Origin of the sequence: Deinococcus murrayi DSM 11303, from assembly GCF_000482805.1 — a bacterium.
Classification (GTDB): domain Bacteria; phylum Deinococcota; class Deinococci; order Deinococcales; family Deinococcaceae; genus Deinococcus; species Deinococcus murrayi.
Map to the genome: position 1 here is coordinate 125,030 of NZ_KI519501.1, position 56,081 is coordinate 181,110.

55 protein-coding genes (1 of these 55 cut by a window edge) are annotated in these 56,081 nt (G+C 68.6%); 30 read left to right on the forward strand and 25 right to left on the reverse strand.

Going from position 1 to position 56,081, the window contains the following annotated elements; translation table 11 throughout:
- Window positions 1–90: 90 nt before the first annotated feature.
- Window positions 91–843: a serine/threonine-protein kinase gene (locus tag H565_RS0109725; protein ID WP_027460850.1), complete on the reverse strand. Its 753-nt coding sequence runs from the start codon at window positions 841–843 to the stop codon at window positions 91–93.
- 58 nt (window positions 844–901) lie between these two features.
- On the opposite strand from H565_RS0109725, the gene H565_RS0109730 reads away from it, so the two are divergent.
- Both H565_RS0109730 and lepB read left to right on the forward strand, forming a co-directional pair.
- The gene (locus tag H565_RS0109730; protein ID WP_027460851.1) at window positions 902–1,702 is read left to right on the forward strand and encodes a patatin-like phospholipase family protein; all 801 of its coding nucleotides are present in this window, start codon (window positions 902–904) and stop codon (window positions 1,700–1,702) included.
- Window positions 1,703–1,749: 47 nt separating this feature from the next.
- Window positions 1,750–2,550, forward strand: coding sequence for a signal peptidase I (gene lepB / locus H565_RS0109735; RefSeq protein WP_027460852.1), 801 nt, complete (start codon window positions 1,750–1,752; stop codon window positions 2,548–2,550).
- Here lepB and H565_RS0109740 read toward each other — a convergent pair.
- Genes H565_RS0109740 through H565_RS0109760 form a run of 5 tightly spaced genes read right to left on the reverse strand, consistent with a single transcriptional unit; the run spans window position 2,547 to window position 5,061 of the window.
- A complete protein-coding gene (locus H565_RS0109740) occupies window positions 2,547–2,897 on the reverse strand; it encodes a DUF503 domain-containing protein (protein ID WP_027460853.1) in 351 nt (116 codons plus the stop codon). The two genes, lepB and H565_RS0109740, sit on opposite strands and share 4 nt — an antisense overlap.
- A 9-nt stretch (window positions 2,898–2,906) precedes the next feature.
- A complete protein-coding gene (locus H565_RS0109745) occupies window positions 2,907–3,131 on the reverse strand; it encodes a hypothetical protein (protein ID WP_027460854.1) in 225 nt (74 codons plus the stop codon).
- Complete coding sequence (locus H565_RS0109750; protein WP_027460855.1) at window positions 3,131–3,637, reverse strand: DUF1999 domain-containing protein; 507 nt, start codon at window positions 3,635–3,637, stop codon at window positions 3,131–3,133. Before H565_RS0109750 ends, H565_RS0109745 begins: the two co-directional genes overlap by 1 nt.
- A gap of 12 nt (window positions 3,638–3,649) precedes the next feature.
- Window positions 3,650–4,537 carry a ribokinase gene (locus H565_RS0109755; RefSeq protein ID WP_027460856.1) on the reverse strand — a complete coding sequence of 296 codons (888 nt, stop codon included), beginning with the start codon at window positions 4,535–4,537 and terminating at the stop codon, window positions 3,650–3,652.
- The gene (locus H565_RS0109760) at window positions 4,534–5,061 is read right to left on the reverse strand and encodes a nucleoside deaminase (protein ID WP_034409146.1); all 528 of its coding nucleotides are present in this window, start codon (window positions 5,059–5,061) and stop codon (window positions 4,534–4,536) included. Before H565_RS0109760 ends, H565_RS0109755 begins: the two co-directional genes overlap by 4 nt.
- A gap of 154 nt (window positions 5,062–5,215) precedes the next feature.
- Between H565_RS0109760 and H565_RS15790 the strand changes: the two genes are divergently transcribed.
- The 6 genes from H565_RS15790 to H565_RS15055 all read left to right on the forward strand — a co-directional run bounded on the left by H565_RS15790 (window position 5,216) and on the right by H565_RS15055 (window position 12,950).
- On the forward strand, window positions 5,216–6,904 hold the full coding sequence (locus H565_RS15790) for a long-chain-fatty-acid--CoA ligase (RefSeq protein WP_027460858.1): 1,689 nt from the start codon (window positions 5,216–5,218) through the stop codon (window positions 6,902–6,904).
- Between the two features lie 212 nt (window positions 6,905–7,116).
- Window positions 7,117–8,694: an L-glutamate gamma-semialdehyde dehydrogenase gene (locus tag H565_RS0109770; protein ID WP_027460859.1), complete on the forward strand. Its 1,578-nt coding sequence runs from the start codon at window positions 7,117–7,119 to the stop codon at window positions 8,692–8,694.
- A gap of 161 nt (window positions 8,695–8,855) precedes the next feature.
- Window positions 8,856–9,365 (forward strand): DinB family protein, encoded by a 510-nt coding sequence (locus tag H565_RS0109775; RefSeq protein WP_027460860.1) that lies wholly within the window; start codon window positions 8,856–8,858, stop codon window positions 9,363–9,365.
- Window positions 9,366–9,510: 145 nt separating this feature from the next.
- Window positions 9,511–10,806, forward strand: a complete 1,296-nt coding sequence (locus tag H565_RS0109780) for an aminotransferase family protein (protein WP_027460861.1) — start codon at window positions 9,511–9,513, stop codon at window positions 10,804–10,806.
- A 99-nt stretch (window positions 10,807–10,905) separates the two neighbouring features.
- Window positions 10,906–12,609: a PhoX family protein gene (locus tag H565_RS0109785; protein WP_051363533.1), complete on the forward strand. Its 1,704-nt coding sequence runs from the start codon at window positions 10,906–10,908 to the stop codon at window positions 12,607–12,609.
- The gene (locus H565_RS15055) at window positions 12,606–12,950 is read left to right on the forward strand and encodes a hypothetical protein (RefSeq protein ID WP_051363534.1); all 345 of its coding nucleotides are present in this window, start codon (window positions 12,606–12,608) and stop codon (window positions 12,948–12,950) included. Before H565_RS0109785 ends, H565_RS15055 begins: the two co-directional genes overlap by 4 nt.
- A 91-nt stretch (window positions 12,951–13,041) precedes the next feature.
- Here H565_RS15055 and map read toward each other — a convergent pair whose 3' ends face one another.
- From map to H565_RS0109820, 6 genes are all read right to left on the reverse strand, one after another.
- Window positions 13,042–13,803, reverse strand: a complete 762-nt coding sequence (gene map / locus H565_RS0109795; RefSeq protein WP_027460863.1) for a type I methionyl aminopeptidase — start codon at window positions 13,801–13,803, stop codon at window positions 13,042–13,044.
- 76 nt (window positions 13,804–13,879) lie between these two features.
- Window positions 13,880–14,281: a DUF4259 domain-containing protein gene (locus H565_RS0109800; RefSeq protein ID WP_027460864.1), complete on the reverse strand. Its 402-nt coding sequence runs from the start codon at window positions 14,279–14,281 to the stop codon at window positions 13,880–13,882.
- Window positions 14,282–14,290: 9 nt separating this feature from the next.
- The gene (locus tag H565_RS0109805; RefSeq protein WP_027460865.1) at window positions 14,291–14,593 is read right to left on the reverse strand and encodes a hypothetical protein; all 303 of its coding nucleotides are present in this window, start codon (window positions 14,591–14,593) and stop codon (window positions 14,291–14,293) included.
- Complete coding sequence (locus H565_RS0109810; RefSeq protein ID WP_034403114.1) at window positions 14,590–14,856, reverse strand: hypothetical protein; 267 nt, start codon at window positions 14,854–14,856, stop codon at window positions 14,590–14,592. The genes H565_RS0109805 and H565_RS0109810 overlap by 4 nt, the downstream gene beginning before the upstream one ends.
- A 30-nt stretch (window positions 14,857–14,886) precedes the next feature.
- Window positions 14,887–16,116: a flavodoxin-dependent (E)-4-hydroxy-3-methylbut-2-enyl-diphosphate synthase gene (ispG, locus tag H565_RS0109815; protein ID WP_027460867.1), complete on the reverse strand. Its 1,230-nt coding sequence runs from the start codon at window positions 16,114–16,116 to the stop codon at window positions 14,887–14,889.
- Window positions 16,117–16,161: 45 nt separating this feature from the next.
- Window positions 16,162–17,271 (reverse strand): BMP family lipoprotein, encoded by a 1,110-nt coding sequence (locus H565_RS0109820; RefSeq protein ID WP_027460868.1) that lies wholly within the window; start codon window positions 17,269–17,271, stop codon window positions 16,162–16,164.
- 192 nt (window positions 17,272–17,463) lie between these two features.
- Here H565_RS0109820 and H565_RS0109825 point away from each other — a divergent pair, with 192 nt between their 5' ends.
- Window positions 17,464–19,305, forward strand: a complete 1,842-nt coding sequence (locus tag H565_RS0109825; protein ID WP_027460869.1) for an alpha-amylase family glycosyl hydrolase — start codon at window positions 17,464–17,466, stop codon at window positions 19,303–19,305.
- Here the strand turns inward: H565_RS0109825 and H565_RS0109830 are convergent.
- Window positions 19,262–19,813 carry a P-loop NTPase family protein gene (locus H565_RS0109830; RefSeq protein WP_034409148.1) on the reverse strand — a complete coding sequence of 184 codons (552 nt, stop codon included), beginning with the start codon at window positions 19,811–19,813 and terminating at the stop codon, window positions 19,262–19,264. The genes H565_RS0109825 and H565_RS0109830 overlap by 44 nt on opposite strands.
- Before the next feature lie 242 nt (window positions 19,814–20,055).
- Here H565_RS0109830 and H565_RS0109835 point away from each other — a divergent pair, with 242 nt between their 5' ends.
- Window positions 20,056–20,439: an NADH-quinone oxidoreductase subunit 15 gene (locus H565_RS0109835; RefSeq protein WP_027460871.1), complete on the forward strand. Its 384-nt coding sequence runs from the start codon at window positions 20,056–20,058 to the stop codon at window positions 20,437–20,439.
- 19 nt (window positions 20,440–20,458) lie between these two features.
- Here H565_RS0109835 and H565_RS0109840 read toward each other — a convergent pair whose 3' ends face one another.
- The 5 genes from H565_RS0109840 to ligA all read right to left on the reverse strand — a co-directional run bounded on the left by H565_RS0109840 (window position 20,459) and on the right by ligA (window position 24,732).
- Window positions 20,459–20,923: a divergent PAP2 family protein gene (locus tag H565_RS0109840; RefSeq protein WP_027460872.1), complete on the reverse strand. Its 465-nt coding sequence runs from the start codon at window positions 20,921–20,923 to the stop codon at window positions 20,459–20,461.
- Window positions 20,920–21,786 carry a bifunctional methylenetetrahydrofolate dehydrogenase/methenyltetrahydrofolate cyclohydrolase FolD gene (folD, locus tag H565_RS0109845; protein WP_027460873.1) on the reverse strand — a complete coding sequence of 289 codons (867 nt, stop codon included), beginning with the start codon at window positions 21,784–21,786 and terminating at the stop codon, window positions 20,920–20,922. Before folD ends, H565_RS0109840 begins: the two co-directional genes overlap by 4 nt.
- On the reverse strand, window positions 21,783–22,271 hold the full coding sequence (gene nusB, locus H565_RS0109850; protein WP_027460874.1) for a transcription antitermination factor NusB: 489 nt from the start codon (window positions 22,269–22,271) through the stop codon (window positions 21,783–21,785). The genes folD and nusB overlap by 4 nt, the downstream gene beginning before the upstream one ends.
- Window positions 22,268–22,609: an Asp23/Gls24 family envelope stress response protein gene (locus tag H565_RS0109855; protein WP_034403128.1), complete on the reverse strand. Its 342-nt coding sequence runs from the start codon at window positions 22,607–22,609 to the stop codon at window positions 22,268–22,270. The genes nusB and H565_RS0109855 overlap by 4 nt, the downstream gene beginning before the upstream one ends.
- 71 nt (window positions 22,610–22,680) lie before the next feature.
- Entirely contained in the window at window positions 22,681–24,732 is a 2,052-nt protein-coding gene (gene ligA / locus H565_RS0109860; RefSeq protein WP_027460876.1) for an NAD-dependent DNA ligase LigA, read from the reverse strand.
- A 298-nt stretch (window positions 24,733–25,030) separates the two neighbouring features.
- Here ligA and H565_RS0109865 point away from each other — a divergent pair, with 298 nt between their 5' ends.
- The 5 genes from H565_RS0109865 to H565_RS0109885 all read left to right on the forward strand — a co-directional run bounded on the left by H565_RS0109865 (window position 25,031) and on the right by H565_RS0109885 (window position 31,239).
- Complete coding sequence (locus tag H565_RS0109865) at window positions 25,031–26,140, forward strand: BMP family lipoprotein (protein WP_027460877.1); 1,110 nt, start codon at window positions 25,031–25,033, stop codon at window positions 26,138–26,140.
- Between the two features lie 217 nt (window positions 26,141–26,357).
- Window positions 26,358–29,387, forward strand: coding sequence for an excinuclease ABC subunit UvrA (gene uvrA, locus H565_RS0109870; protein ID WP_027460878.1), 3,030 nt, complete (start codon window positions 26,358–26,360; stop codon window positions 29,385–29,387).
- Complete coding sequence (locus tag H565_RS15060) at window positions 29,384–30,034, forward strand: hypothetical protein (protein WP_051363535.1); 651 nt, start codon at window positions 29,384–29,386, stop codon at window positions 30,032–30,034. Before uvrA ends, H565_RS15060 begins: the two co-directional genes overlap by 4 nt.
- Before the next feature lie 65 nt (window positions 30,035–30,099).
- Window positions 30,100–30,792 (forward strand): DsbA family protein, encoded by a 693-nt coding sequence (locus tag H565_RS0109880; protein WP_027460879.1) that lies wholly within the window; start codon window positions 30,100–30,102, stop codon window positions 30,790–30,792.
- 6 nt (window positions 30,793–30,798) lie between these two features.
- Window positions 30,799–31,239 (forward strand): disulfide bond formation protein B, encoded by a 441-nt coding sequence (locus H565_RS0109885; RefSeq protein WP_027460880.1) that lies wholly within the window; start codon window positions 30,799–30,801, stop codon window positions 31,237–31,239.
- Between the two features lie 81 nt (window positions 31,240–31,320).
- Here the strand turns inward: H565_RS0109885 and H565_RS0109890 are convergent, their stop codons facing one another.
- Window positions 31,321–32,109: an SDR family NAD(P)-dependent oxidoreductase gene (locus H565_RS0109890; RefSeq protein ID WP_051363536.1), complete on the reverse strand. Its 789-nt coding sequence runs from the start codon at window positions 32,107–32,109 to the stop codon at window positions 31,321–31,323.
- Window positions 32,110–32,220: 111 nt separating this feature from the next.
- Here H565_RS0109890 and H565_RS0109895 point away from each other — a divergent pair, with 111 nt between their 5' ends.
- The gene (locus H565_RS0109895; protein WP_051363537.1) at window positions 32,221–32,898 is read left to right on the forward strand and encodes an HAD family hydrolase; all 678 of its coding nucleotides are present in this window, start codon (window positions 32,221–32,223) and stop codon (window positions 32,896–32,898) included.
- Window positions 32,899–32,956: 58 nt separating this feature from the next.
- Here H565_RS0109895 and H565_RS0109900 read toward each other — a convergent pair whose 3' ends face one another.
- From H565_RS0109900 to H565_RS0109910, 3 genes are all read right to left on the reverse strand, one after another.
- Complete coding sequence (locus H565_RS0109900; protein ID WP_027460883.1) at window positions 32,957–34,168, reverse strand: S1C family serine protease; 1,212 nt, start codon at window positions 34,166–34,168, stop codon at window positions 32,957–32,959.
- Window positions 34,169–34,244: 76 nt separating this feature from the next.
- A complete protein-coding gene (locus tag H565_RS0109905; protein ID WP_027460884.1) occupies window positions 34,245–35,906 on the reverse strand; it encodes an FAD-binding dehydrogenase in 1,662 nt (553 codons plus the stop codon).
- 79 nt (window positions 35,907–35,985) lie between these two features.
- Window positions 35,986–36,372, reverse strand: coding sequence for a S1 RNA-binding domain-containing protein (locus H565_RS0109910; protein ID WP_027460885.1), 387 nt, complete (start codon window positions 36,370–36,372; stop codon window positions 35,986–35,988).
- Window positions 36,373–36,474: 102 nt separating this feature from the next.
- On the opposite strand from H565_RS0109910, the gene H565_RS0109915 reads away from it, so the two are divergent.
- The 13 genes from H565_RS0109915 to H565_RS0109975 all read left to right on the forward strand — a co-directional run bounded on the left by H565_RS0109915 (window position 36,475) and on the right by H565_RS0109975 (window position 51,468).
- Complete coding sequence (locus tag H565_RS0109915) at window positions 36,475–37,080, forward strand: septum site-determining protein MinC (protein WP_027460886.1); 606 nt, start codon at window positions 36,475–36,477, stop codon at window positions 37,078–37,080.
- A 78-nt stretch (window positions 37,081–37,158) separates the two neighbouring features.
- Window positions 37,159–38,772 carry an alpha-amylase family glycosyl hydrolase gene (locus tag H565_RS0109920; protein ID WP_027460887.1) on the forward strand — a complete coding sequence of 538 codons (1,614 nt, stop codon included), beginning with the start codon at window positions 37,159–37,161 and terminating at the stop codon, window positions 38,770–38,772.
- A gap of 42 nt (window positions 38,773–38,814) precedes the next feature.
- A complete protein-coding gene (locus H565_RS0109925; RefSeq protein WP_027460888.1) occupies window positions 38,815–39,183 on the forward strand; it encodes a phage holin family protein in 369 nt (122 codons plus the stop codon).
- Entirely contained in the window at window positions 39,180–40,046 is an 867-nt protein-coding gene (gene panC / locus H565_RS0109930) for a pantoate--beta-alanine ligase (RefSeq protein WP_027460889.1), read from the forward strand. The genes H565_RS0109925 and panC overlap by 4 nt, the downstream gene beginning before the upstream one ends.
- Window positions 40,043–41,119 carry a type IV pilus twitching motility protein PilT gene (locus H565_RS0109935; protein ID WP_027460890.1) on the forward strand — a complete coding sequence of 359 codons (1,077 nt, stop codon included), beginning with the start codon at window positions 40,043–40,045 and terminating at the stop codon, window positions 41,117–41,119. The genes panC and H565_RS0109935 overlap by 4 nt, the downstream gene beginning before the upstream one ends.
- 97 nt (window positions 41,120–41,216) lie before the next feature.
- A complete protein-coding gene (locus H565_RS0109940; protein ID WP_027460891.1) occupies window positions 41,217–41,687 on the forward strand; it encodes a transcription elongation factor GreA in 471 nt (156 codons plus the stop codon).
- Window positions 41,688–41,870: 183 nt separating this feature from the next.
- Entirely contained in the window at window positions 41,871–43,397 is a 1,527-nt protein-coding gene (malQ, locus tag H565_RS0109945) for a 4-alpha-glucanotransferase (protein WP_027460892.1), read from the forward strand.
- Between the two features lie 110 nt (window positions 43,398–43,507).
- On the forward strand, window positions 43,508–44,077 hold the full coding sequence (locus H565_RS0109950; protein ID WP_027460893.1) for a cob(I)yrinic acid a,c-diamide adenosyltransferase: 570 nt from the start codon (window positions 43,508–43,510) through the stop codon (window positions 44,075–44,077).
- 114 nt (window positions 44,078–44,191) lie between these two features.
- Window positions 44,192–46,807, forward strand: coding sequence for a preprotein translocase subunit SecA (gene secA, locus H565_RS0109955; protein WP_027460894.1), 2,616 nt, complete (start codon window positions 44,192–44,194; stop codon window positions 46,805–46,807).
- Between the two features lie 153 nt (window positions 46,808–46,960).
- A complete protein-coding gene (locus tag H565_RS15065) occupies window positions 46,961–48,193 on the forward strand; it encodes an AI-2E family transporter (protein ID WP_034409214.1) in 1,233 nt (410 codons plus the stop codon).
- A 175-nt stretch (window positions 48,194–48,368) separates the two neighbouring features.
- Complete coding sequence (locus tag H565_RS15070; RefSeq protein ID WP_051363540.1) at window positions 48,369–49,652, forward strand: ABC transporter ATP-binding protein; 1,284 nt, start codon at window positions 48,369–48,371, stop codon at window positions 49,650–49,652.
- A 145-nt stretch (window positions 49,653–49,797) separates the two neighbouring features.
- A complete protein-coding gene (locus H565_RS0109970; RefSeq protein WP_027460895.1) occupies window positions 49,798–50,553 on the forward strand; it encodes an ABC transporter substrate-binding protein in 756 nt (251 codons plus the stop codon).
- A gap of 132 nt (window positions 50,554–50,685) precedes the next feature.
- A complete protein-coding gene (locus H565_RS0109975; RefSeq protein WP_235204168.1) occupies window positions 50,686–51,468 on the forward strand; it encodes an amino acid ABC transporter permease in 783 nt (260 codons plus the stop codon).
- 99 nt (window positions 51,469–51,567) lie between these two features.
- Here the strand turns inward: H565_RS0109975 and H565_RS0109980 are convergent, their stop codons facing one another.
- Window positions 51,568–53,730, reverse strand: coding sequence for a TRAP transporter permease (locus H565_RS0109980; RefSeq protein ID WP_027460897.1), 2,163 nt, complete (start codon window positions 53,728–53,730; stop codon window positions 51,568–51,570).
- 74 nt (window positions 53,731–53,804) lie between these two features.
- Window positions 53,805–54,770 (reverse strand): TAXI family TRAP transporter solute-binding subunit, encoded by a 966-nt coding sequence (locus H565_RS0109985; protein ID WP_027460898.1) that lies wholly within the window; start codon window positions 54,768–54,770, stop codon window positions 53,805–53,807.
- Window positions 54,771–54,904: 134 nt separating this feature from the next.
- On the opposite strand from H565_RS0109985, the gene H565_RS0109990 reads away from it, so the two are divergent.
- Window positions 54,905–55,657, forward strand: a complete 753-nt coding sequence (locus H565_RS0109990; protein ID WP_027460899.1) for an amino acid ABC transporter ATP-binding protein — start codon at window positions 54,905–54,907, stop codon at window positions 55,655–55,657.
- A 78-nt stretch (window positions 55,658–55,735) separates the two neighbouring features.
- On the opposite strand, the gene H565_RS0109995 is transcribed toward H565_RS0109990, so the two are convergent.
- Window positions 55,736–56,081: the 3' portion of an MFS transporter gene (locus H565_RS0109995; protein ID WP_027460900.1), read on the reverse strand. 896 nt of this gene lie beyond the right edge of the window; the window shows 346 of its 1,242 coding nt (coding positions 897–1,242); its start codon lies beyond the right edge, outside the window — the gene reads right to left on this strand; its stop codon occupies window positions 55,736–55,738.

The following is a 56,081-nucleotide window of genomic DNA, read 5'->3' on the forward strand; positions in this document are numbered from 1 at the left end:
ACGTCGCTGGGGTAGCCTCGCCGGGTCACCCACCCATTCTGCTGTCTTCAGAGTCACGCACCCTAAGTTCGACCCTGTTCTTGGCAGCTTCTAGTACGGTAGCCCCGCCAGCCGCAGCAACCACTCCCGCGCCGCCGCCGCGTCCCCCAGCCGCCGGGAGCGGTCGGGGTCGGTGAGGGCGGCGAGCAGGGGGTCAAGGGGGTCGGCGGCGGGGGGTGGGGGCACGCCCAGGGGTCCCAGTGCCCCGTGCAGGCCCCAGCCCAGCAGGATGCCGACCCCGTAGAGGTCGCTTTCCGGCCCCAGCGGTTCGCCCCGGCGGGCCTCTGGGCTTTGGAAGGCAGCGGTGCCCAAGCGGGTGGGGGCGCTAAAGGTCTCGCCCGCCGGACCCGACAAGTCGAAGTCCACCAGGGTGGCGCTGCCGTCAGGTTCGGCGAGGATGTTCTCCGGCTTGACGTCGCGGTGCACCAAGCCCCGCCCGTGCAGGTGTCCCAGCGCACCGAGCAGGTGCGCGAGCGTCAGCAGGTAGGCGCGGCGCTCGGAGGTGAGGGCGGGTCGCCGGGCATAGCGGGCAAAAAGCACCCGTCCGCGGGCGTAGGTCAGCAACAGAGCGGGGCGACCCTCCACGCTGACGGCGCTGAGCACCCGCACCAGCCGGGGGTGGTCGAGGCCCTCCCCGCACGCCAGCTCGCGCCCCGCGTGGGCAGCGAAATGCGGGTCAAAAATCTTGACGGCGCGGGGTTGTCCCCCCCCATCGACCGCGAAATACACCACGCTGTGCGAGCCGCGCCCCAGGGGCCGCACGAGGCGCACCCCTTCTCCGACGACCTGTCCTGCCAGCGGCATCTTGCCTTCCACGGTACTCCAAAGGCCTCCGGAAGGTGCAGCCCCCTACAATCCCCCCATGCCGGGGTATGGACTGGTCTTGGGGGGCGGCGGCGCACGCGGCCTGGCGCACGTCGGGGTGTGGCGGGTGCTGGAGGAAGCGGGGCTGCCGCCGCAGGTCCTCGCGGGCACCTCGATGGGGGGGCTGGTCGCGGCCTTTATCGCGGCGGGGGCGAGCGCAAACGAGTTGCAGCGCGTCTCGCAGACCGTGTCGTGGCGGCGGCTGATTGACTGGCGGCTGGGCAAAGGGCTGCTCAAGGCTTCTGCCTTTGAGGCGTGGTTGGCCGAGCACCTCCCGCCCACCTTTGAGGCGCTGGAGCGTCCGCTCGCCGTCACCGCGACGGACGTCCTGACCGGGCGCATGGTGTACCTGCGGGAGGGCGACCTGTACCCCGCTCTGCGGGCAACGGCGGCCTATCCGGGAGCCACCCCCCCGGTGCCCTACGGCGACATGCTGCTGGCCGACGGGGGCATTCTCAATCAGGTGCCGGTGGATGCGGCGTACTTTCTGGGAGTGCACCACGTCGTGGCGGTAGACGTCACCGCCCCCGAACCGCTCCAACTCCCAGAGCGGCGGCGGTGGCGCTCGGCGGGGGGGCTAGGCCCCGTGCGCTCCTTGCGGCGGGCCGTCGACATCATGCAAGCGCAACTCACCGACGCTCGCCTCAGCCTCTACCGCCCGGACGTGCTGCTGCGCCCGAACCTCGGCGACATCGACCTGCCCTCCTTTCGGCGGGGGGCGCAGGCGATAGAGGCGGGCGAGGCGGCGGCGCGGGCCGAACTCGCGCGGGTGCGGGCGCTCGTGGGGGCGGGGGGCTGAGACTGGAGCGCGCCCTGCTATCCTGCGCGGCGGGTTAAAGGAGCCGCATGACGAAACTGAAAGGGGCCGGGAGCGGTCCGCTGGGCAAACTGTGGAAGGAAGTGCTGGAACCCATCGTCTTCGCGGTGGTGATTACCCAGTTTTTGGCGACGCTGGTGGGCGTGGACGGCGTGAGCATGATGCCCAACCTGCGTGACCGCGAGCGGGTCTTCGTGCCCAAATACGAGACGTGGCTGCACAAGGCGGGAGTCGGCGACTTTAGCCGGGGCGACATCCTGATTTTTAAGCCCCCGCGGGAGGCCGCCGACAAGGCCCCCAACCTCACCCGGCCCGCCCCCTTCGGGCTGTGGACCTACCGCCCCTTCCTCATCAAGCGGCTGATTGGGCTGCCCGGTGACCGCATCCGCATCGAGAACGGCGAGGTCTTCGTCAACGGCACGCGCCTCGACCAAAGCTGGACCACCGACTACTGGCGCGAGCAGGGCTGCTGGGATACCGGAAGCCCGCTGGCGAACGCAGCGACCTCCAGCATCGGTGGCCTGGTGCCCGACCAACCCGAACTCACGGTGCCGCCGGGCCACTACTTCGTGATGGGCGACAACCGCACCGCGGGCGGCAGCGAAGACTCGCGTCTCTTTGGGCCGGTGCCCCGGCGCGACGTCGCGGGGCGGGCGGCGGCGGTCGTGTGGCCGATTATGCGCAAGCAAAGCGCCGCCTACGACTGCGCCGAAGGCAAGGTCGCGCAGCTCAGCGGCGCAAGCGTCCTGAACTGGCGCGTCTTGCAGCGTCCCGCCGCCTTCGACGCCCTGAAGTCGGCGCTGGGAAGCCAGGCGGGGGCAGGGCGCTAGGGACCCCCCTCCCTGGGGAGAGGGGTCCCCTCCGCCTCTTCTTCTCCCCCGCCGAGCACTGTAATCTCGGTGTCCTCCCAGGCGACCCGGTATTCCCCCTCGCGGGCGATGAAGTCGGCAGCCATCCGCAGGGTTTCTTCGACCCAACCGTAGTCGCTACTGAGGGTGGCCACCCCGATAACCTCCCAGTCGTGGGCGTCAAGGCCGTCGAGGCGGGCCACCGTCAGGGGAAAACGGGCCTTGAGGCGCTCGACAACCGGGCGCACCAGGGCGCGTTTTTCCTTGAGGTTGCTCACCCAGGGCATCTCCACCCGGACGGTGAGGACGCCGACGTAACCGAGGGCCATAGAGGCCCTTCAGAGCATCCCGGCGAGGAAGCCCTGCGAGCGCACGGCCCGCACGAGGTCCATCACCGTGTGCTGGGAGGGGTCGTAGTGGACTTCAATCTGGCCCTCGTCGGGGATGGCCTGGACGACGCCGGGGAGGGTACGCAGATGCCCGGCGACGCGCTCGCCCGACTCACGGGTCAGGCCGCGCACGCCGAGCAGGACACGGGCAGGTTTGGCGGTCATGGCGGCCATTATGCCGCGCCCCCCGCCCCGCCCAAACGGGTGCCCGGTGCGGTCGCCGCACGGGTACCGAGGTGACAGACCCCATACCCGCCGACGAGGTGCGCTTCCTCCTGATCGGCAGCTCCCTCCAGCGCGGGGGTCACGGGGAAATGCACCTCGTAGACGGCGCTGTCGTAGGCACTCTTGACGACGGCATGGAGGAGGCCCGCTGCCGTTTCCTCCGGCGCGCCGGGCGACAGCAGCACCGTCCGCACGAGGACGATGGGGCGGTCTCCCTGCCAGACATGCTGGGCGAAGATGGCCCCGGCAAGGCCCGTCATCCCCTCGCCCTGGGCGACAAAGGAATGTTCGCTGCGTTCGTAGAACTTGAGGGCAGCGTGGCTGGTGCTCAGGCGGCCCGCCCGCTCGCGCTCCGGCAGAGCGTCAAAGCCGGGGTCAGCAGCGTGCTGGGCGGCGAGGTCGAGTTGCCGAAGGGCCTCGAAATCGGCCTCGTTAAAGGTGCGGTAGCGGAGCATCTCGGCGTCAGCCTAGCGCCCCAGCGCCGCTTCCAGCTCGGCCCGCGGGGGCATCGCGTCCTGCGCACCGGGGCGGGTGCAGGTCAGGGCCGCGGCGACGCCCGCCGCCCGCAGCGCCTCCCAGAGGGGCCACCCGGCGGCGAGTTCGGCGGCCAGCACCCCCGCGAAGGTGTCCCCCGCCCCGGTGGTATCGGCGGGAGCGACCGGGTGGGCGGGAAGCACCTGCGTCTCCTCCCCGGTCACAGTGAGGCTGCCCTGCGCCCCCAGCGTCACGGTGACGGCCCGCAGCCCGGTTGCCAGCAGAGCACGCGCCTGCGCCTCTGCCCCACCCCCAACGGGCGCGAGGGCCGCCAGCTCGGTCTCGTTCACGAGCAGGTGGGTGACGTCAGGAAGGAGTTCTGGGGCGGAAGCCTGCACGGGAGCCGCATTGAAGAGCACGGTCAAGCCCGCCGCCTGGCCGCGCCGCGCCGCCTCGCGGGTGACGTCGGCGGGCAGCTCGCCCTGAAGCAGCAGGTGGGTGTAGGGGGTGAAGTCTGCGGGCAGGTGCCCAGGCGTCAGCCGCGCATTGGCTCCGCTGGCCACCGCAATCGCGTTCTCGCCGCCCCCCGCGACCGTGATAAGAGCGAGGCCCGTGGGCGCGTCCAGCGTGTGCAGGTCGGTGAGGTCCACCCCCGCCCGCATCAAGCCGCGCAAGGCCACCTCCCGAAAGGAGTCCTGGCCGACCGCCCCGCAGAAGGACACCCGCGCCCCAGCGAGGGCCGCCGCGACCGCCTGGTTTGCGCCCTTGCCGCCGGGCGACACCTGCGCGTCGCCCCCCAGGACCGTCTCGCCGGGGGCGGGCAGGTGGGGCACCCGCACGCTGAGGTCGGCATTCACGCTGCCGACCACCAGGAGGGTCATTCCACCCCCGCCGTCTCGGCAGGGTAACGCTCGCGCCACAGCGCCCAGCCCTCCGCGGGAAAGGCGCGTTTGGCTTCGGGAGCAAAGAGGCGGGCACCCTCGGCCTCCAGCTCAGGGTCGGGGCAGCGGACCACCTCGGTTGCCTGCATGGCGGGATGGTCGCTCCAGGCTATCAGGCGGCCCGACCCCCCCCAGGGGTCATCGGTGGCCCACACGATTCGGCCTAACCCCAACAGCGCGGAAGCCCCGCCGCACATCAAGCAGGGTTCGAGGCTGGTGTAGAGGGTCAGCGAGGCAGGACGTTCCAACTTGCCCGCCGCAAAAAAGAGGTCCATTTCGGCGTGGGCGACGCTGGCTCCTCCCACGTGCTCTGGCGTCTGGGCCTCGCTGACGCGGTTGCGACCCCGGCCCACGATGTCGCCCCGCGCGTTGACGAGCACGGCTCCGACGGGAGCGCTGCCCGCCGCCTGCGCTTCGCGGGCAAGGGCCAGAGCTTCTTGCAGGTAGCGGCGGTGCGGGGTCATGCGGACCAGTGTGGCATGCCCCCAGGGGAAGCGCAGGGCAGCGAAATGAGGCTATACTGAGTCTAATTTCAAGGCGCAGTTCCTGCCCGCCCGCTGCCCCCGTCGCAGCGGCCCTGGCGCGGCGGGGGGCGCGCAAGGAGCGTGAAAGACCGGCATGGAGAGACCCTGGCTGTCCCACTACGAAGAAGGTGTGCCGCACGAGTTCACGCCGAGCAATGACACTCTGCCCGACCTGCTGCGGCGCACGGCAGAGCAGTACCCGGACCGCACCGCCCTGACCTTCCTGGGGGCCAAAACGACCTACCGGGCGCTGTGGGGGCAGGTCCTGAGTTTCGCGGCGGCGCTGCAAAAAATCGGCGTTCAGCCCGGCGAGCGCGTCAGCCTGATGCTGCCCAACTGCCCGCAGTTCGTGGTGGGCTTTTACGGGGCGCTGCTCGCCGGGGCCACGGTGGTGAACACCAGCCCGCTGTACACCCCGCACGAGTTGGGGCACCAGCTTCAGGACAGCGGCAGCGAGACGCTGATTTTGCTCGACGCGTTTTACCCGCGCTACGAGCAGATTGCCGGGGAGGTCCCGGTGCAGCGGGTCATCGTGACCGGGATTCAAGACGCTCTCCCCTTCCCCAAAAACGTGCTGTATCCCCTCAAGGCCCGCCGCGAGGGGACGTGGGTGAATGTCAAGACCGGGGGGTCGGTGTATTCCATGACCCAGCTCGTGCGGCAGGAGGGCACCCCGCAGCCCGTGACCCTGCGCCCCGATGATGTGGCCCTCCTCCAGTACACGGGCGGCACGACGGGCGTCCCCAAGGGCGCGATGCTGACCCACCGCAACCTTATCGCCAACGCGGAGCAGGCCCGCGCGTGGATGACCGACCTGCGCAGCGGGCAGGAGGTCACCCTGGCCGCCATTCCCTTTTTCCACGTCTACGGGATGACGGTCGCGATGAACCTCAGCTTGCTCATCGGGGCGACGATCGCCCTCGTGCCCAATGCCCGCGACATCAAGATGGTGCTCTCGCAAATCTCGGCGAGCGGGGCGACCCTCTTTCCCGGCGTGCCCACCCTCTACAACGCCATCAACCACCACCCCGACACGCCGGGGCACGACCTCACCAGCATTCGCGCCTGCATCAGCGGGTCAGCGCCGCTGCTGCTGGAGACGGCCCGGCGCTTCCGGCAGATTACCGGGGGAGCCAACCTCGTTGAGGGCTACGGCCTGACCGAGGCCAGCCCCATCACCCACACCAACCCGATTTTCGGCGACCAACGCGAAGGCAGCATCGGCCTCCCCATGCCGGGGGTGGATGCCGTGGTGATGGGCGAAGATGGCCAGCCCGTGCCGAACGGCGAGGTCGGCGAGCTGTGGGTGGCTGGCCCGATGGTCATGAAGGGCTACTGGCAGCGCCCCGACGAAACCGCCAAGGTGCTGCGCGAGTGGCAGGGCCAGACCTGGCTGCTGACGGGCGATATGGCCGTCATGGATGACGACGGCTACTTCCGCATCGTGGACCGCAAGAAAGACCTCATCATCGCGGGGGGCTTTAACATCTACCCCCGCGAGGTCGAGGAAGTGCTGACCGCGCACCCCGCGGTGCTCGAAGCCGCCGCCGTGGGTGTGCCCGACGCGTACCGGGGCGAGAGTGTCCACGCGGTCGTGGTGCTCAAGCCTGGGCAGGAGGCCACCGAAGCCGACATCATCGGGCATTGCCGCCGGGAGCTGAGCGCGTACAAAGTCCCGCGCAGCGTCGAATTCCGCGCCGAGCTGCCCAAGACGGCGGTCGGCAAGGTGCTGCGCCGCCAACTCGCCGAGGAAGCCAAAGCCGCTCGGCAGCAGCCCGCCTAACCCCACCTCTGCTGACCACCGCCCGACCCTGGGAGTGACCTGGGGTCCGGCGTTTTTTGGTTCTCCTCGTCACCTTTCACTTGCCAGGTGAGTGGGGTCCAGGAGTGCCCGCCGGGGCTGACTTTTCAGCCCTTTTTTGCCGACTGACAGCGGGTTGGTGCGCCTGTGGGGGGCGTGTTAGGCTCGCCTCATCCACAAGGAGGCACAGGACCATGACGAACACGCTGCTGGAGGGCTTCCTTCCTTTTGAACACGAGCCGTATTTCGCCTTCAGTCAGCCGGAGGTAGCCGAGCGGCAGCGGGCCGCCTACCGCACGGTGCGGGAGCGGTACGTCGGCCAGCACTTTCCGCTTTACATCGGCGGGCGGGCGGTGCCCGGCGACAGCACCTTCGAGGTCCGCAACCCCGCCGACACCCGCGAGGTGGTGTGGCACTTTCCGCAGGCTTCGGCAACCCAGCGTGAGGAGGCGATTCGCTGCGCCGCCGAGGCGTTTGAAGACTGGCGATTCTCCGACCCCCTCCAGCGGGCGACCATCTTCAAGCGGGCCGCCGAGCTGCTGCGGGCGCGGCGGATGGAATTCAACGCCGTGATGGGCCTGGAAAACGGCAAGAACTGGGCCGAGGCCGACGGCGAAGTGGCCGAGTGCGTGGACCACTTTGAGGTCTTTGCTCGCGAAACGCTGCGGTGGGCGCAGGGCAAAGCCGTCTACCCGATACCCGACGAGCACGTCACGACCGTGTACGAGCCGCTGGGCGTGGTCGCGGTCATCAGCCCCTGGAACTTCCCGGCGGCGATTCCGCTGGGCATGAGCCTGGGCGCGATTGCGGCGGGCAACACGGTGGTCTGGAAGCCCGCTTCCGAAACGCCGCTGTCGAGCTTGCTGCTCGTCGAGCTGCTGTACGAGGCGGGGCTGCCCCGGAACGTCATCCAGTTCCTGACCGGAACCAACGAGGTGCTCGGCGACCCCTTGGTCGACCACAAGGACATCCGCATGATCGCCTTTACCGGCTCCAAGGCGATTGGCTGCCGCATTTACGAACGGGCCGCGAGGGTGCAGCCCGGCCAGCGCTGGCTCAAGCGGGTGATTGCGGAGATGGGCGGCAAAGACCCCACGGTGGTCTGCGCGGACGGCGACATCGACGCCGCAGCACTCGGCATCGTGCAGGCGGCCTTCGGGTACGCCGGGCAGAAGTGCTCGGCGTGCAGCCGGGTGATTGCCGAGGAGAGCGTGCATGACGAGCTGCTGGAAAAGGTCGTGCGGCTGACGCGAGAGCTGAAGATGGGCTCGCCGGAGGAGAACGCCCCCCTTGGCCCGGTCATTCACGAGAAAAGCGCAGAGCGCATCATGGGCTACATCGAGCGCGGCAAGGCCACCGCCCGCTTGGTGCTGGGCGGCGAGCGGGCGGACATGGGCGAGGCCGAGGGGGGCTACGTGCAGCCCACCATCTTTGCAGACGTGGACCCGCGTGACCCCCTCTTTCAGGAGGAAATCTTCGGCCCGGTCCTGAGCTTCACCAGGGCACGCGACTGGGAACACGCCATCGCGCTGGCGAACGACTCCGAGTACGGCCTCACCGCCTCCTTTTACAGCCGCGACCCCCGCAAGATTGCAGAAGCGCGGCGGCGCATCCACGTCGGCAACCTGTACGTCAACCGCAAGTGCACCGGGGCGCTGTCGGGTACCCACGCCTTCGGCGGCTACGGCATGAGCGGCACGAACGCGAAGGTGGGGGGGCCGGATTACCTCTTCTGGTTCGTGCAGACGAAGACGGTGGCGCAGCGGTATTAGCGCCTGCGGCGCAGCCCAAGGGTCTAAGGTTCTAAAGGTCGAAGAGTCGAAGGTCTCTTCGGGGCCAGGTGGAAGCGGGCCGCCCTCCTACCCCCACCCCCGTCCCCCTTAGACCCTCCCCCTCTTTGACCCTTCGACCCGCGCAGCCGACAATACCCCCCATGACCCCACACGACGACCCCTCCCGCGCCGAACGCGCCCAGCTCGCTTTTGCCCGGCTGCTGCCGAAGCTCTTCCGGGGCGGTCAGGCCTTTGTGGGCGTGGAAGCGGCTCTCAGCGGGCTGGACGCCGATACCGCGACCCGCCGTCCCCAGGGGTTGCCGCATTCGGTGGCCGAGCTGGTGGCGCACGTGAACTGGTGGAACCGCTGGATGCTGGACATCATCGAGCTGGGGCAAGCGCAGCCCTACCCGGCGCACGCCGCCGACACCTGGCCCGCCGTGACCCCAGCAGACTGGCCCCGCGTGAAGGCCGAGTTCTACGAGCTGCTCGCGCGGGTGGACACGCACACGGCCCGCCCCGACCTCGCCAACCCGGTCAACCACGACGAGACCATCGGGGAGCTGCTGGCCGACTTTGCCCTGCATACGGCGCACCATTTCGGGCAGGTGGTCACCGTGCGGCAGGCGCTGGGGGCGTGGCCGCCTCCGGGGGGTGGGGACACGTGGTGAGGGCAGCGGCCAGCTTCCAGCCGCCAGCGACCAGCAACAGGCAGCGTCACCGAACTGAACGTGGGTGACGCCAGCCGCGCCGCGCCGGGGTGGCTGGCCCTCCCCCCTCCCTTCGACTCCCAACCCCCGAAAGGACTCCCTCCCCGTGACCAACTCCAGCGTCTTTTACCGTTCGCGCAAGCCCTCTCCAACCGCCGTGCGGGGAGAGGGGGTGTACCTCTATGACGCAGGCGGGCGGCGCTGGCTGGACGGCTCGTCGGGGGCGCTGGTGGCCAACATCGGGCATGGGCGGGCGGAGGTCGCGGAGGCGATGGCGCGGCAGGCCCGCACGCTGCCCTTTGTGCACGGCTCGCAGTTCACGTCGGACGTGCTGGAGGAGTACGCCTCTAGGCTGACCGCCTTTCTGGGCTTGCCCGGCTTCCGCTTCTGGGCGGTGTCGGGCGGCTCGGAGGCGAACGAGAGCGCCATCAAGCTGGCGCGGCAGTACCACGTCGAGCGCGGCGAGCCGGGGCGCTACAAGGTCGTCACGCGGGTGCCGAGCTACCACGGGGCCTCGCTGGGAGCGCTCGCGGCGTCGGGGATGGGGGCGCGGCGGGCGATGTACGCCCCGCTGATGAACGAGGTCGCGTGGCCCAAGATGCCCAAACCTGACCCCACCCTCTCCGGCGAGGATGACGCCGAGCGGCTGCGGACGGTGCTGGAGGAAGCGGGGCCGGACACGGTCGCCGCCTTCATCGGCGAACCCGTCGTGGGGGCGTCCGACGCCGCGCTGGCCCCGAATCCGGGATACCACGCCCGCATCGCGGAGATTTGCTGCGAGTACGGGGTCCTCTTCATCGCGGACGAGGTCATGAGCGGGATGGGCCGCTGCGGGGCACCGCTCGCCGTGCGGCTGCATGAGGACGTGACCCCCGACCTCGTGGTGCTGGGCAAGGGGCTGGCCGCCGGATACGCGCCGCTGGCGGGCCTCGCCGCCTCGCCGGAGGTCTACCGCACGGTGATGGAGGGGTCGGGGGCTTTTCAGCACGGCTTTACCTACGCCGGCCACCCGGTCAGCGTGGCGGCAGGCCTGAGCGTGCTGGACATCCTGGAGCGCGAGGAGCTGCCGGAGCGGGCGCGGACACAGGGGGGGCGGCTGCTGGCGGGGCTGCGCGACCTCCAGGCCCGGCATCCCCACGTGCTGGAGGTGCGCGGGCACGGCCTGCTGCTGGGGGTGGTGCTGGGCGACCCGCAGACCGGGGAGGCGTACCGGACGCCGGGCCTGGCCGGGCGGGTCGCGGCGGCGGCCTGGGAACGCGGCCTGGTGACCTATCCCGGCACGGGGGCGGTGGACGGCGTGCGCGGCGACCACCTGCTGCTGGGGCCGCCGCTGAGCATCACGGACGGCGAAGCGGGCGAGCTGCTCGCGGCGTTGAGTGAGGCGCTGGGAGCGTCAAGCTGACCGCGAGCAGACCAATGGATGCGGAGCCTCCCCAGCCGCTTGATGCAGAGCTGACGCCCCGCTGAAGCTGCGGTGACGCGGGGCTGGCAGGCTGGGGCCATGACCACCTCGACACCGCAGGGCAAGGCCGAAACGAGTCTCTGGCACCGGCTACTGGACCGCAAGCTCACCCGCCGGGGTGCCCTGGGGACAGTCGCGGCCACGGCAGCGGTCACCCTGCCGCTGCGCATCAGCGAGGCGGAGGCCCTCTCCAACAACGGCGCTCCGGTGGACGCGCCGCCCGCTCCCCTCAACCCGCGCACGCTGCCGCCCTTCCGGGCGATTGAGGCGGGGAACGCCGACACCCTGACCCTGCCCTTCGGCTACCGCTGGCAACTGCTGGCCCCCTGGGGCGAGGTCTTTACCGCAGACGGGGGGGAGATTGGCTTCAACCACGACTTCGTGGGGTACTTCCCTATCGACATGTTGGAGGGTGGGCGCTCCTCGACCGACGCGCTGCTCACCATCAACCACGAATACGTCAACCCGCTGTTTGTGGGGGGCAACACCCGCGAGCGCACCCCAGAGCAAATCCGGGCCGAGATGAAGGCCGTGGGTGTGAGCGTGGTGCGGGTGCGCCGCGAGGAAGGCGGCTGGAAAATCGTGCCCGACCCCCGCAACCGCCGCATCGACGCCATGACCGAGATTGAGCTGACCGGACCCGTGCGCGGCAGCGCCGTGGTGAAGGGGGCAACGACCGTGCGTGGCAGCGTGGGCAACTGTTCGGGGGGACAGACGCCCTGGGGCACCCTGCTGACCTGCGAGGAAAACGTGGACGGCTATGCCCGCGCCTGGGCGGGCAGCGGCTACGAGGCGATGCACCAGGGCTGGGTCACTGAGATTGACCCCTTTGACCCAGCGTGGCGACCCAAGAAACGCACTGCGATGGGCCGCTTCCGGCACGAGAACGTGGCCGTGACCCTGACCAAAGATGGCCGGGTGGTGGGCTACATGGGCGACGACATGCAAGACGCCTGCGTGTACAAGTTCGTCAGCCGGGGCCGCTACCAGCCGGGCAACCGCAACGCGAACCGCGACCTGCTCGCCGAAGGCGACCTGTATGTCGCCAACTTCGGCAACGGGAGCTGGATTCTGCTCGACTACGACAAGAATCCCAAGCTGCGGGAGGCCAAGGGCGCGGACGGCAAACCGCTCTTTAGTGGGCAGGCCGACGTGCTCGCGGACGCGCGGGCCAGCGCCCTCGCGGTGGGGGGCACCCCGGTCGACCGTCCGGAGGACATCGAGATTCACCCCCGCACGGGTGAGGTCTACGTGGCGCTCACCAACAACGCCAAGCACGGCAACTACTTCGGCCAAATCATCAAGTTCCGCGAAAACGGAGACGCCGCCGCGCCGACGTTCCTGTGGGAGGTCTTTGCGGTGGGTGGCCCCCAGAGCGGCTTTGCCAGCCCCGACAACCTCGTCTTTGACCCCTACGGCAACCTGTGGATGGTGACCGACAACTCGGACCTGGGCACCAACCCCATCAAGGCCTTCCACGGCAACAACGCGATGTTCTTCTTTCCGACGGAGGGGCCGCGAGCGGGGAGGGCACACCGCTTTGCCATCGGGCCGGTCGACGCCGAACTCACTGGCCCGGTCTGGTCGCCCGACGGGAAGACGCTCTTTTTGGCGGTGCAGCACCCTGGCGAGGACAGCGAGAGCCTGGACAAGCTCACGAGCACCTTTGCGGCAAAACCCGGTACCCGCATTCCGCGCCCCACCCTGGTCGCCATCGAGGGATTTCCGGGGTGGCAGGCATGACCCTCCATTCCCGCCCGCGTGCCCCCTGGATTGTGGGGCGCACCCCCCTGCTGGAGCACGCCGCCGCCGACTTTCTGAACGAGGTCACCCGGCAAACCCCCTGGCGGCGGGCCAGATACGAGGCGCTGCTTGGGGCGCTGGAGGCCTGGCTGGAAGAGCGGGGCAGCTCGCCCGTCCCGCTGCAGGCCTATGCCCCGGCGGCAGGCGAAGCGTGGCTAGAGTCCCTGCCCGCGCCGGAACGCCCCCTCGCCGCTGCCCTCCTGGACGAATTCGGCCACTACCTGCACGAATGGGGCTGGCTGATTCCCACCGGGGTCGAAGCCTTCCCGCTGGCGGAATAGGGCGCCTCCCTGTTTCTACAAGCCTGCCCCCCTGCGCCGCGCTCAGGGGGGTCTCTTTTCGGGTGAGAGCTGCCCTTTGGCCCGCAGCCCTTTACAGGGTCAGAATCTCGTGGCCCTTGGGCGTCACGACTACCGTATGCTCGAACTGGGCGCTGGGCGACGCGTCGGCGGTGACGACTGTCCAGCCGTCGGAGAGCAGCCGGGTTTCGGGGCGGCCCAGGTTAATCATGGGTTCCACCGTAAAGACCATGCCGGGCTGAAGCTTGAGGCCGGTGTGCCTCACCCCGTGGTGATAGATGGTGGGTTCCTCGTGCAGGCGCTTGCCGATGCCGTGGCCGGTGTACTCGCGGACCACGCCGTAACCGCGCGACTCGGCCAAAGTCTGAATCGCGTGGCCGATGTCGCCCGTGCGTCCGCCGGGCCGCACCTGCTCTAGCCCGGCGGCGAGGCATTCGCGGGTCGTGTCGACGAGCGCTTGCACCTCCGGGCGCACCTGCCCCACCGTGTAGGTGTAGCAGGCGTCGCCGTACACGCCGTTCAGGTACACGCCGATATCCACCCCGATGATGTCCCCCTCCTGGAGTTCGCGGGGGCCGGGAATGCCGTGGCAAATCACCTCGTTGACAGAAGCGCAGATGGTCGCCGGAAAGGGGTTGGACTTGGGGCCGTAGCCCAGATAAGCAGGGGTCGCTCCGGCCCCCCGGATATGCTCTTCAGCAATGCGGTCGAGGTCGGCCAGGGTCGCGCCGGGCTGGACATGGGGTTCCAGCACTCGGAACGTCTCGGCGACGAGCGCCCCCGCACGGCGCATGGCTTCAATCTCGCGGGCGGATTTCAGAGGGGCGCGGCTCATAACGGATGAGGCTAGCACACCTCTGCCGAGCCGCCGAACCGCGCCCTGCACGCTGGGGGGCGCCCGGCTCGGCACCTCACCCCAGTGCTCCGCGCACCCGCTCGACCTCAGCCCGCCACGCCGCTTCGTCCTCCGCATCGGCCCACAGCTCCGGCAGTTCGCTGTCCGGGGCGAGCACCCGCGAGACCGCCGCTTGGGCCACGTCCCGCAGCTCTCCCAGTTCGGTGGCCTCTGCCCCGGCCACCCAGGCCCGCAGCTCCGCGTCGGTCAGGCGCGAGGTGTCGCCCGTCAGCACGGCGGCGAGCACCTCGGCGGCGGCCAGGGTGCGCCAGCCCTCCTCGGCGGCGAGGAAATCGGTGTCGGGGTCGAGGGCCACGTCAAAGGCCTCGGCGAGGGCAAAGGCCCCGTCCTGGGCCACCTCCTCCGCAAAGGCCGCGCCAACTTCGTTCTCGAATGCACCGGGTCCCCAGAGGTTCATGGGAGCAGGCTAACGCCCGTAAGCGCTGTCGTGGTCGGGGTGAATGGAGATGCAGTGCAGGGTGTCTCCTGTGCGGGTGCACAGCAGGCGGCTTTTCTGGCTGACCCGCAGGGTGTACAGCGTTTCGCCGCCCGGTCCCGCCTGAGCATGCACCTTTTCCCAGTTCAGGCCGGGGGCGCGGTAGAGCGTCTCCCAGTCCAGGCGGTGAAGCCGGGCCAGCGTGTTCAGCACAGCATGGCGCTCAGCCTTTTCCAGGGCGAACAGGTCCCGTTGAAAAGTGGGGACGTTGAGGTCCAGGCGAACGGCGCTCACGCGTCGCGAAGGCTTTCCAGTTCCTCAGGGGTGGTTTCACGGCCTGGGTTCTGGGACAACCACTCGAACGCTTCCTTCAGCTTCGCCTGCATTTCAGGCGTGTGCAGCCAGCGTTCGTTGTCGGGAATGACCGTCGCGGTACGAATGCGCCAGACGCCCGGCTCAGGCTGCTCGACCAGCACCGTCCGCCCGGCATATTCCTTGCCCAGCGAAATCTGCCCGCTGGCACCAATCACCTTCAGTTCGGTCTCTTTGGCGGTCATGCCCTCATGCTAACAGGGTTGCATGAAAACTCAGACGACCACCCTCCCCCGCCCGTACCGCTCCTCGACGTACTGGTCAAGGAGCGCCTTGAAGTCCTCCACAATGCGCGGCCCCCGGAGGGTGGTGAGCAGCTTGCCGTCCCGGTAGACGGGGGCGCGGGGGTCTTCCCCGGTGCCGGGCAGGCTGATGCCGATGTTGGCGTGCTTGCTCTCGCCGGGGCCGTTGACGACGCAGCCCATCACGGCGACCTGCATCTCCTCGACGCCGGGGTACTTTTCCTTCCATTCGGGCATGGCGTCGCGGATGTAGTCCTGAATCTGCCCGGCGAGGTGCTGGAAAAAGGTGGAGGTCGTGCGCCCGCAGCCGGGGCAGCTCGTGACCTGAGGCAGGAACTGGCGCAGGCCCAGGCTCTGAAGAATCTGCTGGGCGACCTCAACTTCCAGCTTGCGCGGCGCTCCCGGCTCCGGCGTGAGGCTGACGCGAATGGTGTCGCCGATGCCTTCGGTGAGGAGGGGGGCCAGGGCCACGCTGGAAGCGACGATGCCCTTCATGCCGATGCCCGCTTCGGTCAGGCCGAGGTGCAGGGGATAGTCACACAGAGGCGCAAGCTGGCGGTAGACCTGCCACAGTTCGGGAGCCGAGCTGACCTTCACCGAGATGATGATTCTGTCGTGCGGAAGGCCCAGCGCTTCGGCGTAGCGGGCCGACTCCAGGGCGGAGGTCACCATCGCGTCAATGGTCACGTCGGTGGTGGATTTGGGGTTGCCCGCCGCCGCGTTCTCGTCCATCAGGCGGGCCAGGACCTGTTGGTCGAGGCTGCCCCAGTTCACGCCGATGCGGACGGGCTTGGCGTACTCCTTGGCCACCTCAATCATCGTGGCGAAGTTGGCGTCGTGGTGCTGCCCGGCCCCCACATTGCCGGGGTTGATGCGGTATTTGGCGAGCAGCCGAGCCGTCTCCGGAAACTCGGCCAGCAGGATGTGCCCGTTGTAGTGAAAGTCCCCGACGATGGGCACCTCCAGTCCCAGCACGCGCAGGCGCTCCACAATCTCTGGGATGGCCGCGGCAGCTTCGCGGGTGTTGACCGTCACGCGCACGATTTCGGACCCGGCGCGGGCGAGCTGCGCGACCTGCAGGGCGGTGGCCTCCGCGTCGGCGGTGTCGGTGTTCGTCATGGACTGCACGACGATGGGATGCTGGCTTCCCACGGGCACCCGACCCACCCAGGTGGTCACAGTTTGACGGCGCGGCACTCTCATGGGGCGCAGTTTACCCGCGCCCCGGCGGGACATTGGCGGCGGGGGCTACTGGGTGGGCACCTTGACCGTGCCCCTCACGATGAGGTCTTCGAGCTTCTTGAGGTTGGTCTTGAGGGATGCCGGAATCAAGGCCTCGTTATAGCGGTCAAAGGCCAGCCCGATGCCGCCATTGCTCAGGCCGAAGGAGCGGTCGCCGCTGCGCCAGGGTCGTCCCATCGCCACGTCCTTGACCACCGCGTACACGGCGTTGTCCACCCGCTTGAGCATGGAGGTCAGGCCGTGGTTCATGGTGGCGGGGTTGCCGTCAAAGTCACCGAGCGCGTTCTGATTGGTGTCCACCCCGATGAAAAAGACCGGACGGCTGTCGCCCGCACAGGCCTTGCGGTAGGCTGCGCTCTTGGGCACCGCCGCGTAGGGGTCGGCGCGGAACTTCAGGTCGGGGGGCAGGTTGGCGGCCTTGAGGCAGGGCTGCGCCTTGATTTGGTCAATCACGCCCCGGCCACTCGCCCCCGCCGCCGCGTAGATGATGTCGTTGCCGTTGCGCTGAAGCTGCGCGGTGAGCGTTTTGGCGATGCCGGGAAGGTTAAAGCCCGCGCTGGAGTCGCTGACAAACTGCGAGGTCACCTGGCAATCGGGGCAGGCAAAGGCCACCCCCGCTTCGAAGCCCGCTCGGAAGCGCCGAATCACCGGGATGTCGGTGCCGCCGATAAAGCCCACTCGCCCGGTGGCCGTCTGCTTACCCGCGAGATATCCAGCCAAGAAACTGCCCTCGTGCTCGCGAAAGCGCAGGCCCACCGTATTGGGTCCTTTGGGCAGGTCATCGACCAGGACAAAGCGGGCATTGGGGGCCGCCGCTGCCGCCGCCGTGAGGGCCGCGTTGTTGGCGTACCCCACTCCAACCACCACCTTGGCCCCCGCACGCACCAGGCCAGGAATGCCGCGGCCCACCTCGCTGAGCTGTCCCGGCTCGAAGGTGCGGATCTGTCCGCCCGTCTCAGCAATCACCCGCTGCACGCCCTGGAAGACCGTCTGGTTGAAGCCCCCGTCCTGGCGCCCTCCCAGGTCAAACGCCACCCCCACCGTAAACCCGATGGCGTGGGCGGAACCGGCCAGGAGGAGAGACAAAGAAGCCAGCAACGCGGTTTGTCGACGCATACATCATGTTTTCTCATCAGTTCTTACAGCGGCCTGACGCCACTGGGGGGGTACCCCCCCCTTGACCACCCGCCACCCGCCCACGCAGACTGCGCACAAACCCGAAGGCAACGCTTGCTCCCCGCCGGGCACGACCTCTCTTCCGCAGCGACAGAGAAGAGGTCGTGCTCGGCGAACAGCATGGAGGACGAGATGAACGACCACAAAACAGGAATCAGTGCCTGGCACGACCACACCCCCGGCTACACGGCGCGGCTGGGGGCGGGGGTCGGCGAGGGGGGCGTGCGGCTGCGGCTGCGCGTGGCGGGGGCCGGAGTCGGGGACGTGACGGGCGCTTGGCTCGATTTCGTGCGGGTGGGCGAAATCGAGAGCGTGCAGGCGACCGAGGTGGCTGGGCCACCCGGCACGGAGGGCCGCTGGTTCGAGGCCGAGCTGCCGCTGGACGCCGCCCGCGTGCGCTACGCCTGGACGCTGAGGCTGCCGGACGACCAGCTCCACCTCACCGCGCTGGGGCTGCACCGGGTGCGGCGGGGCTTTCGGAGCTGGTTTGGGTACCTCGCCGGACACCGGGCGCCCGAGTGGGCCTGGCGCAGCGTGTTCTACCAGGTCTTTCCCGACCGCTTTCGCAACGGCGACCCCACCAATGACGTGCGGGACGGCGAGTACCTCTATCAGGGCCGCCCGGTCGAAAAGGCCGCGTGGGGTTCCCCGGTCACGAAAGAGGGCGACATCCACGCCCACTACGGGGGCGACCTGCGAGGAGTGCAAGACGCGCTGCCCTATCTGGAAGACCTCGGCGTGAACGCGCTGTGGCTCACGCCCATCTTCGTCTCGCCGTCGAACCACCGCTACGACATCAGCGACTACCGCCACGTCGACCCGCACCTCGGCGGGGACGCCGCCTGGGACGAGCTGCGAGCGGCGGCGGACGCGCGGGGCTTTCGGCTGGTGCTCGACGGGGTGTTCAACCACGTCGGCAATGAGCACGCCCTTTTCCGAGCGGCGCTGGAAAGCGAAGCGGCCCCAGAGCGGGCGCTCTTTACCTGGCGCGACGAGCCAGGCAAGCCGCCCTATCACGCCTTTTTCGACCTGCCCAGCCTGCCCAAGATTGACTACCGGGCACCGGAAGCCGTCGCCGAGTTCCTGAACGGCGAGCGCAGCGTGGTCCGCGAATGGCTGCGGCGGGGAGCGGCGGGCTGGCGGCTGGACGTGGCGCACATGATTGGGACGGGCGGCAGCGACGAGGACAACCTCACGCTGCACCGCGCCCTCAAGCAGGCCGCCCGCGAAGAACGTCCCGACGCTTACGTCTTTGGCGAACGCTTCTTTGACCCCGAACACGCCCTTGACGGCCAGGGCGAGGACGGCGCGATGAACTACCACGGCTTTGGCCTCCCGGTGATGCAGTGGCTGAGCGGCGAGGACCACTATGGCCGCCCCAGCCGCTTGGAGGGCACGGAGCTGGCCGAGCTGCTGCATGACGCCTGGCACGTCCTCGCGCCGCCCGTCGCGCTGAGCATGTTCAACCTCATTGAGTCGCACGACATCGGGCGGGCCTTGTTCCGGCTAGGGGAAGACCGGACCCGGTTCCTGGCCGCCTTCACCCTGCTGATGGGCTATCCCGGTGTGCCCTGCACCTACTACGGCACGGAGATTGGCCTCAGCCAGCGCCAGCCGGGCATGATGCCCTGGTGCCGCGAGAGCATGCCCTGGGACGAGGCGACCTGGGACCAGGAGCTGCGGGCGCGGGTACAGGCGCTCATTCGGCTGCGGCGAGAGACGCGGGTCTTGCAGGAAGGGACCCTGCGCTTTGTGCACGCGGAAGCGGACGCCCTCGCCTTCCTGCGCGAGTTCACGGACGCGGTGGGAAGGGTCGAGCGGGCTGTGGTCGTCGCCAGCCGCCGCCCGGAGGCCCACCCGGTGACGCTGACCCTCCCGGCGGGCGAGTGGCGGGACCCGCTGCGCGGCGAGACGCTGCCGGGCGGCGAGGTCACGCTGGACGCGGCGGGCGGGAGGATGTTGCTTCAGGGCTGAGAGAGGCCAGCCACCGCGCCGCCTCCCCCGGCGACCGCAGCCGCACGACCCGCAGATGCGGGTATGCCGCGAGGAGGGCGGGCGTCTCGCGGCGGCGTTTCCAGTGGGTGCGGAAAAACCAGGCCAGGATGCCGTCGCGGGTGAGCTGTGCAGACAGGCGCTCGCGGTTGCCGTTCCACAATTCCTGGCGAGTGAGGATGCGCCGCAGCGTGCGCCTCAGCAGTCGCCAGAACACGACCTGACCGGGATAGTCCAGCCAGACCAGCGTGTCGGCCCGCGCCCACCCGATGTCGCGGGCCTTGGAGTAGTTCCCGTCCATCACCCAGGCGTCCCCGGCGGTGAAGGCGGCGACCCGCGCCCGGAACGCCTCTCGCGGGGCCTCCTGCCAGCCGGGGAGGTGATTCCAGGCGTCCTGCTCGCCGTGGGGTACCCCTAGCCGCCCGGCGAGCGCACGGGCCAGGGTGGTCTTGCCGCTCCCGGTGGTGCCGATAACGACGATTCGCCTCATGCCCAGCAGGAAATCACGGGGTGGGGGGCCGAGGCATCCGCCACCTGGCTGGGACCTAGAGGATTGGCGGAAGAACGCCTGATGTTCTGTCCCTCTCCCCTTGTGGGACTCACAGAGCTGCTTGCAGAGAGGCCTTGCGAGAGCTTGGGATGACTTGTAAAGCTCCGCAGTCGAGGGGGCGCCCGGACCGGAGCTAACCGCTGACGGCTGGCCGCTGGCCACTTGCTATCCTGCCCCCACACATGGCACACGCAGATGACGGGCGGCTGTACGCGGGATGGGTCGAGCTTCTCTCGTGGCTGGAAGCGGAAGCGGCGGCGCAGGGCTTGGGCTTTCAGAAGGTCGCGGACTTTCCCGACTACATCTACCGCATGGAACGGCCCTATGACCTGCCCACCACGGTGATGAGCGTGGCCCTCACGGCGGGGGGGCAGCCCCTGCTGGTGGCGGCGGTCAGCCCCCGGCACGTGGACCTAAAGAGCATTTCGCTGCGTCTCATGGGCGGCTCGAAGCACTGGCACCTGCACGCGGGCGAGGCCGGGCTGCTGGAGGGCAAACGGCCCTTCACGCGGGAGCGCCTCGCGCAGCTTATCGAGGGGGCGGTGCGGGGACTGACGGCGGTGTGAGGTGGGTGCCGGGTGACCCTTACAGCACTCGGAAGGCCACCCACGCCATGCCCACCCCCAGCAGGGTGCCCACGAGCACTTCGAGGTAGGTGTGCCCCAGCAGCACCCGCAGGGGCAGGGGCGCGAAGCCCTCGCGGACGACGGTTCGCAGCTCCTCGACGAGGTCGTTGAGCAAGCGGGCCTGCATGCCGCTGGAGTGGCGCACGCCCGTCGCGTCGTACATCACGATGAGGGCAAAGACGGCGCAGGCGGCAAAGAGGGGGCTGCCCAGCCCCTGGGTGAGGGCCACCCCGGTCGTCAGGGCCGCCACCATCGCGGAGTGGCTTGAGGGCATGCCCCCCGTCTCCATAAAGGCTTCGGGCCGCCAGCGCCGCTCCAGCAGCAAAATGAGGAGCACCTTGAGCACCTGCGCTCCAGTTGAGGCGAGCACCGCCGTCCACAGCCAGCGGTTGCCCAGCAGGTCGTCGAGGGGAGAAGGGGTCATGGGCAAACAGGAAGAGCGCTCCGGCGCTCGGCGGCGGCGACGGTGTTGGCGAGCAGAGCGGCGACCGTCATCGGGCCGACACCCCCCGGCACGGGTGTGAGGGCGGAGGCGACCCCCGCCACCGCCGGATGCACGTCTCCGGTGAGGTGGGCGGCTCCCGACCCGTCCACGACTCGGTTGATGCCCACATCCACCACGACCGCGCCGGGCCGCACCATCTCCGGCGTGATGAGGTGCGGCTGCCCCGCCGCCACGACGAGCAGCTCGGCTTCCCGCGTGACCGCCCCCAGGTCGGGCGTCTGGCGGTGGGCCAGCGTGACCGTCGCGTCAGCGGCCAGCAGCAGCGCGGCCATCGGTCGGCCCACGATGAGGCTGCGGCCCACCACCGCAGCTCGGCGGCCCGCGACGGGAATCCCGTAGTGCGCCAGCAGCGCCATCACCCCGGCGGGGGTGCAGGGGGTCAGGCCGGGCCGCCCCGACCACAGCTCGCCCACATTGCAGGGATGAAAGCCGTCCACGTCCTTGGCGGGGTCTACCGCCCGCAGCACCGCCGCCGCATCGAGGTGGGGCGGGAGGGGAAGTTGCACCAGGATGCCGTCCACGTCAGGGGCCGCGTTCAGGTCGGCGAGGAGGGAGAGCAGTTCGGTCTGCGAGGTTTCCTCCGGCAGGGCGTAGACCGTGCTGCGCAGCCCTGCCTCCCGCGCCCGGCGGTCCTTGCCACGCACGTAGCTCGCCGAGGCGGGGTCATCGCCGACGCGCACCAGGGCGAGGCCGGGGGGCCGGGACAGGGCGCGGGCGCGTTCAGCGGTGGCCGCGAGCAGGGCGGCGGCGGCGGGTGCTCCGGCCAGCAGCTGCGCGGTCACGCGTCCCGGTTCCCCGATAGGGTGCGGCTGAGGCCTCCCAGCACCCCGTTGACAAAGCGGCCCGAATCCTCGCCGCCGAACTTGCGGGCGATGCGCACCGCGCTCTCGATGACGGGGGGATGCGGCTCGGAGGTGTAGAGCAGCTCGTAGGTCGCCAGCCGCAGCACGTTGAGGTCAGTTTGGGCCATCTGCCCGAAGTCCCAGCCGCGAATGGTGCGGCGCAACTGGTCGTCGACCTCGGTGCGGCGGGTCTCTAAGCCCTCCAGGAGTTGCCGGGCAAAGGCAAGCGCCTCCTCGCTGAGGGGCGGGAAGGTGTCGTCGCCCTCGCGCATGGCCCCTTCGGCGCGGGTGAAGATGGCACCGAGGGGCAGCCCCGCCCCGGCCCCGCCCCCCCGCTCGGCCTCGAACAGCACCCGGAAGGCGAACTCGCGGGCGGCACGGCGGGTGCCGAGGGGCGGCTGGGCACGGTCGCGGCGGCGGGTCAAGCGGCCCCCTCACGCGGCAGGGTCACGCCCAGCACGCTGACGTTGACGGCCCGCACCTTCAGCCCGGTCATCAGCTCGATGTTCTCGCACACCGCCCCCTGTGCTTGCCGCGCCAGCCCAACGAGGCTGCGGCCATACTCCACGTTCAGGCCGACATCTACGGTGACTTGGTTGCCCTCGCGGGTGACCCGCAGGGCGCGGGGGCGGCGCGGCCCCCCCTGCGAGCGCAGCACCTCGCCCACCTTGAGGGGCGCGGCGGCGATCTCCACGCCCTCGATGCCGTCCAGCGTCGTGGCGGCGATGTCCGTCAGGACACTTTTGCTGATGTCTACGTCCATATCGGGAGACAGTGTAGCTGGGGGAGGGGGGGAGGCGAGTGGCTGGTGGCCCAGACGCGACCAGCCACCTGCTACACGCCCCGCTCGGCGAGCAGCGCCCCCAGCCCCGCCTCGTCCAGCACCGGGACGCCCAGTTCCTGCGCCCGCGTGAGCTTGCCCCCCGCCTCCTCACCCGCGACGACGTAGGAGGTCTTTTTCGTCACGCTGCCCGCAACGCGGGCACCCGCCGCCTCCAGCTCGGCCTTGAGCGCCTCGCGGGGACGCGAGAGGGTTCCGGTGAGGACGAAGGTGAGGCCAGCGAGGGGGGCGTCACCGCGCGGGGCCGCCTCCTCCACCGGGGCGACCCCGGCTTCCCGCAAGCGGCGCAGGAGGTCGCGCATCGTCTCGTCTCCGAGGGCGGCGGTGACGCTTTCCGCGAGGACCCCCCCCATGCCGGGCACCGCCTCAATCTGCTCTGGGGTGGCCGCAAGAAGCGCGTCCAGTGTGCCGAAGGCGCGGGCCAATGCCTGCGCCCCGCGCTCGCCGACGTGCGGAATGCCCAGGGCGTGAATCAGGCGCCACAGCGGGCGGGTTTTGCTGGCCTCCAGTTGCTCCAGCACGTTGGCGGCCTTTTTCTCGCCGCTGCGCTCCAGGGCGGCGAGCTGCGCCGCGGTGAGGTGGTAGAAGTCGGCGGCGTCGCGCACCAGCCCGGCGGCGAGGAGTTGCCCAATCAGCTTTTCGCCCAGCCCGCGCACGTCCATCGCCCCCCGGCTCACGAAGTGCCGCAGCCGTTCGAACTGCTGGGCGGGGCAGGCGGGGTTGGGGCAGTAGGTGTTGGCGTCGCCCCCCCCCCGCACCGCCTCATGCCCGCATTCGGGGCAGTGGGTTGGGAAAACATAGGGCTGGGCCTCCGGGGGCCGCTTGTCCAGCACCACCCGCAGAATCTGGGGAATCACCCCGCCCGCCTTGCGCACGACGACGGTGTCGCCAATCCGCAGGTCCAGGTTCCGGATGTAATCCTCGTTGTGGAGGGTGGCGCGGCTGACCGTGCTGCCCTCGATGAGGCGGGGGGCGAGGTGCGCGAGGGGCGCGAGCTTCCCGGTGCGGCCCACGTTGATGACGATGTCTTCGAGCACCGTCTCGACCTCCTCGACCGGGAACTTGTAGGCGACCGCCCAGCGGGGGGCGCGGCTGGTGAAGCCCGCCTCTTCCTGGAGGGCGAGAGAATCGAGCTTGAGCACGGTGCCGTCCGCGTCAAACTCGAACGAGGAGCGCTGCGCCGTCATGCGGCGGTGGTAGTCGGTGGCGGCCCCGATGCCGCGCAAGGTTTCCGCGTGGGCGCTTGTCGGAAAGCCCTGCGCCGCCAGCCACGCGAGCAGCTCGGTCTGGGTGCGCACGGGCACCCCATCGCGCTTGCCCAGGCCGTAGAACACCGCCTTGAGACCGCGTGAGCGAGTCACCTCCGGGTCTTTTTGCCGGAGTGCTCCGGCAGCCCCGTTGCGGGGGTTTTTCAGCAGCGGCAGGCCAAGTTCCTCGGCGCGGGCGTTGTAAGCGGCAAAGTCGGCCCGCGAGAGGTAAACTTCGCCGCGCACCTCCAGCTCGCCCCGCAGCCCCGGCAGCTCGCGGGGAATGCCCGGCACAGTGAGGACCTGCTCGGTGACGAGTTCGCCCACCTGACCGTTGCCCCGCGTGGCGGCCCACTGCAAGACCCCATCCACGTAGTACAGATTCACGCTTAGACCGTCCACCTTGAGTTCGCCCGTGTAGGTGAAATCGTCCATGTCAGGCAGCAGCCCCAGGGCGCGGGCCAGCTTCTCCTGCCACTCGCGCAGCTCGTCGTCATTAAAGGCGTTGTCGAGGCTGGTCATCGGAGTGGGGTGAGTCACCGGCAAGAAGGCCGCGCTCGGTGCCCCGCCGACGGTCTGGGTGGGCGTGCTCTCCCCCACCCATTCGGGGTGCGCTTGCTCCAGCTCGCGCAGGGTGCGAACCATCCGGTCGTATTCGTCGTCGGGAATCTCCGGGTCGTCAAGTTCGTGGTAGGCGCGGGCGTGGCGCTCGACCTCCGCACGCAGGGCCAGGTAGTCGGCCTGGGTCGCCTCGCTGGGGGGGACGCTGGGGGGGGTGCCGGGAGCGGCCTCGGTCATAAAGGGTAGCCTAGAGCATTCGCCGCTGGGGTCTTGCCGCGGGCGCTGAGCACAGGGAGACGCGTCTGCACCGCTCCTGCCGCTCAAGAAAAGGCCAAGCTTGTCCTAAGGGTCCCTCAGGCTACGTTCACCCATCGGAGGGTAGGCGGGGCGGAAAGGTGACCCATCTCCAGGTCTAGACACCCGCTGGATTCCGTATACTCTGGGCTGGGTCCAAGGAGCCGCATGACGCAAGCATCCGCTGAAGGCTGAGGCTGGGTCCCATAGCACTGCACCGTTCCACTCCACCGGAGGAAACATGAAGAAAGTTGTGACCATCGCCCTGGCGGTTGCCGCCACGGCCTCCCTCGCTGCGGCCCAGGGGACCATTCGCGTCGGTATGGTCTACGACGCGGGCGGCAAGTTTGACAAGAGCTTCAACCAGTCCGCCTATGAGGGCGGCGTGCGTGCTCAGAAGAACCTGGGCATTCGCCTGAACGACTTCGAGCCGTCCGACCCCAGCCAGACCATCCAGGGCATCCGCAACTTCGCCAACCAGGGCTTTGACCTCACCATCGGCGTGGGCTTTGCCAACAACGCCAGCATCACCCAGGTCGCCAGGGAAAACCCCGACCTGTACTTCGGCCTGGTTGACGACGTGTCCCCGGCCAAGAATGTCGCCTCGATGGTCTTTGCCGAGCAAGAAGGCAGCTACCTGGTGGGCTACCTCGCCGGGCTGAACTCCTCGACGGGCGTGGTGGGTTTTGTCGGCGGCATGGACATCCCCCTCATCCACAAGTTCGAGGCGGGGTACCGGGCGGGCGTGCTCGCTGCCAACCCCAAGGCCCGCGTCATCGCTCAGTACGTGGGCACCACCCCCGACGCCTGGAACAACCCTGGCCGCGCCAAGGAGATTGCGGCTTCCATGCGCTCGCGTGGGGCCGACATCATCTTCGCGGCGGCGGGCGGCAGCGGCAACGGGGTCATCGACTACGTCAAGCAGACCCAGTGCCTCAAGGCGGCCAACCTGCCTGCGGGCGTGAAGTTTAACAGCAACAACTTCGCCAACGTCCGCAAGAGCGCCTCGTACACCAAGGCCTGCGCGGGCAACACTCGCCCGATGTTCTTCATCGGCGTAGACTCCAACCAGAACTACCTCGGCGACTTTGACGGCAACCCCGCCACGATGAACCACGGCCTGACCTCCATGCTCAAGCGGGTGGACAACGCCGTGTACGCCCTGATTAACGACGTCAAGAATGGCCGCTTCAAGGGTGGCGAGCGCCGCTTCGGTCTCAAGGAAAACGGCGTCGGCTACGCGGTCGACCAGTACAACCGCGCCCTGATTCCCAGCACCCAGATTGCCCGCGTCGAGGCCATCAAGCAGCGCATCATCAAGGGCGAGATTAAGGTTCCCAGCACCCGCTGAGGCTTTTCCCCTCCCTCCTCCTGGGCCGCTTCCTTCCGGGGCGGCCCGGTTCGCTTTGGCCTCTTCCCCCCGCACCTGCCCTGCCCCCTCCCCCGCAAGCAGGTGCTAGAATGGCCCGTTTCAGAGCGAAGGGCAGACCCGTCCTTACGCACGCAGCAGAATCCCCCGGCGGCGCTGGCCCGTGCCGGTAGGCCGCCGCCCCAAAGGAGTTTCCAGCTTGCAAAACCAGCATCTGGTGGTGCGCGGCGCCCGCGAACACAACCTCAAAAACGTCACGGTGGAGCTGCCACGAGACAAGTTCGTGGTCATCACGGGGGTATCGGGCAGCGGCAAAAGCACGCTCGCCTTTGACACCATCTATGCCGAAGGCCAGCGCCGCTACGTGGAAAGCCTTTCGGCCTATGCCCGGCAGTTTCTGGGCCTGATGGACAAGCCCGATGTGGACGGCATCGAAGGGCTGTCCCCGGCCATCTCCATCGACCAGAAGACGACCAGCCACAACCCCCGCAGCACGGTGGGTACCGTGACCGAGATTCACGACTACCTGCGCCTGCTGTATGCGCGGGTGGGCACCCCGTATTGCCCCCTGTGCGGGCGCAAAATCGAGAAGCAGTCGCCGAGCGAAATCACAGCCCGGCTGCTCGCGCAGTTCCCGGACGCCCGCGCCATCTTGCTCGCTCCGGTGGTGCGCGGGCGCAAGGGCGAGTACCGCAAGCTGCTCGCGGACCTGCGGCGTGAGGGCTTTTCACGGGTGCGGGTCGACGGCGTGCTGTACGAGCTGGAGGAAGCCGAGAAGCTCAAGCTGGAAAAGTTCGAGAAGCACGACGTGGACGTGGTTGTCGACCGCCTCACCCTGCGCGAGAGCGACCGGAGCCGGGTCGCGGAGAGCGTGGAACTCGGTTTGAGGCGGGGCGAGGGCCTGCTGCGGGTACTGCTGCCCGAAGCGGGTGAGGGCGGGAGCGCCCACGAGGAACTGTACTCCGAGCGCTTCGCCTGCCCCGAACATGGCAGCGTGCTTGAGGAACTCGAACCACGTTCTTTTTCCTTTAACTCGCCCTACGGGGCTTGCGGCGACTGCGCCGGGCTGGGCCACAAGAACGAGTTCTCGCCCGACCTGGTGGTCGACGAGCACCTGAGCATCGCGGAGGGCGCGATTTTGCCCTGGAGCAAAAAGGGCACGGGGGGCGGCGTCTACTACTGGGACAAGCTCAAGGCGCTTGCCGAGCACCTGGGCTTTGACCTGAAGACCCCCTGGCGCGACCTGCCGGACGCGGCGAAGAAAGCTGTCCTCTACGGCCCCGGCGAGCCGTTCGAGGTGGTGTACCGCCGGGGGGGCAAGGAGACGCTGCGCTTCATGACCGAGTTTGAGGGAGTGTTGCCCAACCTGGAGCGCCGCTACGCCGACACCGAGTCCGAGTACATGCGCGAGAAGCTCGAAGAGTTGATGGAGCTGCGCCCCTGCCCGACCTGCGGCGGCACCCGCTACAAGCCTGAAATCCTGGCCGTGCGGGTGGGCGGCCTGAACATCGCGCAGGCGAGCGGCATGAGCGTGCTGGAGGCCGACGCCTACTTTGGGCGCTTGCAGGAGGGCACGCTGGACCACGACGCCATCGCCCCGCACCTGGGAGAGCACCTCGGCGGCACGGCGCGGGCGCACGCCCCCCGGCGCTACGAGTACGGGCTGGGCGAGTTTGGGGCGGCGGTGGCGGCCCCCATCCTGCGGGCCATTCGCACCCGGCTGAAGTTTTTGGTGGATGTGGGGCTGGATTACCTCAGCCTTGACCGCACCGCGAACACGCTGTCGGGCGGCGAGGCCCAGCGCATCCGGCTGGCGACCCAGGTGGGGTCGGGCCTGACCGGGGTGCTGTACGTGCTCGACGAGCCGTCCATCGGCCTGCATCCCAAGGACAACGGGCGCCTCATTGGGACCCTGAAGAACCTGCGCGACCTGGGCAACACCCTTATCGTCGTCGAGCACGACGAGGACACCATGCTGGAGGCCGACTACCTCGTCGATATGGGGCCGGGCGCGGGCGTGCACGGCGGCGAGATTGTGGCGGTGGGCACGCCGGGCGAGGTGCGCGAGAACCCCGCCAGCCTGACCGGGCAGTACCTGCGCGGCGAACTCAAGATTGAAGTGCCGGCTGTGCGCCGCCGGGGCAATGGCAAAAAGCTGCGGATTGTGGGTGCCCGCGAGCACAACCTCCGGGACGTGACCGTCGAGATTCCGCTGGGCACCATGACGGTTGTGACCGGGCCAAGCGGCTCGGGCAAGTCCACCCTGATTCACGACATCCTGCACGCCACGCTGGCCCGTGAACTCAACCGTGCCAAGACCAATCCGGGCCGCTTTGAGCGCATCGAGGGCATGGAGCACCTCGACAAGGTGATTGAGATTGACCAAAGCCCTATCGGGCGCACGCCCAGAAGCAACCCGGCCACCTACACGGGCGTCTTCACCGAAATCCGCGACCTCTTTACCCGCACGCCCGAAGCGCGGCGGCGCGGGTACCAGTCGGGCCGCTTCTCCTTCAACGTGAAGGGCGGGCGCTGCGAGCATTGCAAGGGCGACGGGGTGATGAAAATCGAGATGAACTTCCTCCCCGACCTCTACGTGCCCTGCGAGGTCTGCAAGGGGGCACGCTACAACCGCGAGACGCTGGAGGTGAAGTATGGCGGCAAGAATATCGCCGAGGTGCTTGACCTGACGGTCGAGGCGGCCCGCGAGTTCTTTGAGGCGATTCCCGCCATCGAGCGCAAAATGAGCCTGCTGTGCGACGTCGGGCTGGGCTACATGAAGATTGGGCAGCCCTCGACGACCCTCTCTGGCGGCGAGGCGCAGCGCATCAAGCTGGCCTCGGAGTTGTCCAAGCGGGCGACGGGCAAGACGATTTACATCCTTGACGAGCCGACGACCGGCCTGCACTTCGAGGATGTCCGCAAACTGCTCGGCGTGCTCGACCGACTCGCCGAGGGCGGCAACACCCTGGTGGTCATCGAGCATAATCTCGATGTGATGAAGTGCGCGGACCACATCATCGACTTGGGACCGGAAGGCGGCGTGCGGGGGGGCACGGTTGTGGCGACGGGCACCCCCGAACAGGTGGCCGCGCACCCCACGAGCCACACCGGAGAGTACCTGCGCCGGGTGCCGGGCATCGTGCCCGCTGGGGGTCAAGCGCCCGCTGACCTCGTCGCGACTGCGCCCGCCCGCAGGGGCCGGGGCAAGAAAGCGGGGGCCGCGTGAGCGGGACGCCCCAGGCTCCGGCGACTCGCCCGGCGCGGGACCGCTCTGGCCTGCGCACGGGGCTGCGGCTCTTGGGCGGTTGGGCGCTGCTGGGGCTGCTCGCCTGGCTGATGTGGACTCCCGGCGCGTGGCCCGCGCTGCTGCTCGCGTGGGTGCTCCTCACCCTGCTCGCCGACGAGTTCGGGGGGTGGTTCGGGTATCTTGGCGTGCTGCTGGGGGGGCTGGCCTTCGTCGCGCCCGCGCCGGAGCCTGCCGGATGGAGCGTCATCGTGCCGCTGGTGGGGGGAGCGCTGCTGGCGGCCCTCCTCGTCAAGCATTCCGGGGGGCCGTTTGTGCTCCCCTTTGCGGCAGCGATGTTTGCCCTGCCGCTCTTGGCGGTGGCCCGCTTCGGCAGCAAGCTGGACGCGGGGCTGACCCTGCCTGAAGACCCCGCCTTTTTGCGCAGCGCCCTGCTGGGGATGGCCGTGGGGCTGGGCGTCAGCCTGCTGCGGCAGGTGACCACAGCGCTGTTGCGGCGGCGAGCGCGAGCGCAGCAACGGCACCGGCAGGGTACAGCGCCCGCCGCTGCGGTCCCCCTGGCCGCCGTGACCTTTGAGTTTCCCGACCCCCCTCCCGCCGACGCACCCGACGCGCCGCGGCCCGGCTGAGCGCTCCACCTCGGCGGGGCCTGGGGCCTGCCGCATCCGGGGGCGAGTTGCTCTAGACTCCAGGGGTGACCCGATTGCAAGGCAACAACCAGAACCGCACGGTGCTGGTGATCGGTACCCTGATCGCCGCCCTTCTCATCGCCCTCGCCGTGTACGCGGTGCGCGGCAACTCTGACAGAGGGAACGGACAGACCGTCAACTTCGACCTGCAGGGCCAACCCATCCTGGGACAAGCGGACGCGCCCGTCACGGTGGTCGTCTTTGAAGACTTTAAGTGCCCCAACTGCAAGCGCTTTGAAGAAGAGTTCTTGCCCCAGATTCGCGCCCAGTACCTCGATACGGGCAAGGCCCGGCTGGTACCCATGAACTTCCCCTTCCTCGCCGAGGCCGCCCGCCTGCCCGAAAACGACAGCAAGTTCGCGGCCCAGGCTGTGGAATGCGCGTTTGTGCAGGGCGGCAGCGAAGCCTATGACGCGCTGTCGAAAATCATTTTCCGGGCGCAGGGACCGGAAAGCCAAGTCTGGGCCTCCAAGTCGCGTCTCAAGGAACTCGCGCAAAACGTCGAGGGCCTCGACCAAGCGCGGTTTTCCACCTGCCTGGACAACGACGAGACCGCCGCTGCCGTGGAGGCAGATACGGCGCAGGCCCGCCGCGCCAACGTGGGGGGCACCCCAACCGTCTTTGTCAATGGCCGGGCGCTGGACAGCTATGACGCGGCGACCGTGGGCCGGGCCATCGACGCGGCATCCCAGAACTGAGGCCCGGTGACCCGCGACAACCGCCTGTACCTCGCCTGGGTCGTCGCGCTGGTCGCGACCCTGGGCAGCTTGTACTTCAGCGAGGTCCGGGGCTTTGCGCCCTGCGTGCTGTGCTGGTACCAGCGGATTGCCATGTATCCGCTCGCGCTGCTCCTGGGGCTGGCGGCCCTGCGCGGCGACTTGGGCATTCGGACCTACGCGCTGCCGCTGGCCGCCGTCGGCTGGCTCATCGCCCTGATTCAGAACCTGGAAGACTGGGGCGTGATTCCGGTCTTGCGGGTGTGCAGCGCCAACAACGCTGTCCCCTGCGACGTGCACTGGCCGGTCTGGGGGGGCGGCTTGGCGGGCCTCAACTCGGTCCTCACCATCCCCGTGTTGGCGATGATAGCCTTCACGCTCATCGTGGTGCTGCTGGGGTGGCGGCGAGGCGAGCAGGAACGGAGCTGACCCACCCCCTTCCCCATGTTCACCGGAGTTCTCAGCGAGGGGCGGAGCATGAGTGGCTTCGCTCCTCGCTTTGGCGTAGGCCTAGACGGGCCGCCCCGCCATCATGAAGCTGGCGGTCATGCCGCCGTCGACGGGCACGATGGCCCCGGTCAGGAAGCTGGCTTCCGCGCTGCCCAGGAAGTACACCGCCTGCGCGACCTCACGCGGCTCGCCCAGCCGCCGCAGGGCATGAAGGTCCTCGTAGTCACGGCGGGTTTGTTGGGGGTCATCCGAGTCGGCGATGGCGGCCAACACGCTTTCGGTGGCGATGGCACCGGGAGCAACTGCATTGACCCGCACACCCCGCGGGGCGAGGTCGAGGCTCATGGCGCGGGTGAGGTTGACCAGCCCGCCCTTGCTCGCGTTGTAGGCGGCATTGTTCTGCTCAGCAAATAGGCCCTGCACCGAGGCCACGTTGACCACGGCACTCCCCGGCGGCATCAGGTCAATCAAAGCCCGCGTCAGCAGCAGCGGGGCCGTGAGGTTCACGCTGAGGGTGCGGCTCCAGCCCCGCTCGCTGACTTCCAGCACGCTGCCGGGCGCGCCCTGAAAGGCCGCGTTGTTGACGAGCACGGCGACCCCGCCCTCATCGCGCGCCACCCGCACGATGCGCTCGCGCCCGGCAGCGGTGCTGACGTCAGCGCGCAGGCGCAGGTGCCCCCGCAGGGCGGGCGGCAAGGTGAGGTCAACCCCCAGGACCCGGTGGCCCCGCTCGGCATACAGTTCGGTGATGGCGCGGCCAATGCCCCGCGCCGCACCGGTGACGACCACCAGTCCGGACGGGGCGGCGGGGAGGTCAGCGGACGAAGAAGCACGGCGAGCACGCGTCATGAGAGCAGTGTGCGGTTCCCCCGCTCTCTGACGCAAGTCTTGCGGCTGGCTCAAGGGACGCTCAAGGAAACCACGAGGCAGCTGGCCCGTCCCCACTCCTAGGCTGGCGCGGTGACCCACCATGACCTGCTGAGTCCGGAACGCTTGCGCGGCGTTCTCCTCGACGTTGACGGCACCCTCGCTGACTCTAACCACGCGCACGCCCGCGCTTGGGCAGCGGCGCTGCGCGATGAGGGGTTTGAGAAGTCGCCGGAAGCCATCTTTCCCCTCATCGGGATGGGCGGTGACAAGCTGGTGCCAGAGCTGACTGGTCTAGACGCCGAGAGCGAGCGGGGCCAGCGGATGACCGAAGGCTGGGTCCGGCACTTTCAGGAGCTGATCCCCGACCTGCGGCCCACCCCCGGCGCCCGCGCCCTGGTCGAGGGCCTGCGGGCACGCGGCCTGCGGGTCGTCCTGGCGACAAGCGGCGAGGCCGAGGTCGTAGACGCCCTCTTGCGGCAGATTGGCCTCGACGACCTGGAGCTAGAGCGCGTCAGCAGCACCGACGTGGAGAACAGCAAGCCCGACCCCGACCTCGTCCAGGCCGGGCTACGCACCCTGGGCCTGCCCGCTGAGGCCACGCTGATGGTGGGCGATACCCCCTACGACGCGGAGGCCGCCCGCAAAGCCGGGGTGCCCTGCGTGCTGCTGCGCTGCGGCGGGCATCCGGGGGTGGAGGAACACGACCCCGTCTATGACCATCCCCAGGCGCTGCTGGAGGCCCTGGACCAGGCGTTTCCGGTGGAGTGAGGACAGTACGGGGAGGGGGCTGGGGCACGGACGCCCCCGGCCCTCTTCCCCCGATGGGTTATTCCCCACTTTCGGGCAGGGCAAAGGCTTGCAGGGGCACCGTCACCTCGCGGGTTTGGCCGCTGCGCCGCACGGTGAGGCGCAGGGTGTCCCCGATTTGCTTGCCTATCACGGCGCGGGGTAGGTCGGCGGCGTCCTCCAGCGGCTGGCCGTCTACGGCGATGATGACGTCGCCATCCAGCACGGCGGAAGCGCTGCTGCCGCGCAATCCGGCCCGCTCGGCGGGGCTGCCGGGATAGACCTGCAGGACCAACGCACCCTGCTGGGGCAGGCCCGCCCGCTGACGCTCCTCGGCGGTGAAGCTCGCCACATCCCGGAAACCCAGGCCCAGGGTGGGCGTCTTGACCTCGCCGCCGCGCTGAAGCTGCGGAAGCAGGCGGCGCACGGTGTCCACCGGAATCGCAAAGCCCACGCCCGCGCTTTGGCCGACGCCCCCGGTCAGAATCTGGGTGTTCACCCCGATGACCTGACCCGCAGAGTCCAGCAGCGGCCCCCCGGAGTTGCCGGGATTGATGGCCGCGTCCGTCTGAATGACGTTTTGCGCGACCCCCTTGGCCCCCACCGGAACGGTGCGCTCCAGGCTGGAGATGATGCCCTCCGAGACGCTGAACTGAAGCCCGAAGGGGGCACCGAGGGCGATGGCCTTGAGGCCCACCTCCAGCCCGTCCATCTGCCCCAGCGGGATGGGCTGGATGGCCCCGGCGGGCAGGCCCTCGGCGCGAATGAGGGCGAGGTCAAAGTCGGGCGCGCGGCCCACCACCTTCGCCCGGTAGGACTCCCGGCGACCATGCAGCCGAATGGTGATTTCGTCGGCTCCCTCCACGACGTGGTTGTTCGTCAGGATGTCGCCCTGCGCGTTTACAAAAAAGCCGCTGCCCGCGCTCTGCTGCGGCCCCTGCTGGGGCAGCTCAAAGCCGAAGCGCTCCTGCAAGTCGCGCCGCAGTTGCGCCTGCGGGCTGGTATCACCGCCCCGGTCGGTGACCTCGATATAGACCACGCCGTCTTGCCGGGCCTTGACGACTTCCACGGTGTTCAGCTCGGACTGGGTGCGGGCGGCCTGGGCGGCGGGGGTGCCGGAGGTCGCCGGGGCCGAGGGGACGGGCACGCTGCGGGTGACCTGAGCGCTGGTGCGTTCAGAGAGTTCAAAGCCCACAAACGTGCCGAGGGCCAGGGTGCCCGTCAGAGCCAGCAGCGAGAGGTTCTTCTTCATGGGGCGAGTCTGCCCCAGGGCGGTTATGCGGCGGTTAAAGGGGCGCGGGGAGGCTGTTATGGGTGAACGGCCCAGCCTACACCGACGCTGCGCTCGCCCGGCCAGCCACCCGCCCGGAAAAGAGGCACCCTCCCAGGAAAGTCCCCTCCAGCGAGCGGTAGCCGTGCATGCCGCCGCCGCCGAAGCCTGCGACCTCGCCCGCCGCGTACAGGCCGGGGATGGGGTCGCCGCCAGGCCGCAGCACCCGGCCCTGGAGGTCAGTCTCCAGGCCGCCCAGCGTCTTACGGGTCAGGATGTTCATGCGGACAGCGACGAGGGGGCCATGGGCGGGGTCGAGGAGCGGTGCGGGCGGGGCCACCCGCAAGAGCCGCTCGCCGACGAGTGCCCGCGCCCCCCGCACCAGCGCGAGCTGCGGGTCCTTGCCCGCCCGGTTGGCCACCTGGAGGTCTCGCTCGCGCACCTCGCGCTCGACGGTGGCGAGGTCGACGAGGTCCGTTCCGGTGAGGCGGTTCATGCCCGCGACGAGGCCGGGCAGGTCGGGGGCGGTCACGAAATCCTCGCCGTGGTCGAGAAAAGCCTGCACCGGAGCTTGCACCGCCCGCCCCACCCGGCCCAGGGTGCGCCGCAGGTCGCGGCCCGTCAGGTCGGGGTTTTGCTCGGAGCCGGAGAGGGCGAACTCCTTTTTGAGGATGGTCCGGTTGAGCAAAAACCAGGTGTAGGGGTAGCCCTGGCGGGTGATGTACGACAGCGTGCCCAGCGTGTCCGCGCCGGGGAAGTGCGGGTGCGGCAGCCGCCGCCCGGTCGGGTCCAGCCACAGGCTGCTCGGCCCCGGCAACACCCGGATGCCGTGCCCCGGCCAGACCGGGTTCCAGTTGCGCAGCCCCTCGGTGTAGTGCCACATGCGGTCAGGGTGAATCAGGCTGGCCCCCTGGGCGGCGACCTGGGCCTGCAACTCGCCGTCGACATGCTGGGGCACCCCGCTGAGGAGGAAAGCCGGGGGCGGTCCCAGCCTCGCTGCCGGCCAGTTGCGCCGCACCCTGGCGAGGTTGCCCCCCAGCCCCCCGGAGGTCACGATGACCGCGCCCGCCCGCAAGGCGAAGTCGTCCACGACGACGCGGGAACTCGCCTCGCCCCGGCCCACGTCCGACGGCTCCAGCACGTCGCCGCGCACGCCGACCACCGCGCCGCCCTCTTCCATCAGGCCGCGCACCCGATGACGAAAGCGCATCTGGACGCGTCCTGCCGCCGCGTGCGCCTGCACCCGCCGCACGAACGGCTCCAGCACACCCGGCCCGGTGCCCCAGGTGATGTGAAAGCGCGGCACCGAGTTGCCGGGGCCGCCCGCCCCCTGAAAGCCGCGCTCGGCCCAGCCCACCGCCGGGAAGAAGCGCAGGCCCATCCCCGTCAGCCAACTCCGCTTTTCGCCCGCTGCGAAGTCCACGTAGGCCTCGGCCCAGGCCCTGGGCCAGTGGTCTTCGGGGCGGTCAAAGCCCGCCGTGCCCAGCCAGTCGGTCCAGGCCAGCTCGCGCGAGTCGCGGATGCCCAGCCGCCGCTGCTCAGGCGAGTCCACCAGAAAGAGGCCCCCAAAGGACCAGTAGGCCTGTCCGCCAAGGTTCTGTTCGCCCTCCTGGTCGAGCAGCAGCACCCGCCGCCCGGCATCGGCAGCTTCGGCGGCGGCCACCAGCCCGGCGAGGCCCGCCCCCACCACGATGAGGTCCGCTGGCGTCTCTTGGGTCATCTGGGTACCTCCTGCAAAGGAAAAACACCCGGCGTGCGGGGAAGCGCGGCGGGTGTTCGGAGGGGAAGCGGCAGGGGGGCTACTTGCGGCGCTTGCCGCCAGGCGCGCCGCGCTTGCCGCCGCCCCCCGTGGTGCGCTCCTTGGCGTCCCGCATAAAGGAGCGCAGCTTGGCCTCGAACTGCGGGCTTTGGCGACCGATGGCGCGGGGGCGGGGCAGCTCCTCCGGTTCTTCCAACAGCTCCTTGATGGACAGGTCGAGGCGGCCCCGCTCATCGCGGCCCAGCACCTTGACCTCAATCGTCTCGCCTTCGCGGACGTGGTCGTGGATGTTGCGAACGAAGGAGTGGGCGATTTGCGAGATATGGACCAGCCCCGTCTCACCGTTCTCGAACTGGATGAACGCCCCGAAGTCGGTCACGCGCGTGACGCGGCCCTCAACGACCGCGCCGGGATCAAGCTGCACCAAGGGTGCCCTCCAAAATCAGCATGGGCCACATTCTATACCATGCTGGCCCCCCATGGGCCGAGTGTGAAGCTCCCCCGCCTGCGGGCGAGTAAAGTAGCGCCGATGAAGCTTCGCGGCACGCTGGGCGGCATAAACCTCCTTCTCGAACCGGGCGACACGGCCAGCAGTGTGGCGCAGGCCCTCTCGCCCCGTGCCGAGCTGCTTGCCGCCCACGTCACCCTGGAGGTAGCGGGCGACGCCGACCCCGCCGCCCTCGAAGCCGCGCTTGCCGCGATTCGGGAGGCGGGGGGCACGCCAGGCCGGGTCCGCGCCCCCCGCGTGACCGTGACCGCCCCCACTGCCGAGGGCGAGGAAGGCAGCGCCCGCACGGTCATCCTACCCCACGGCGTTCGCGCGGGCTTCCGCGGCGAGTACCGGGGCAGCGTGGTCATCCTGGGCGACGTGAATCCAGGCGCCGAAATCGTCGCGGGCGGCGACGTCATCGTGATGGGGGCGCTGCGCGGGGTGGTCCATGCCGGATACGGCGGCAAGGCGGACGCCATCGTCTGGGCGCGGCCCATCGCCTCGGCGCAGATTCGCATCGGGGACGCCGTGGCCCGCGCCCCGGAAGGCGGCGGCCTGGGCAACATGAAGCGGCTGGAGGGCAACGAGGGGGCCGAACTCGCCCGCTTGCAGGGCGGCACCATCGTGATTGAGGCTCACCGCTAGGGGCTGGGGCGGCCCTTCCTCACCGCCCTGAGTAGACACGCGGCGTCCGCAGCCTGCACACGCACTACCCTGGGCGACATGACCCAACCCTCCCCCGACCCACAGCCCAGCGAACTGAAATGGTGGCAGCGCGGCATCATCTACCAGATTTACCCCCGCTCCTTTCAGGACGATTCCGGCGACGGGGTGGGCGACCTGCGCGGCATCACCCGGCGGCTGCCCTACGTGGCCTCGCTGGGGGTGGAGGCGGTGTGGCTCTCCCCCATCTTCGTATCGCCCATGCGTGACTTCGGGTACGACGTGGCCGACTACTGCGACATTGACCCGCTGTTCGGGACCCTGGAGGATTTTGACGCGCTGGTGGCCGAAGCGCACCGCCTCGGCCTGAAGGTAATGCTGGACTACGTGCCCAACCACACCTCCAGCGACCATCCCTGGTTTCGGGAGGCCCTGACCGGACGCGACAGCGCGAGGCGCGACTGGTACGTTTGGCGCGACCCGGCTCCGGATGGCGGGCCGCCCAACAACTGGAAGTCGCACTTCGGCGGCCCGGCGTGGACGCTCGACGAGGCAAGCGGGCAGTACTACCTCCACCAGTTCCTGCCGTCGCAGCCCGACCTCAACTGGGCAAACCCCGACGTGCAGGCCGCGATGCTGGAGGTGCTGCGCTTCTGGCTGCGGCGGGGGGTGGACGGCTTCCGGGTGGACGTGCTCAACCTGCTCGCCGAGGACGAGCGTTTCCTCGACGAGCCGCCCAACCCCGACTGGCGGCCCGGCATGATTGAGTACGCACAGACGCTGCACATCTACACCAACGACCAGCCCCAGACCCTGCGCTATGTGCGGATGATGCGGGAGGTGCTTGACGAGTTCGAGGACCGCATGATGGTGGGCGAGATTTACCTGCCCACCGAGCAGCTGCTGCGCTACAGCGGCACCCCCGCAGAGCCACTCGCGCACCTGCCCTTCAACTTTCACCTCATCCTGACCCCCTGGGACGCCCGCGAGATTCGCGCCTTTGTGGATGGCTACGACGCCGCCTGCCGGGAGGCGCACTCCTGGCCCAACTGGGTGCTCGGCAACCACGACCAGCACCGCTTCCGCTCGCGGGTGGGGGCCGAGCAGTACCGGGTCGCGCAGACGCTGCTGCTCACGCTGCGCGGCACCCCAACCGCCTACTACGGCGACGAGATTGGCATGGAGAACGTCCCGGTGCCGCCGGACCGGATGGTCGACCCGGCGGGCCTCCAGCAGCCCGACGTCCCCAGCGCGAGCCGCGACCCGGAGCGCACCCCGATGCAGTGGGACGCCTCGCCAAACGCGGGCTTTGCGCCCCAGGGGGTGACGCCCTGGCTGCCGGTCGCCGAGAACTTCCGGGAGGTCAATGTCGCCGCGCAAGAAGCCGACCCCGCGAGCGACCTGCACTACTTCCGGGCGCTGACCCGGCTGCGGCGCGAGCATCCGGCGCTGGTGGAAGGCGAGTACCGCTCGCTGGAGACCGGGCACGCGGACGTCTTCGCCTACGAGCGCACCCTGGGGGAGGAGCGGCTGGCGGTACTGCTGAACTTCGGCCCGGAGGCGCGGGCGGTCGAGGTCGGCCCCGGCCAGACGCTGCTGAGCAGCCGGGGCGACACGCCGGAGGCGGGAGCGGAGCTGCGGCCCCACGAGGCGCGGGTCGTGCGGCTGGCGTAAGCGGAGTCCCCCGGAAGCCCGCGCCCGGTCTATCCTCCGGGCATGGGCTTTTTGATTCGGCTGCTGGTCAACGCGCTGGCGCTGTACCTCGTGACACGGGTGTACGGCGGGGTCAGGTTCGCGCCGGGGGCGGACGGGGTGAGCATCCTGCTCGCCGCGCTCGTGCTCGGCATCGTGAATGCCCTGATTCGCCCGGTGCTGCTGCTGCTCAGCCTGCCGGTCAACGTGCTGACGCTGGGCCTCTTTACCCTGGTGGTGAACGGGGTGGTGCTGTGGCTGGTGGCGAGCGTGACGGCGCTGGACGTGGCGGGCTTCGGGGCGGCGGTTGTGGGGGCGCTGGTGCTCGCGGTGATTTCCTGGCTGCTGGACGCTGTGGTCCGTGCCCTGGGCCTCGACGGGAGACGGGGTTGACCCCCCAGCTCGTGCGCGACCCTGCCGGGGTGCGGCCCGCGCTCGCCGGGCGGGGCCGGGTGGGGTTCGTGCCCACGATGGGGTACCTGCACGGGGGGCACGCCGAACTCATCCGCCGCGCCCGCGCCGAGTGCGACGTGGTGGCGGTCAGCGTGTTTGTCAATCCGACCCAGTTCGGGCCAAACGAGGACCTCTCGCGCTACCCCCGCGACCTGGAGCGTGACCTCGCGCTCGCGGGGGGGGCGGGGGCCGACCTGCTCTTTCACCCAGACGCGGGAGTGATGTACCCCCCCGGCCACGCGACCACCGTGCGGGTGGGGGGCGTGGCGGAGGTGCTGGAGGGCGAGTCGCGGCCCGGCCACTTTGAGGGGGTAGCGACGGTGGTCCTCAAGCTGCTGAACCTCGTGGGGCCAGAGCGGGCCTATTTCGGGGAAAAGGACTGGCAACAGCTCGCGGTGGTGCGGCGCATGGTGCGTGACCTCGCGGTGCCCGTCGAGATTGTCGGGGTGCCCACCGTGCGCGAGGCGTCGGGGCTGGCCCTGAGCAGCCGCAACAGCTACCTCACCCCCCCAGAGCGGGCGCGGGCGGCAGTGCTGTACCGGGCGCTGCGGGCGGTGCAGGCGGCGGCAGCGGCGGGCGAGCGGGATACGGCGGCGCTGCGGCGGGCGGGCCTTGCGGTGCTGGCCCAGGAACCGGACCTCACCCTCGACTACCTCGCGGTGGTGGACGGTGACATGCGCGAAAGACCCCGCGTGGAGAATGACCCCATGACCCGCGTGCTCGTGGCCGCCCGGCTGTTTGGCGTCCGGCTGATTGACAATCTGCCCCTCTTTGCCGCTGCGGAGGCGGCCCCCGGATGCTGACCCTCGAAGAGTTGCTGCGCGAGATGGTCTCCCGCCGGGCTTCCGACGTGCACCTTCAGGTCGGCAGCCCTCCGGTCGGGAGGCTGAACGGAGAGCTGCGGCCCTTTGGCGAAGAGGTCTTGATGCCCGCCGACACCTCCGCCCTCGCGCAGGCGATTCTCTCGCCCGAACAGTGGGAGGACGTGAGCTACGGCCAGGAAATCGACCTCGCCTACAGCGTGCCGGGGCTGGGCCGCTTCCGCTGCAACGTCTTCAAGCAGCGCGGAGTGGTCGGCATCGTGATGCGCACCGTCAACGAGCACATCCCCAGCTTTGACACCCTGGGGTTGCCCGCCGACGTGCTGCGCTCCTTGGCAGACGCGCCACGGGGGTTGGTCCTCGTGACCGGGCCGACGGGCAGCGGCAAAAGCACCACCCTCGCCGCGCTCATCGACCACATCAACCGCACCCACGCCCGGCACATCATCACCATCGAAGACCCCATCGAGTACCTGCACCGCCACGCCAGAAGTCTCGTCGTGCAGCGCGAAATCGGCCCCGACACCCGCGACTTTCGCACCGCGCTGAAGTACGCCCTGCGGCAAGACCCCGACGTCATCATGATTGGGGAGATGCGCGACAAGGACACCGTCGAAGCCGCGCTCTCGGCGGCGCAGACCGGGCACCTCGTGCTCTCCACCCTGCACACCCAGGACGCCATTCGCAGCGTGAACCGCATCATCGACTTCTTCCCCCCCCACGAACGCGACCAGGTGCGGGTGCAACTTGCCGAATCGCTCGTCGGTATCGTCAGCCAGCGCCTCCTGGCCAGAGCCGACGGCGCGGGCCGGGTGCTGGGGACCGAAATCCTGCTCAATACGCCGCTGATTCAGGACTACATCAAGGATGAGGAGAAAACCCCCCTTATCAAGAGCGCCCTGATGGAGGACAACATCCGCGGGATGCACACCTTTGACCAACATCTCGTGCAGCTCTATCAGCACGGGCTGATTCACCTTGACGAGGCGCTCGCGGCGGCCACCAGCCCGCATGAGGTCCGGCTGATGGTGACGCGGGCGGGGTCAGGGTTCTAGGGTCGCCTGGGGCACCTGCCCGCGGGGAGGGGGCCTCCCCGGCGAGGGTCGGCGGCGTCTCCCCACTCCCCCGCCGCTTTTCCTATACTGGGCCGCTATGACGAAAGAGCGCATCACCATGACCCAGCGCGGCTACGACAAGCTGCGTGAGACGCTGGAGTTCTTGAAGACCACCCGGCGCGAGCAGATTAGCGAGTACATGGGGTCGGCCATTGCGGACGGCGACCTGCGCGAGAGCGCTGCCTACGACGAGGCCCGCATGCAGCAAAGCGAGAACGAGGCCCGCATCCTGGAGATTGAAGACCAGCTCGAACGCGCCCTCATTGTGGCCGAGGACTCTTCCGGCGGCATCGGCCTTGGCGCCCGCGTGCGGGTGCGCGACGAAAGGGGCCAAGAGCGGGAGTTTGAACTGGTGGGCACCTACGAGGTCGACGTCCTCAAGGGCAAGATTAGCGACGCCAGCCCCATCGGTCAGGCCCTGCTGGGCCGCCGCGAGGGGGACGTGGTGCCCGTGCCGCTGCCCAAGGGAACGGTCCAGTTCGAGGTTCTGGAAGTCACGTACCGCTGAGCGGGGCGCGGCTCCGCTCCCAGAACCCGGTTGCTTGGCGGCGCTCTTCCCCTGCTCCGCTGAAGGCCGAGCACCCCATAGGGTGGGGCGGAATGGGATGAATGGGTACAATGCGGCCCACGGCGCTGGAAGTGCTTCCAGCTTGTTCCTTTCCCCGCCCCACCCCCTTTTGGAGGCTTATCCATGACTCTGCAACGTTCCAGCGGCGTGCTGCTGCACCCCACCAGCCTGCCCGGACCCTACGGCATCGGCGAACTGGGGACGGCGGCCCGCGCCTTTATCGACTGGCTGGTGGCCGCTGGGCAGCGGGCCTGGCAGGTGCTGCCCCTCGGCCCCACCGGGTACGGCGACAGCCCGTATCAGGCGTTTAGCGCCTTTGCCGGAAATCCCTATCTCATCGACCTCGCGGTCCTGCGCGAAGAAGGGCTGCTCGCGGAGGCCGACTTCGCGGACCAGCCGAACTTCCGTGCCGAGCGGGTGGATTTTGGCCTTCAGTACGTGTGGCGCAACCGAATGCTGGGCCGCGCCTACGCCCGTTTCGCCGCAGGAGAAGTGCCGGGGTTGCGGGCCGAGTTCGCTACCTTCCAGCAGCAGGAGGCGGGGTGGCTGTCCGACTACGCCCTCTTCATGGCCCTCAAGGACGAGCACGGCGGCGCTCCCTGGAACGAGTGGGCACCCGAACTGCGGGACCGCGAGGCGGGGGCGCTGGCGACGGCCCAGGAGCGGCTGGCCGCCGAGACCGAGCGGGTAGCCTTTGGGCAGTTCCTGTTTTTCCGGCAGTGGGGGGCGCTGCGCGAGTACGCCCGCGAACGGGGCGTGCAGATTATCGGGGACATTCCGATTTTTGTGGCCCTCGACTCCAGCGACGCCTGGGCCGAGCGCGAGGTCTTCAAGTTTGACGACCGCGGTCAGCCCACGGTCGTTGCGGGCGTGCCGCCGGATTACTTCTCGGAGACGGGGCAACTGTGGGGCAATCCGCTCTACCGCTGGGACGTGATGGCAGAAGACGGGTACGCCTGGTGGATTCGCCGCTTTCAGGGCAGCCTGCGGCTTTACGACCTCATCCGCATCGACCACTTCCGGGGCTTTGCGGCCTCGTGGGAGATTCCTTTTCCAGCACAGACGGCGATTCACGGCGCGTGGGTCCCGGCGCGGGGCCGCGAGATGCTGGAAGCAGTGCGGGGGGCGCTGGGCGGACTCCCGGTCATCGCGGAAGACCTGGGCGTGATTACGCCCGACGTCGAAGCTCTGCGCGACGACCTCGGCTTGCCGGGGATGGCGGTCTTGCAGTTCGCTTTTGGGGGCGGCGACTTCTCAGTGAATGACTTCCTGCCGCACAACCTGCGCGAAAATCAGGTCGTCTACACTGGCACCCACGACAACGACACCTCGCGGGGCTGGTGGGGGTCAGCCTCCGAGCAGGAGCGGCACAACTTCCGGGTGTACACCCACTCGGACCCCCGCGAGGACACCTTCGCCTGGCAGCTCACCGAGCTGGCTTTTGGCAGCCGCGCCAACCTCGCCGTGGTGCCCCTTCAGGACCTGCTGAACCTGGGCACCGAGGCCCGCATGAACCTGCCGGGCACGACCGGGCCGCACAACTGGACGTGGCGTTTCCGGGAAGGCGACCTCACGCCCGACCTCGCCGCGCGGGTGCGCGAGCTGACGGAACGGACGGGGCGGCGCGGGGAGCTAGGGAGTGGTCAGTAGTCAGTGGGCAGTGGAGAGGGGCGCGTAAAGAAGGGGAAGAGGGGGCTTGGGCTGAGGCCTAAGCCCCCTTGCCTACTCCCCACTCCCCACAACCCACTACCCTATGCCCCATGAAGCTCTACACCAAGACGGGCGACGGCGGTTCTACCGGGCTGTACGGGGCCGACCGGGTCAGCAAGGCGCACGTGCGGGTCGAGGCCTACGGCACGGTGGACGAACTCAACTCGGCGGTGGGACTGGCGCGGGCGCTGGGGGTAGGGTCGCCGGGGCCAGAGACGCTGGACCCGGACCTGGAGTACCTCCAAAACGCGCTCTTTGACCTCGGCGCCGACCTCGCCACTCGGCAAGAGAGTCCCTACGGGAAGAACCTCAGCCGCATCGACGCGGAGGACGTTGCCTACCTCGAAGCGCTCATCGACCGCTACCAGGAGGGTGCACCGCCCTTTACGGGCTTCGTGCATCCGGGGGGCACGCCCGTCGCGGCGGCCCTGCACGTGGCCCGCACGGTCGCCCGCCGCGCCGAGCGCGAGGTCATCCGCCTGGCGCACGAGGAGACCATCAATGAGCATGTGCAGGTTTACCTCAACCGCGTCTCTGACCTCCTCTTTGTGATGGCTCGCGCCGCGAACCAGGCCGCTGGGGTGGAGGAACACGCCTGGCTGGTCAAGGGGCGGCGGTAGCGGCGACGGCGCTCCGCCGCCCCGCCTTCTGAGCCGCCAACGCTCAAGTTTCTTAGTCGCTCCTTACTGAACTCTGCCGCGGCGGGGGCCGAGCACGCGCTATACTCGCGTGTCATGTTCCGTGTCCTCAACAAGGTGTTCGATAACAACCAGCGCGACGTGGCGCGAATCGTGAAAACGATTGTGGAACCCGTCAACGCGCTGGAAGAAGAAACGATGAAAATCGAGAATCTCGCCGAAGCATTTATGGCCCTACGGCGGCGCGTGCAGGAGGGCGGCGAGAGCCTCGATGACGTCATCGTTCCGGCCTTTGCCCTGATTCGGGAAGCGGGCCGCCGCGCCATCGGCAAGCGGCACTACGACGTGCAGCTCATCGGCGGGGCGGCCCTGCACCAGGGGCGGATTGCGGAAATGCGCACCGGGGAAGGCAAGACGCTGGTCGCGACCCTGGCCCTCGCCCTGAATGCGCTGGAGGGCAAGGGCTGCCACCTCGTCACCGTGAACGACTACCTCGCCCGCGTCGGGGCCGAGGAAATGGGCCTGCTGTACCGCACGCTGGGCCTGACGGTGGGCCTGGCGAGCCGCGACCTCCAGCCCCACCAAAAGCAGGCCGCCTACGCCTGCGACATCACCTATGTCACCAACTCGGAGCTGGGCTTTGACTACCTGCGCGACAACATGGCCCAAAGCCGCGAGCAGCTCTCGTTGCGGGCGGACACGCCCTTGCACTACGCCATCGTCGACGAGGTGGACTCCATCCTGATTGACGAGGCCCGCACCCCGCTCATCATCTCCGGCGCGGCGGAAAAGGCGACCGACCAGTATTACCTCTATGCCAAGCTGATTCGCCGCCTGCAACGGGGCGAACCCGCCGAACCCGGCAAGCGGGCCGAGCCGACCGGCGACTACACCATCGACGAAAAGGGCAAGCAGGTCCACCTCACCGAGGCGGGCATCGCCAAGATTGAGCGGTTGCTCTCGCTCGGCGACCTCTATAGCCCGGAAAACATGGACAAGGCGCACATGATTGTGCAGGCGATTCGCGCGCGTGAGCTGTATCACCGCGAAAAGGACTACATCGTCAACGCGGAGGGCGAGGTCGTCATCATCGACGAGTTCACCGGGCGCTCGATGCCGGGCCGCCGCTACGGGGAGGGGCTACACCAGGCGATTGAAGCCAAAGAGGGCGTCAAGATTGAAAACGAGAACCAGACGCTCGCGACCATCACCTACCAGAACTTCTTCCGGCTGTACGACAAGTTTGCCGGAATGACGGGCACCGCCAAGACTGAGGAAAAGGAGTTCCTCGACATCTACGGCTCGGACGTGTTGGTCATTCCCACCAACAAGCCCGTCATTCGCAAGGACGCCGACGACCTGGTGTACCGCACCCGAATGGGCAAGTACCGGGCCGTCGTCAACGAAGTGCGCGAGATACACGCCACGGGCCGCCCCATCCTTATCGGTACGGCGAGCATCGATACCAGCGAGCAACTCAGCGCTCTTTTGCGCGAGGCGCAGATTCCCCACGCGGTCCTGAATGCCAAGTACGAGGCGCAGGAAGCCAGCATCATCGCGCAGGCGGGCCGCAGCGGCAGCGTCACCATCGCCACCAACATGGCGGGGCGCGGCACCGACATCATGCTGGGGGGCAACGCCGAGTTCCTGATGGGCGAAGCGATTGAGGCCAACTTCGGTATCAGCCGCTTCGCGCCAGAAGCGGAAGCCTTTATCAAGGCCATCAGCCGCGGCGACCCGGACGCCGAGCGCCTCGGCATGGCGATTCCCGGCATGGTGCCCGACTTCATCCGGCAGGCGCAACAACTTCAGCAGGACACGGTCGCCGACCGCCAGCGGGTGCAGGAACTGGGCGGACTGCACATCATCGGCACCGAGCGCCACGAGTCTCGCCGTATCGACAACCAGCTGCGGGGCCGCGCCGGACGCCAGGGCGACCCCGGCTCCAGCCGCTTTTACGTGTCCTTTGAAGACGACCTGATGCGCCTCTTTGCCAACGACCGGGTGGTCGCCATGATGGACCGCCTGGGCATGGACGACTCTCAGCCCATCGAGGCCAAGATGGTCACCGGAGCCATCGAAAAGGCGCAAGCGCGTGTCGAGGACCGCAACTTCGGCATTCGCAAGCAGCTGTTGGAGTTTGACAACGTCATGAGCGTGCAGCGCGACGTCATCTATGCCCAGCGCCGCGAGGTGCTGCTCGGCAGCGACGAGGACGTCGCGGAGTCGACCGAGGGCATGATTGCCGACTTCACCGAGATGCAGCTCGCCTACTACGCGCCCCTCGACCAAGCGCCCGAAAGCTGGGACCTCGAAACCCTGCGGACCAACATGCTGGACGCCGTCCCGCAACTGGAGGGCTACGACTTTGAGGCCCTGCGTGGCATGAACCCCGAAGCCGCGCACGCGCACCTGCTGGGGGCGGTGGCCGACGCCTTTGACGCCCGCAAGGAAGAACTCGGCCCGACGCTGCTCAATAGCCTCTCGCGCTACGTGCTGCTGCAACTCGTCGACCAGCACTGGAAAGAGCACCTGCACGCGATGGACGTGCTTAGGCAGGGCATCGGCCTGCGCGGCTACGGCCAGCGTGACCCCTTTACCGAGTACAAGTTCGAGGCCACGAACATGTTTAACGACATGATTGACACCCTCAAGGGCGAGGTCACGAAGTACATCTTCCGCATGCAGTTTGGCGCTCAGGGCGCGGCGTAGGCCCGCCGCAGCGAGCGTGGGGGGGAAGGAGGAGGCCAAGACTCCCCCTCCTTCTCTTTTTTCCAGTTGTCAGGATTGGAGGTCCAGCGGTGAGAAGATGGCAGGGCCGGGGTGCCCTCTCCCCCCGAAAGTCCCCCTGCCAGGAGGTTACCCTTGACCCGTTCTTCCGTTTCCCGCGCCGCCCTTCAGGTCACCAATCTGCTGCCGACCGCTCTGACCGTGGTCGCGGTGCTGCTGCTGCTGAGCTTTTTCGGGCGGGTGGCCGCGCCGCTCCTGGCGATTACACTGGCCGTGATTTTGGCGACGGCGCTCAATCCGGCGGTGCGGGTGCTGGAGCGCTGGTTGCCGCGTGGGGTGGCGACCCTGCTGACGGTGGGGGCGGCCCTGGCGGCCGTGGGAGCCGCCGCGTGGCTGGCCTTGCCCCCCATTGCCGCGCAGGTCGTGGACCTCGCCCGGTCGCTGCCCACCGACCTGAGCGAGCTGGAGCGCCGCGCCGAGAGCGCCCTAGTCCGCTACCCACAGCTCGCGCCCCTGCTGCGCGAGGACGTGCTCGCCGAGCTGGGCAACCGGGCCGCTGGCTGGGCCACCGGGGCAGCGGGGTCGGTGCTGGGGCTGGGGCTGAGCCTGGTGGGGGGCCTCTTTACCGCCCTGCTGACGCTGGTGATGGTGATTTTTGTGCTGAGTCACCCTGCGCCGCTCATCCGGGGGGTGCTGGGGGCGGTGCCGCCGCGCTTCCGGGTGCAGGCGACGGCGGCCCTGGCGCAGATTCTGGGCGAGATGGGCGCGTGGGGCCGGGCCACCCTGCTCATCATGCTGATGATGGGCACCGCGACGGCCATCGGGCTGTCCCTGCTGGGGGTCGCCAACCCGCTGGTGTTCGGCCTCATCGCGGCGCTGGGAGAACTCGTGCCCAACATTGGCCCCATCGTGGCGGTGATTCCGCCTATCCTCTTTGCCCTCGCCGACGACCCCCAAAAGGCCCTGTATGTAGCGCTCTTTTCGCTGGTGATTCAGCAGATAGAGAGCTACGTCCTCGCGCCTTTCTTGCTGGGCGGGGCGGCCAAGCTGCATCCGCTCTCGGTGACGGTGGGCGTGCTGCTGTTTGGGAGCGTCTTCGGGCTGGTGGGGGCTTTTCTGACGGTGCCCTTCCTCATCATCATCCGCGCCGTTTACAACCACTTCTACCTGCGCGAGCGGCCCGACGTGTCCGATGCGGTGGCGCTCGCCCTGATTGGCGGCCAACTCACCGAGCAGCTCGCGGCGGACCAGGACGCCGCAGCCGAGGCCGAGGAGCGCCGTGAAGCCGAACGTCGCGAGCGGGCCGAGCGCGGCGACCTCCCACTCGAAGAAGCGCTGGGAGCTTCCAAAGAGCCGCCCCGCTCCTGAGGCGGCGAGGGCAGGAGGAGGTGCGGGCCGCCCTGCCTGCGGAGTACACTACCTCTGTCCAGTTGGCGTCAGCGTTCACCCAGGTTCTAGGCGAACCCCGGTCGCCCGACCCGCTTTCCCGCTCAGGGGGCACATTCACGGGCGAGAGCAGGGGCGTAAGGAGAAAGAGCGTCCTATGGCAGAAGTCGTTCTGGAGAACATCAACAAGCGCTACGGCACCAAGCATCACGCGGTGAAAGACTTCAACCTCCGCATCGAGGACCGCGAGTTCATGGTGTTTGTGGGGCCGTCGGGCTGCGGCAAGTCCACCACCCTGCGGATGATTGCGGGGCTGGAAGACATCAGTGACGGGGTGCTGAGCATCGGGGGCCGGGTGGTCAACGACGTGCCCCCCAAGGACCGTGACATCGCGATGGTCTTTCAGAACTACGCGCTCTATCCGCACATGAACGTCTACGAGAACATGGCCTTTGGCCTCAAGCTCCGCAAGACGCCGCGCGACGAGATTGACCGCCGGGTGCGCGACGCGGCCCGCATCCTCCAGATTGAGCACCTGCTGGGGCGCAAGCCCAAGGAGCTTTCGGGCGGGCAGCGCCAGCGTGTGGCGATGGGCCGCGCCATCGTGCGCGAGCCGTCGGTGTTCTTGATGGACGAGCCGCTCTCCAACCTTGACGCCAAGCTGCGCGTGGAGATGCGCTCGCAAATCAGCCAACTGCACCGCCGCCTGGGGGCCACCATCATCTACGTGACCCACGACCAGGTAGAAGCGATGACCCTCGGCAACCGCATCGTGGTGATGCGCGACGGCGTCATCATGCAGGTTGATACCCCCATGAACCTCTACGACTTCCCGCAGAACAAGTTCGTGGCGGGCTTTATCGGCAGCCCATCCATGAACTTCCTGACCGCACGGGTCGAGGGCGGCGACTTCGTCGTCGGCGGCAGCCGGGTCGCGCCCATGGGCCGCCTCGCCCAGAGCCTGCGAGCTTACGAGGGCCGCGAGGTCTACCTGGGGATTCGCCCCGAACACGTGGGCCTCAAGGGGTACAGCGACATTCCGCACGGCCAGAACGTGCTGCGTGGGCAGGTTCTGGTCGTCGAGCCACTCGGTGCCCAGACGGACCTGGTGATTGACGTGCAGGGCCAGCAGCTCACCGCCAAGGTGGAGGGGCAGGCCACCCTCGATGTGGGCGACGACATCGAGCTGCTCATTGACCAGACCCGCCTGCACGCCTTTGACCACGAAACCGAACTTGCCATCGACCGTGGCACCCCGACGGGCAAGCGGGGTCAGGCCGACACCCAGGGCCTAGGGTACGAGTACCCGGCAACAGTTGGGGCTGGTGCTGGGGCACAGCACAGCACCCCCGCGGCCCTGGCCTCCCAACAAGTTGCCCCGCAAGGCACTCAGCTCAGCTCGGACGCCCCCACCGTCACCGTGATTTCCAGTAAGGACTGACCATTCTGAAAGCTGCAGACCCCCATCTTTTCCCCCAGAAAGGCAAGTGGGGGTCTGTCGCTTTCAAATGAGCGGACCATGCTCTATCTTCCTGGCGAAGAGGGCGGGGGCTGCGGCCTTCCCGACCGTTTCCGGAGGTTCACCCATGAAACGAGCGTTGCTTACGCTGACGGCCCTAACGCTGGTCGCCGCCCCGGCGACGGCCCGCACCTGGGCCGAAATCAAGCAGTCTGGCACCATCAAAATCGCCACCGAGGGAGCTTTTCCGCCCTTTAATATGCTGAAGGGTAAACAGCTCACGGGCTTTGAGGTCGAACTCGCCGAGGCCCTGGCCGCTCAGCTCGGCCTCAAGGTGCAGTGGACGACCCAGCCCTTTGACAACCTGCTTATCGGCCTCAACCAGGGCCGTTACGACTTTGTGATTGCCAGCCACGGGGTGAATCCGGAGCGGGCGAAGGCGGTGGACTTTACCAACCCGCACTACTGCACGGGCGGGGCCATCGTCGCCAGGGTGGGTGGCCCCCTGACCGCCGCCGCCCTGCGGGGCAAGAGCGTGGCCGTGCAGGTCGGCACGACCTACTTGGATAACGTCCGCAAGGTGCCCGGCGTGGGCGACGTCAAGACCTACCCCACCGACACCGCCGCCCAAGCTGCGCTGATGGCGGGCCGAGTCGACGCCTGGGTGGGCGACAAGTTCACCGGGATTGACCTCGTCAAAGCCCAAAAGGGCAAACTCCAACAGGGTGACCTGCTGTTTAACGAGCGGGTGGCGATGGCTGTGAAAAAGGGCAACAGCTCCCTGCTCAAGGAACTCAATGCCGCGCTTGCCAAGGCGCAGCAAAACGGCACCTACGCCAAACTCAGCCAAAAGTACTTCGGGCAGGACGTGCGCTGCCGCTAAGCCCGGCGCGGCGGGGGGGGAGGGCGGGGCCAGGGCGGCTCCCCTCCCCCCTTCCCTATGGCATCATCGCGGAATGCAACAGGTGCTTCATTTCCTGGCCCCCGCGGGGGCTGATGCTTGCCGGAGCGCCGCGTGACGGCCCCTTCCCGCAAACCCTTGGGCGGGCTGGCCCTGCTGGGGTGGGTGGCGGGGGCAGCGGCGGCGTTTTTGCTGCTCTTTTACGTCATCACCCTGATTTTGCGCCAGATGCCCGACCCCATCGGCCCCCGCGCCGACTTCTTCGTCGAAGGAGCGCGGATGACCCTGCAACTCACGGTGGTCAGCGGGCTGATTGGCCTGCTCATTGGCGTGGTGGCGGGGATTCAGCGCACGAGCACCCTGTGGCTGGTGCGGGCACCCGCCAGCTTCTTCATCTGGCTGATTCGCGGCACGCCCCTGCTGGTGCAAATCCTGTTCGTGTACAACGCGCTTCCACTGCTCTTGCAGGCGCTGGGGCTGAACCTCGAACTCAATGAGTTCTGGTCGGCGGTGATTGCCCTCTCGCTCAATGTGGGGGCCTACAACGCTGAGGTGGTCCGGGCAGGCATCCAGGCCATCGCCCGCGGCCAGACTGAGGCCGCCCGGTCCCTGGGCCTGAGCGGAGCGCAGACCATGAGCGCGGTGGTGCTGCCGCAGGCGATGCGAGTGGTCGTACCGCCGCTGGTGAATAACCTCGTGGCGCTGCTCAAGGACTCCTCGCTCGCCTCGGTCATTTCGCTGCTCGAACTCACCCTCGCCGGAAACCGCGTCTCCAGCGAAACTTTCCAGCCCGTGCCCGTGCTGACAACGGTGGCCTGCGTCTACCTTGCCCTGACCACGGTGATGACGCTGTTTACGGACCAGCTCGAAAAGCGAGTACGGATTGCGACGCGGTAAAGGCCGCCAGAAGCCAGCGACCAGCCACCAGCCAACAAAAGCCCCAGCGTTTGCTGAGGCTTTTGTTGCCGAAAGCTGAAGGCTGACCGCTGACAGCTCCTACGCCACCGCCACCCCCGGCGGCTCATCCCGGCTGCCCGCCTTTTGCCAGAAATACACCCCGGCAAAGAGGGCGAGGGCAACGAGATTCCAGACCAGGGCGGTGGGGGCAATCAGGAGGAGGGCGGCGACGAGGAGGGCGAGCGTCTGCACGGGGTTCGTGCGGCGGTGCAGGTAGCGCAGGGTCGCGGCGCTAAAAGCCACCAGGCCCAGGAAGGCGAAGAAAATCATTGGCAGCGCCTCGGTCCAGGGCAGGCCGCCAATCCGGTTCCCCGCAATCAGGAGCAGGGACGGGTTGAAAAACATCATGTACGCCAGTAGCGCCGTTCGCAGCTCGTACTGAAAGGCTTGCACGCCCGTGGCGACCGGATTCCCGCCGGAAATCGCGGCGGCGGCAAAGGCCGCGAGCGCCACGGGCGGCGTCGAGTCCGCCATGATGCCGAAGTAGAAGACGAACATGTGCACCGGGAGCATCTGCGCCGGGTTGCTCGTGTCCAGCCCCGCGAGGCGGGCGATGATGGGCACGATGAGCGCACTCATCAGGATGTAGTTGGCGGTCGTGGGCAGGCCCATGCCCAGGATGAGCGCGATGAGCTGCGCCATTACGAGCACGACGAGCATGGTCCCTACCGTCACGACCGAGGCGGGGTCCACAAAGGGCAGCAGCCCCCCCAGCGCCGTGAACAAGCCCCGGAAGGCCCCGCTCACCGTCTCCACAATCGTGGCCAGCCCAAAGCCCAGCCCGGTGATGGTGACGATGCCCACGATGATGCCCGCTGCGGCGGTGGCGATGGCGATGCCAATCATGCTTCTGGCCCCGCTCTCGGCGGCCTCGACGAGCTGCTGGCCGCCGCGTTGCAGCCCGCGCCCAAGGCCGCGCCCCTCCCGCCGCCCCCGCCACGCTTCTTGCACGAGCATCATGCCTATCATCAGGAAGATGGTGTTCAGGGCGACCCGCTCTGGGGTGGCGTCCGGGTTGAGGGTCAGGGTGCCGATGAGGTAGGCCAGCGGAATGAGGTAGTACCACCCCGCCCGCAGGGTCGCGCCTACGGGCGGCAGCTCGCTGCGGGGGAGGCCGCGCAGCCCCAGCTTGAGCGCCTCGATGTGGGTGACGACGAGCAGCGCCCCGTAGCACAAGAAGGCGGGCACCGCCGCTGCCAAAATCAGGGTCCGGTACTCGATGTTGAGGTTGTTCGCCATGATAAAGGCCGCCGCCCCCATCACCGGGGGCATCAGTTGGCCGTTGCTGGAGCTGGCGACCTCGATGGCCCCCGCCTTCTCGGCGGAATAGCCCACCCGCTTCATCGTGCCGATGGTGATGTTGCCGCCCGTGACCACGTTGCTGACCGACGAGCCGCTGATGATGCCATTCAGGGCACTGGAGAGCACGCTTGCCTTGGCCGGGCCGCCCCGAAAGCCGCCCAGCAGCCCCTGCGCCACCCGCATAAACCACTCGCCCGCCCCCAGCTTGTCGAAGACGGCCCCAAACAGCACGAACAGAAAGACGATTTGCGCCGAGACGCCGATGGCGGTCCCGAAGATGCCCTCGGTGTTGGCAAAGAGCTGCCCCACGACCTGCGGCCAGGTCTGCCCGGCGTGGAGCTGAAGCTGCGGCCCCAGGTCGCTGCGAATCAGGCCCCGCGGCCCGGTCAGGGCGTAGAGGATAAAGACGCTCGCCACCATGGGCATGGCGATGCCGACCGTGCGCCACGCCGCGAGCAAAAGCAGCACAATCAGGGCGCTGCCCACCCAGACATCGGTCGAGTTCAGCGCTCCGCCCTGCACGCCCGCGATGGTGGGGTACTGGGCCATCAGGTAGGTGGCCGTGCCCACCGCCCCCGCCCCCAGCAGCCAGTCGAACCAGGGTACCCCCCGCTGCGCCCGCCCCGGCGTCTTGCGCGGGGTAAAGACCAGATAGGCCAGCGCAAAGGCAAAGGCCAGGTGCGTGGCCCGCAGCAGCAGGGTGTCCAGGGTGCCGACCTGCGCGGCGTACATCTGAAAGCCGCACCAAGCCAGCGCAACCAGGGTTACCAGCATCTTGGGCAAGCCGGAGAGTTGCCGTCCGCCCGTCTCGTTGGCCTCGACCAGCTCCAGGGCGCGGCGCTCGCCCTCCGTTAGCTCCAGCGCCGGGTCCGTCGAGACGGGCCGCGTGGGGTCACTCATAGGGTCCTCATTTCAGGGGGAAAGAAGGGGGCCAGCCCCGCAGTCAATCGGTCGGCTGGCCCCAAGGTCAAGGCTTAGCGGACGGTGACGCCCTTTTCGCGGAAGAAGCGGACGGCTCCGGGGTGCAGCGGGGCGGGGAGGCCCTGAACGGCTTTGGTGTAGGAGAAGTTCTGGGCGAGGGCCGGGTGCAGCGCCTTGAGGGCCTGTTCGTTGCCGAAGGCGGCTTGCATCGCCTTGTACACGGCGTCGGTGGGCACGTCGGTGGTCGTGACCAAGGTGGCCTGCACCGCCACGCTGGGGACGGTGGCCCCCACGCCCCGGTAGGCGCGGGCGGGGATATTGAAGCGGACGTAGAAGGGGTACTTCTTGATGAGGGCGGCAGCCTGGTTGCCCGCGACGGGCACCATCTTGATGTCGGTGGTCTGGGCAATCTGGGTTATCGCGCTCGCGCCCACCCCGACGGTGTAGAAGAGGGCGTCGGCCCGCTTGTCCTGCATCAGGGTGATGCCCTGCGCGGGCGACACCCGCAGCGCTTGGCCAAGGTCGTCGAAGCTCAGGCCGTAAGCTTCCAGGACCTGCCGGGCCGTTTGCTCGGTGCCGGAGCCGAGGTCGCCGATGACGACGCGCTTGCCCCTGAGGTCCGCGATGGAGTTGATGCCCGCGTCCTTGCGGGCGACCACGTGCAGCACCTCCGGATAGAGGACCGCCATCGTACGAATCTTGGTGTTCGCCTTGCCCTGAAAGGCGGGCAGACCGGTGCCGCGGTAGGCGTAATACACGATGTCGTTTTGAGCAACGGCGGCGTCGAGTTCTCCGGTGCCCAGCGCTGTCATGTTAAAGACGCTGCCGCCCGTCGAGCGGGCGTTGGCGCGAACACCTGTATTGGCGTCTGAGATGAGCTTGGCGATGCCGGTGGCGACCGGAAAATACACCCCGGTGGTGGCCCCGGAGCCGATGGTCAGGAAGGTCGTGCCCTGCGCGGCGGCGAGGGCGGCGGTGCCCAGGAGGGCGGTGGTCAGCAGGCGCTGGCGATACTTCATGGGGTCTCCTTGTGGGGTCTCCCCGCAGGCGGCAAGCGAGCGGGGGCCAGAACAAACGTGAGGGTGCAGGCAGCTTAGCACCGGGGCGGCGCGAAAGGGACAGGGGGACAAGCGCCCCCCGCTAGACTGCCCCCATGAGCCAGCCCGCCTCTCCCGGCCCCATCATCGTCGCCCAAGACGTGCACAAGCATTTCGGCGCCTTCCACGCCCTGCGCGGGGTCAGCCTGACCGTGCAGCCCGGCGAGGTGGTCGTGATTATCGGGCCGTCGGGCAGCGGCAAAAGCACCTTTATCCGCACCCTCAATGCCCTCGACCCACACGACAGCGGCAGCATCGTCGTGGACGGCATTCCCCTTCAGGGGGCACGCAACCTCGACGCGGTGCGGCGCGAGGTCGGGATGGTCTTTCAGTCCTTTAACCTCTTTCCGCATCTCACCGTGCTCGACAACGTGACGCTCGCGCCCACGCGGGTGCGCCGGGTGCCCAAGGCGGACGCCGAGCGCCGCGCCCTGGACCTCCTGCGGCGGGTCGGCATCGAGGAGCAGGCGAGCAAGTTTCCCGCGCAGCTCTCCGGCGGGCAGCAGCAGCGGGTCGCCATCGCCCGCGCCCTGGCGATGGACCCCCGCGTGATGCTCTTTGACGAGCCGACCTCGGCGCTCGACCCGGAGATGATTAAGGAAGTGCTTGACGTGATGAAGGAACTCGCCCGCTCCGGCATGACCATGCTCGTCGTCACCCACGAGATGGGCTTTGCCCGTGAGGTTGCCGACCGCCTCCTCTTTTTTGACGCCGGACAGATTGTAGAAGACACCACCCCCGAAGCCTTTTATTCAGGCCCCCAGCACGAGCGGGCGCGGGTGTTCCTCAGCAAGATTCTGGGGCACTGAGAAGCTTTCAGCGGCCAGCAACCAGCCGCCAGCCAAAGTAGCCCTTGCTGGTCGCTGGCTGCTGGCCGCTATCCCTTCTCAAGCGTCCCGCCGCAGCCGCCCGCACCCCCACCACGCCGCCGCGTAGAGAACGGCGCTGAGCACAAATACCGCCGGGTAGCCCGCCGCGTCCGCGAGGAGGCCCCCCGCGACCGGGGCAAAGAGGGCTGCGCCCACCAGCGTGTTGAGGGTGCCGATATAGCGGCTGCGGGCGTCGGGCGGCGCGATGTTGAGGAGGTGGTTGGTGTGGCCGAGGTTAAAACCCTGCACGGCCACGCTGGAGAGCACGAACACGAGCAGATAAGCGAGGCTGGGCAGCCCCAGCGCCCCCACCGCGAGGGCCGTGAGGGGCGCGAGGCCCGCGCTGACGCTGGCGTAGCGGATG

Coding starts and splice junctions, on each gene's coding strand:
- H565_RS0109725 (WP_027460850.1), bottom strand. CDS start 843: ATGCCGCTGGCAGGACAGGTCGTCGGAGAAGGGGTGCGCCTCGTGCGG.
- H565_RS0109730 (WP_027460851.1), top strand. CDS start 902: ATGCCGGGGTATGGACTGGTCTTGGGGGGCGGCGGCGCACGCGGCCTG.
- lepB (WP_027460852.1), top strand. CDS start 1,750: ATGACGAAACTGAAAGGGGCCGGGAGCGGTCCGCTGGGCAAACTGTGG.
- H565_RS0109740 (WP_027460853.1), bottom strand. CDS start 2,897: ATGGCCCTCGGTTACGTCGGCGTCCTCACCGTCCGGGTGGAGATGCCC.
- H565_RS0109745 (WP_027460854.1), bottom strand. CDS start 3,131: ATGGCCGCCATGACCGCCAAACCTGCCCGTGTCCTGCTCGGCGTGCGC.
- H565_RS0109750 (WP_027460855.1), bottom strand. CDS start 3,637: ATGCTCCGCTACCGCACCTTTAACGAGGCCGATTTCGAGGCCCTTCGG.
- H565_RS0109755 (WP_027460856.1), bottom strand. CDS start 4,537: ATGACCCTCCTGGTGGTCGGCAGCGTGAATGCCGACCTCAGCGTGCGG.
- H565_RS0109760 (WP_034409146.1), bottom strand. CDS start 5,061: ATGACCCCGCACCGCCGCTACCTGCAAGAAGCTCTGGCCCTTGCCCGC.
- H565_RS15790 (WP_027460858.1), top strand. CDS start 5,216: ATGGAGAGACCCTGGCTGTCCCACTACGAAGAAGGTGTGCCGCACGAG.
- H565_RS0109770 (WP_027460859.1), top strand. CDS start 7,117: ATGACGAACACGCTGCTGGAGGGCTTCCTTCCTTTTGAACACGAGCCG.
- H565_RS0109775 (WP_027460860.1), top strand. CDS start 8,856: ATGACCCCACACGACGACCCCTCCCGCGCCGAACGCGCCCAGCTCGCT.
- H565_RS0109785 (WP_051363533.1), top strand. CDS start 10,906: ATGACCACCTCGACACCGCAGGGCAAGGCCGAAACGAGTCTCTGGCAC.
- H565_RS15055 (WP_051363534.1), top strand. CDS start 12,606: ATGACCCTCCATTCCCGCCCGCGTGCCCCCTGGATTGTGGGGCGCACC.
- map (WP_027460863.1), bottom strand. CDS start 13,803: ATGAGCCGCGCCCCTCTGAAATCCGCCCGCGAGATTGAAGCCATGCGC.
- H565_RS0109800 (WP_027460864.1), bottom strand. CDS start 14,281: ATGAACCTCTGGGGACCCGGTGCATTCGAGAACGAAGTTGGCGCGGCC.
- H565_RS0109810 (WP_034403114.1), bottom strand. CDS start 14,856: ATGACCGCCAAAGAGACCGAACTGAAGGTGATTGGTGCCAGCGGGCAG.
- ispG (WP_027460867.1), bottom strand. CDS start 16,116: ATGAGAGTGCCGCGCCGTCAAACTGTGACCACCTGGGTGGGTCGGGTG.
- H565_RS0109820 (WP_027460868.1), bottom strand. CDS start 17,271: ATGCGTCGACAAACCGCGTTGCTGGCTTCTTTGTCTCTCCTCCTGGCC.
- H565_RS0109825 (WP_027460869.1), top strand. CDS start 17,464: ATGAACGACCACAAAACAGGAATCAGTGCCTGGCACGACCACACCCCC.
- H565_RS0109830 (WP_034409148.1), bottom strand. CDS start 19,813: ATGAGGCGAATCGTCGTTATCGGCACCACCGGGAGCGGCAAGACCACC.
- H565_RS0109835 (WP_027460871.1), top strand. CDS start 20,056: ATGGCACACGCAGATGACGGGCGGCTGTACGCGGGATGGGTCGAGCTT.
- H565_RS0109840 (WP_027460872.1), bottom strand. CDS start 20,923: ATGACCCCTTCTCCCCTCGACGACCTGCTGGGCAACCGCTGGCTGTGG.
- H565_RS0109855 (WP_034403128.1), bottom strand. CDS start 22,609: ATGGACGTAGACATCAGCAAAAGTGTCCTGACGGACATCGCCGCCACG.
- ligA (WP_027460876.1), bottom strand. CDS start 24,732: ATGACCGAGGCCGCTCCCGGCACCCCCCCCAGCGTCCCCCCCAGCGAG.
- H565_RS0109865 (WP_027460877.1), top strand. CDS start 25,031: ATGAAGAAAGTTGTGACCATCGCCCTGGCGGTTGCCGCCACGGCCTCC.
- H565_RS0109890 (WP_051363536.1), bottom strand. CDS start 32,109: ATGACGCGTGCTCGCCGTGCTTCTTCGTCCGCTGACCTCCCCGCCGCC.
- H565_RS0109900 (WP_027460883.1), bottom strand. CDS start 34,168: ATGAAGAAGAACCTCTCGCTGCTGGCTCTGACGGGCACCCTGGCCCTC.
- H565_RS0109905 (WP_027460884.1), bottom strand. CDS start 35,906: ATGACCCAAGAGACGCCAGCGGACCTCATCGTGGTGGGGGCGGGCCTC.
- H565_RS0109915 (WP_027460886.1), top strand. CDS start 36,475: ATGAAGCTTCGCGGCACGCTGGGCGGCATAAACCTCCTTCTCGAACCG.
- H565_RS0109920 (WP_027460887.1), top strand. CDS start 37,159: ATGACCCAACCCTCCCCCGACCCACAGCCCAGCGAACTGAAATGGTGG.
- H565_RS0109925 (WP_027460888.1), top strand. CDS start 38,815: ATGGGCTTTTTGATTCGGCTGCTGGTCAACGCGCTGGCGCTGTACCTC.
- H565_RS0109940 (WP_027460891.1), top strand. CDS start 41,217: ATGACGAAAGAGCGCATCACCATGACCCAGCGCGGCTACGACAAGCTG.
- malQ (WP_027460892.1), top strand. CDS start 41,871: ATGACTCTGCAACGTTCCAGCGGCGTGCTGCTGCACCCCACCAGCCTG.
- H565_RS0109950 (WP_027460893.1), top strand. CDS start 43,508: ATGAAGCTCTACACCAAGACGGGCGACGGCGGTTCTACCGGGCTGTAC.
- secA (WP_027460894.1), top strand. CDS start 44,192: ATGTTCCGTGTCCTCAACAAGGTGTTCGATAACAACCAGCGCGACGTG.
- H565_RS15070 (WP_051363540.1), top strand. CDS start 48,369: ATGGCAGAAGTCGTTCTGGAGAACATCAACAAGCGCTACGGCACCAAG.
- H565_RS0109970 (WP_027460895.1), top strand. CDS start 49,798: ATGAAACGAGCGTTGCTTACGCTGACGGCCCTAACGCTGGTCGCCGCC.
- H565_RS0109980 (WP_027460897.1), bottom strand. CDS start 53,730: ATGAGTGACCCCACGCGGCCCGTCTCGACGGACCCGGCGCTGGAGCTA.
- H565_RS0109985 (WP_027460898.1), bottom strand. CDS start 54,770: ATGAAGTATCGCCAGCGCCTGCTGACCACCGCCCTCCTGGGCACCGCC.
- H565_RS0109990 (WP_027460899.1), top strand. CDS start 54,905: ATGAGCCAGCCCGCCTCTCCCGGCCCCATCATCGTCGCCCAAGACGTG.